The sequence below is a fragment of the Neobacillus jeddahensis genome, from assembly GCF_000612625.1.
Taxonomy (GTDB): domain Bacteria; phylum Bacillota; class Bacilli; order Bacillales; family Cytobacillaceae; genus Neobacillus; species Neobacillus jeddahensis.
The window spans coordinates 1-57,671 of record NZ_CCAS010000019.1 but is presented as its reverse complement, the minus strand read 5'-3'; the positions used below and the strand labels follow the sequence as shown (position 1 = coordinate 57,671).

Genomic DNA, 57,671 nt, shown 5'->3' with positions numbered 1-57,671 from the left:
GATTCATCGTGATCATGGGTGCTATTCACAATATTCCTGCGATCATTGGTGTTGGAGCAGCCTATGTTCTCTACCTCGTCTATAAAAAATGGAATAGGAACAAATATAAAATCGCTAAGGAAGAATCCGATCCGTTTACTAATTTTGAAAAACAATGGAATGAATTAAATAAATAATATGAAGAATGGCGAGGACAAACTTAATTGTGCGTATGAATGCCACGTTTAATGCTGACTCACAGGTGATCCATAATGAAAAGGATAGCCACTATCCACTGGTCGTGAAAGTTAGTTTACACTGCCAAAATTATAAAAAAAGCGATTGGTTAGTTAAAAACCAGTCGCTTTTTTTTGTAGAAAATTTAAATAAAGAATAAGTGAATGTTCCACAAAGTACCGTGTCTAATTTGCCTTTTGATCCCATCATCCTAAAAGCAAAGGTAGAAGGTTTTGTAAATATTTATAAATTGAATCAACAGCTTATCCAACAAGCTAAAAGCGTAACCGAAAAGACAAGTGAATTAGAAAATGCCTATTTAGAGCTTAGCAAAACGACGGCAGATTTGCGTGTCTCAGAGGAGTTAGCCAATGTGATCAGTGAAACATCCATCGATTCAATGATTGTTATGGATGATAAAGGATTTATTTTAAAAGTAAATCCAGCCGTTGAGAAAATGTTTGACTATGATGAAACGTCTATTATCGGGAAAAATATTACCCTATTATTCTCAGGAGAAGAATCTCATGGCTATATCAGGTCTATTTTAGCAAATATACATAATGTGAATAGTGTATTTGGTAATGAAAACTTGAAGGAAGTTATTTACCGGAGACCGATAGAGAAAAAGCATTAGAGATTGCTGAAGGAATCATCCGCGCTTTCAAAGCACCGTTTTTTATTGATAATTACGAATTATTTATCACAACATGTATTGGGATAAGTATTTTTCCGTTTGATGGTGAGGAAGCGCTTGTATTAATGAGAAACGCTGATGCTGCCCTGTATCGAGCAAAGGAACAAGGGAAAAATCAATATAAGGTGTTCCACTCTGGTATGAATATCCAATCCTATCGAACATTTATTATGCAAAATGATCTCCGTAAAGCCATTGAACGGGAAGAGCTAACCCTAGCCTATCAGCCGCGAATTGACGAACCTGCCAATCATTGCCTTAACGGCGAAAGCGATGAAAGAGGATCGCCAGAGGTGTATGGAGGCAGGGGCCTCGGATTATATTGTAAAACCGTTTGACACAGATCAGCTTATTTCGTTGATAAAGGTTTGGTTATATAAGAAATAAACTAAGCCGTCATACAAAAAACTTTAACATCGAGGGAAAGTATGGAAAAGGATCAAAAGAGAACTCCTGAAAACTTAGAGAAGCTCGAAATCGAATTGCTGTTACAAGGACTGTATTCCTGGTGTGGTTATGACTATCGCAACTATGCCTATAATTCAATTAAGCGGAGAATTTGGCATAGAATACATGCCGAAAAGCTAACGAGTATTACAGGGCTCCTCGAAAAGGTGCTGCACGATCAAGATTGTTTACAACGGTTAATAGCCGACTTTTCCATTAATGTCACGGAAATGTTTCGTGATCCATTATTCTTCCTTAGCTTTAGGGAGAAGGTTGTTCCATTATTACGGACCTACCCCTCAATTAGAATATGGCATGCCGGCTGTTCAACAGGAGAAGAAGTCTATTCAATGGCTATGCTGCTGCATGAGGAAGGATTGTATGAGAAAACAAAAATTTATGCTACTGATATCAATTCAGATGTGTTAAAGATTGCAAAAAAATTAGGGATATTTCCATTAGAACATATGCGGAAATATACTAATAATTATATTCAGGCTGGTGGGAAAAAGGCATTTTCGGATTATTATAGTGTGACGACTAACGGAGTTAAATTTGATCCTTATTTAACGAAAAATGTTGTCTTTGCCCAGCATAATTTAGTAATGGATCGTTCGTTTAATGAATTCCATGTGATCTTATGCCGGAACGTATTGATCTATTTTAATAAGTCTTTACAAGAGCAGGTACACAATCTCTTTTATGAAAGTTTGGGGATGTTTGGGATATTGGGATATTGGGACTCGGAGATAAGGAAACGATCATGTATACAGGACTGGCAGACTGTTACGATGCCATTAGTAAGAGTCAGAAATTATATAAAAAGGTTAAATAAAAAAAGTAGTATCGAATGTGGATATATAGAATAGGAAAAAGTTCCTGGTTTTTATTATTTCGAAAAGATGGGAATAGTAGGGGATATTCTATTCTGTCCTCCTAAATGATAATGAACATATGAAAACGAAACGGAACTAGGTGAATATGGGAGGAAATCACTAGACTATTGTATACCGGGAAAATTAATAAATAGAAATTATTGCATGATCGAAGGGTTAATGATGAATATAGATCTGTATAATCTTGAGGTACTAAATAAAATTGCGCTTTTTTTTCAACTATTTAACAATATGTCCGACTTGGTATACCTAACAAAGGTAGATGAAGACCGGCAGTTTAGCTATATTCTTGCAAATGAGCCGGCAACAAAATTTTCAGGGCTTACGACACAATCCTTTGGGAAGCCATTAAGTAAAGTTCTTCCTTTGGGGGTTTATAAAAAAATTGAAGCAAAGTATTTATTGGCATTAACAACAAAAGAACCAATTACCTACGAAGATAAATTTATCGTGCCGCCGACACTCAGTAATTTAGCCGAAATGAAATACGCTGCAAATCAGGTAGTATACTGGGAATCTACGATTACCCCTGTTATAAATCAAGATGGAAAATGTACGCATTTATTAGTGGTCGTTCGAAATATTACCGATCGAAAAGAAAAAGAATAATGGAACAATAGGTGTTGACATTGACGCAGCGTTAAGGTGTATCGTTGATTTATGGGGAGGTGATCGAATGGAGTATACAGTGCAAAAGCTAGCGAATCTCGCAGGTGTAAGTACCAGAACGCTTCGGTATTATGATGAAATAGGTATTCTTAAGCCGGCAAGAATCAATTCGTCAGGATATAGAATCTATGGTCAGGAAGAGGTGGACCGCCTGCAACAAATTCTATTTTACCGAGAATTAGGTGTAGATCTACACAGAATAAAACTTATCGTAACTGCCCCATCCTTTGATGGTGCAGCGGCACTGAAAGAACATCGTGAAAAACTCCTTGAAAAAAAGGAGCAATTAGAACTACTGATTTCTAATGTGGAAAAAACAATAGCATTAACGGAAGGGAGAATGAAAATGTCAAATAAAGAGAAGTTTGAAGGATTTAAGAAAAAAATGATTGAAGATAATGAGAAAAAGTATGGCAAGGAAATTCGGGAAAAGTATGGGAAGGACACGGTTGAGAAGTCCAATGCCAAACTGCAAAACATGACCGAGGCACAATACAAAGAGGTTACAAAACTAGCGGAACAAGTGACTGAAACGTTAGCTGAAGCCTTTAAAACAGGTGACCCTGCAGGTGAACTTGCTCAAAAGGCAGCAGACCTACACAAGCAATGGTTATGTTATTATTGGCATGAATACAGCAAAGAGTCCCATGCTGGCCTAGGTCAAATGTATGTTGATGACGAACGATTTACAGCCTACTATGATAAAGAACAACCAGGAACAGCAGCATTTTTGCGAGATGCCATTTACATCTATACCGGGATGAAACAATAGTATTTTAGGAAGACCTATTCTCAGAGAAGAATAGGTCTTCTTCAGTTTTTTTTGCAGAAATGAATAGGGTATTAGATATTTTAATGTAGCTATGATTGTAAAAACTGAAACTAGAAGGTCGATTAATGCTAGAGATGTTGGAATACGGTAATACGTTAAAGTGTTATGGAACACTGTGGTTTTTTAAATTTTTTTTATTTTTCGACAAATTTACATAGCCACAACGGACTATTTTGTGTCATAATAGTCTTAATATTTATTATATTATAATATTTTTAGTGTTAGTCAATTTAATAAAAACGAATGAGCAGGTAGGTGTAAATGTGAGCAGTGAACCTATTCTTCGCATAAACGATTTAAAGGTATCGTTTCAGTCTGGGAAAAAGTTTTTACCCGCAGTTGATGGGATCAGTTTTGAATTAAAAGAAGGAGAAATACTTGGTATTGTTGGTGAATCAGGAAGTGGGAAAAGTGTCACCTCGTTGGCAACGATGGGTCTGATCCCTTCACCGCCAGGGAAAATTGAGAAGGGCGAAATTGTTTTTGAAGGAAATGACTTAACGAACATCTCTGAAAAAGAGTGGCGAAAAATTCGTGGGAATCAAATATCAATGATTTTTCAGGAACCAATGACATCACTGAACCCGCTGTTTTCGATCGGTAATCAGTTGATGGAAGCCATTCGCTTACATACGAGTTTAACCAAAAAGCAAGCGCAAATGCGCTGTATTGAATTATTAAAGTTAGTCGGAATTCCGAGAGCGGAAGGAATCCTTAAAGATCATCCTCATCAGTTATCTGGTGGAATGAGACAAAGGGTTATGATTGCGATGGCAATGGCCTGCAATCCAAAAGTCCTCATCGCAGATGAGCCAACCACAGCCCTTGACGTAACGATCCAAGCACAAATACTTGCTCTAATGAAGGACTTGAACAAAAAAACGAACACGTCCATTATCCTGATTACTCATGATCTAGGAGTAGTAGCCGAAATATGTGAACGTGTCATTGTCATGTACGCGGGCCAAATTGTTGAGCAAGGCGATGTCAGAAAAATTTTAAAGGATCCGCAGCATCCCTATACGAAAGGCCTCTTAAAATCCGTACCAGATTTACGAGGAAAAAAAGAACGACTCTATAGTATTCCAGGTGCAGTCCCAACTCCAGGTACGATTGATAAAGGCTGCAGGTTCGCGGCAAGATGCGCAGAAGCCTTTGGTCAGTGCAAGGTGGAGACACCAACATTAATTAGTCAGGAAAAAGATGGACATGAGGTGCGCTGTTTCCTACATACATTGAAGGAGGGGAGTGATCAGCATGTCAGAGTTACTTCTTGAGGTAAATGGGCTGAAAAAATACTTTCCCATTACAGGTGGACTTCTTGGAAAGAAGCAAGGCGAGGTCAAAGCGGTCGATGATGTGTCATTTTATGTGAAAAAGGGAGAAACATTAGGGATCGTTGGGGAAAGTGGTTGTGGAAAATCGACAACCGGCAGATTGCTGATGCGTTTGATTGAGGCAAGTGACGGAAGAATCATCTTTGAAGATAAAGAGATTACTAGTATGTCAAAAACGGATTTGCGAAAAACGCGCCGCGACATTCAGATGGTATTCCAGGACCCATATGCATCATTAAACCCAAGACATTCTATTGAACAGATTTTAGAAGAACCTTTGGTTGTCCATGGAATTGGAACGAAGGAAGAACGCCGTAAGCAGGTAAGAGAGATGCTTGAGGTAGTGGGCTTAAGTAGTTATCATGCAAAACGCTATCCACACCAGTTCAGCGGTGGTCAGCGCCAAAGAATTGGCATTGCCAAAGCTTTAATGACGAAGCCAAAGTTAATTATCGCCGACGAGCCTGTTTCCGCCCTAGACGTTTCCATCCAAGCACAGGTACTGAACCTAATGAAGGATATCCAAAGGGAATTCCAACTGACGTACATATTTATTGCGCATGATTTAGGAGTAGTCCGTCATATTAGTGATCGTGTTGGCGTTATGTATTTAGGCAGATTAATAGAGTTATCCGAAAGTGAAGAGCTGTACGAGAATCCGAAACATCCTTATACAAAAGCTCTACTTTCAGCTGTACCAATACCAGATCCAGATATTAAGAGAGAAACGATTTTAATTGAAGGGGAGCTTCCAAGTCCTGCTAATCCTCCTTCAGGTTGTGCCTTCCATACTAGATGTACACAAGTAATGGATATTTGTAAAACGGCAAGACCAGCAGAACACAATCTAAACGATCATTTTGTGTCATGTCACCTGTATAATAAGTGATTTTGCCGCATTGATGATAAAACAAAAAAGAAAATAGGGGGAAAAAGGTATATGAAGAAAAGCTCATTTAAACTGCTGTTGATTTCGCTATTAGCCATGAGTATGCTCCTTGTTGGCTGCAACAGTAAAACAAATAATGATGCGGGAGACAAGAAAGACAGTGGTGGATCGAAGAAAGATACGCTTGTATATGGTCGTGGCGGTGATTCCACTTCATTAGATCCGATCACCACAACTGAAGGGGAAACGTTTAAAGTAACGGAAAACATTTTTGAAACTCTTTTACAATATGGCGACCAAGATACAACCGTAAATCCTGGACTTGCAGAAAAGTGGGAAGTGACTGATGACGGTTTAACTTACACCTTCCACCTCCGTCAAGGTGTAAAATTCCACGATGGTACAGACTTTAATGCAGATGCGGTTGTCTTTAACTTTAATCGCTGGATGAATGGTAATGCCGATAGCTTCCCATATTATTCGATGTTCGGTGGCTATAAAGGCGATGAGGGACACGTTATTAAAGAAGTGAAAGCTGTTGACGCGAACACTGTGCAATTTGTCTTAAATAGACCACAAGCACCATTCCTAAAGAACTTAGCCATGTCTCCATTCGGAATTGCCAGTCCAACTGCTGTTGAAAAATATGGTGATGATTTTAGAAGTCATCCAGTAGGAACAGGTCCATTCAAATTTGTAGAGTGGAAACAGAATGATACGATTACACTTGAAAAAAATCCTGATTACTGGCAAAAAGGCTTCCCTAAATTAAATAAAGTAATTTTCCGTGTGATTCCTGAGAACACAGCCCGTCTAAATGCCCTTTCAAATGGTGAGATTGACGTGATGGATGGATTGAATAACTCAGATGAAGCAACTGTGAAAGCAAATGACAAGTTACAAGTAATTGAACGTCCTTCCATGAACGTTGGCTACATTGGGATGACAACGACTCGTAAACCATTTGATAACAAGCTTGTTCGTCAAGCGATTAACTATGCAGTAGATAAGAAAGCTATCATTGATGCGTTTTATGGAGGAAAAGCAGATCCTGCTGTTAACCCAATGCCGCCATCAATCGAAGGTTATAATGATGCCATTCAAGATTATCCATATGACTTAGAAAAAGCTAAAGCATTATTAAAAGAAGCTGGCTATGAAAAAGGATTTGAAATGGACCTTTGGGCAATGCCAGTAGCACGTCCATATATGCCTGAAGCACAAAAGGTGGCAGAGGTTATTCAAGAAAGCTTAAACAAAATTGGCGTTAAAGCAAAAATTCAAACGGTTGAATGGGCTACTTATCTAGATAAAGCGGCTAAAGGCGAGTTTGATATGTTCATGCTTGGCTGGACAGGAGACAATGGTGACCCTGATAACTTCCTATATACTCTTTTAGATAAAGACAGCATTGGAAGCAACAACTACTCTTACTATAGTAATGACGAGCTTCATGATATCTTGATTCAAGCTCAAACTGAACCAGATCAAGCCAAGCGTAATGAGCTTTACAAGAAAGCCCAAGAAATCATCCATGATGATGCTCCATGGGTTCCACTTGTTCACTCAGTACCACTATTAGCGGCTTCGAAGGATGTTGTAAATTATTTACCACACCCAACAGGTTCAGAGCCTTTAACAAAAGTAGAATTTAAATAATCATTATTGAAAGGGGAGGAACCGTTTCCTCCCCTTTTGTTAGAAGTTTTCCTTTAAGGGGTGAGTGATTTGTTTACTTATACAGTTCGCCGTTTAGGTTCCTTAATACCGGTCTTATTTGGAATGACATTAGTTGTTTTTGGAATTATACATGCCATCCCAGGGAATCCAGCGCAGGTCATTTTAGGTCAAAGGGCAACAAAAGAAGCTATTGCTGTATTAACCAAACAGTTGGGATTGGACAGGCCATGGTACATACAATACGTTGACTATCTTAATAAGCTTTTACACGGTGATTTAGGGACTTCATTAAGAACAAGGGGTCCCATTAATGAAGAAGTTTGGCCATTTTTAGCAGCTACGATCGAACTGACAGTGATTGCGATGTTGATCGCGATTATCATCGGTGTGAATGCTGGAATTATTAGTGCCTGGTTTTCGAAGTCTTGGTTCGATTATACGGCAATGGTTTTGGCGCTAGTTGGGGTGTCATTGCCAATTTTTTGGCTGGGCTTAATGATGCAATGGGGCTTCGCCAATGAATTAGGCTGGCTGCCAACAACCGGTAGAGAGGATGTCCGAGATCCGGTTGCCTCCATCACCAATCTCTATTTAGTGGATACGCTCCTACAGGGGAGATTTGATCAATTTGGCACGGTTATAAAACATTTGATTTTGCCGAGCTTTGCCCTTGCGACCATTCCAATGGCGATTATTGCGAGAATGACCCGAGCAACTATGTTGGAGGTTATGCAATCCGACTATATTCGTACGGCAAGAGCCAAGGGGTTAAAAATGTTCTGGGTTGTGTATAAGCATTCATTAAAAAATGCCATCATTCCAGTACTTACTGTTATCGGGTTACAAACGGGGCTGCTGTTGGGAGGAGCCATTTTAACTGAAACCATTTTTGGCTGGCCGGGGATTGGTCGATACCTTTACGATGCGATCGGATATCGTGACTATCCCGTTATCCAGTCGGGAATTTTAATTATTGCAGCAATCTTCGTTCTGATAAATTTAATTGTCGATTTATTATATGTCTTTGTTGATCCAAGAATAAAGTATACAAAATAGGGGGGATCACTAGTGGCTGAACTTGCAAAAAATACAGCAAATATGACGTCGGTACCCGCAGAAGAAAAGCTAAATCCTCCTTGGAAGGAAGCATGGCTGTCGTTTTGCAAAAACCGCTTAGCGTTAGTGGGATTAGGAATTGTTATCTTCTTTATCATTTTAGCGATACTCGCACCGTGGATTGCGCCATACAGCTATAAAGACCAAGTGCTGGCCGACAGGTTCATGTCCCCATCCAGTAAACATTGGTTTGGTACGGACGACTTTGGTCGAGATATTTTTTCACGTATTATCTATGGGGCGAGAATATCCTTGTGGGTAGGATTTTTCTCGGTGCTAGGATCGGTTGTCGCTGGAACATTTTTGGGGATTGTTGCCGGATATTATGGTCGTTGGATCGATGGGATTATCTCGCGTATCTTTGATATTATGCTGGCGTTTCCTAGTATTTTATTAGCGATTGCGGTTGTGGCCATCCTTGGACCATCACTGCAAAACGCCTTAATCGCAATTGCAGTTATTAATATTCCAAACTTCGGTCGACTGGTTCGTTCGAAAGTATTGAGTGTGAAACAAGAGGAATATATAATGTCAGCACGTGCGGTTGGTATGAAGGACAGACGAATCCTTTTTCGTCATATTCTGCCAAATAGTATCTCGCCAGTGATTGTCCAAGCCACATTGGCTATTGCTACAGCAATTATTGAGGCGGCAGCCCTTGGATTCCTTGGGATGGGTGCACAAGCACCAACACCAGAATGGGGAAAAATGCTCGCTGATTCCAAAAACTATATCACTCAAGCACCATGGACACTTTTCTTTCCAGGGATCGCAATTATGCTCACAGTCCTCGGATTTAACTTAATGGGGGATGGGTTGAGAGATGTACTCGATCCAAAAATGAAGCAATAAAAATGGAGGCTCCCGCGCGAGTCTCTTTCTTTTGGTGTCAGGCACCACTGTGAATATGATTGTTTAAATAGCTAGATTAGACTTATAATGACATAAAGATTGCAGAGCATGTCTACTATTTTAAAAGGGGAGGGGTCTGTTTGGTAATTCACGACGAAAAAAGTATTGCGTTTATCGGATTCATGGGAGTGGGCAAAACGACGATTGGCAATCTGGTAGCCCAAAAATTAAATTGGGAATTTATCGACATAGATGAATACATAGAAAAAGAATTTAATCTGCCGGTCTCACAAATTTTTGCTAAGTTTGGTGAACAGGTATTCCGTGATAAAGAAAAAGAGGTTATTAAGCGGTTATCAGAGCAACCGCAAAAGATTCTCTCGCTTGGCGGCGGAGCTTTTTTACAAGAAGAAATTAGGCAAGAGTGTCTTAAAAATTGTATCGTCATCTATCTCGACTTGTCGTTGGAGGCATGGAAAGAAAGATTAGCCCTGATTATTGAGAGTCGCCCGGTATTAAAGGGAAAGTCTATCAATGAAATGGAAGAACTTTTTTATCAAAGACAAGCGGTCTATTCTGATCATCATTTGAAAATTGCTACAGATCATAAAAGTGTTGAGGGAATTTCTGCCGAAATATTAGATGCATTGGGAACAGTTTTAAAATAACTGTAAGCAATTGGTATAGTTAGAACAGAAAGTGGGTTGAGAAGATGAAAAGGAAGATAAATGTTAAGGGGATCACGATTGGAGAGGGGGCACCAAAGATCTGTGTTCCGATGGTGGGAGAAACCGAGGAGCAATTAATGGAAGAAGCGGCCCACCTCAAAACACTCGACATCGATGTTGTGGAGTGGCGCGTTGACTTCTTTAAAGATGTGGAGGATCATCGTAAAGTTAAAGCGATATTAGCAGACATTCGTTCCATCCTTGTCAATATTCCGCTGATTTTCACCTTCAGAAGTGCCCGTGAAGGCGGACAAAAGGAATTGGGGAAGGATCATTACTTTGAAGTAAATAAAGCAATGATAGAAACAGGTATGGTTGATATGATCGATGTTGAGTTATGTAATGATGAAAAGGCTGTAACCTCCTTAATTGAAAAAGCACATCACCATGGTGTATACGTCATTGTCTCCAATCATGATTTTGCCAAGACTCCTGATAAGGAGGAAATCATTGCCCGACTGCGTAAAGCACAGGAATTAGGGGCTGATCTACCTAAGATCGCCGTCATGCCTAATAGTGCAGCTGATGTGATTACCTTATTGGATGCAACTAACACGATGTATGAACGATATGCGGATAGACCGATCATTACCATGTCGATGAGCGGCAAGGGAGTCGTAAGTCGTCTGGCGGGTGAAATATTTGGTTCAGCGCTAACATTCGGGGCTGCAAAGAATGTATCTGCACCAGGACAGATTGCTGTTAAGGAACTACGATGTGTACTCAACCTGTTCCATTCAAGCTTATAAAAAAGCAAAGACAAAATCACAGGGTGGTTTTGTCTTTGCTTTTGTAATTCCATATGAATAAAGTGTTATTAACAGCATCATGCCTATTAACTAAATACTCGTTGGAAAAGCCAGATGGCTCCAAGAAGGAAAATAGCGGATGAGCCAATATTTACATAAGTTCTATATTTTGTGAATTTTAGTAATCTGAATAATACAGGAACAAGTAGTAATACAATGATAAGTTGAATAAGTTCAATTCCGATATTAAAGTTGAAAAGAGCAAGCGCTAAGTCGGATTTTGGTAAATTCATTTCTTTTAAAATGCTTGCAAATCCTAAACCGTGAATTAGTCCGAATAAGAACGTAATTAACCATCTAAATTTAATTTCTTTTCTAAAGATATTTTCGATTGCCACATAACAAATACTCAAAGCGATAATAGATTCTACCAATTTTGATGGAAGCTCGACTATTCCAAGAACCGAAAGAGTTAATGTTATGCTATGGGCAATTGTAAAAGCTGTAATTGTAAATAGATATTGTTTCATAGTCTGTTTTCGTATTAATAAAGCAAATAGAAATAATAGATGATCATATCCAGTTAAAATATGTTCCATTCCTAGGCTTAAAAAAGATGTCCAGGAAGAATTACTTTTATTTTCTTCTTGTGCATCTTGAGATATTTGACCATCCTGTTGCTGCTGTTGAGTTTCAGTCAATAACATTGCCCATTCACGATTTTTTCCGTTTAGAACAGCCTCACTGACTTGTCCTTCATAGCTTACTGCTAAGAAATTATTATAGCTACTACTATTCTGTCCTTCATAGAAGATCCCATCGAGCAATTTCACTGTTTTTCCGACGTTATAAGCAGGATAAATAAGATGGAAAGTAACCATTTGTTTGTCAGCTTTTTGTTCTAACTCTAAGCTATCCAGTTCACCCGTCTGCTCTTGATCGTCTACCTCTAATACAAGACTGTCCTCCACCCATTCTTCCAATCTATGGTTTATCCCCTCTAATTCCATTTCACTTAAAATACCATCCTCATTTTTATCTCCACCAACTCCTTCAATAACAGATAAGGAATCGATCGAATAGACTAACTCTGTTTGATTGCTGGAAAGATTAATGTTCGTGAAAGCTGCACTAAGTGCGTGAGCATAAGTTGTTTTGGGAATAAGGATTAATAGAATAAAAATAGACAGAATAAATTTTCGATCTAATAATTTTTCCAAGCATGTGTCCTCCTAGGTAGGTATGAAATCCATTTCCTATTATATAGTTTTTTTCATTCTTGAAAATCATTTTCTTAAATAAATAAAGTATTCCGATACTAATTTACAGGAAATTTACGAAAATTAAGAGAAAACTTTATATTAAATCTATTAAACTTATGATAGATTAAAAATGTTCGACATAATTCTACAGAACTAAGGGGGAGAAAGATGAGGAAGACCCGAATTAAAAAAATTAGTAGTTTAGGCCTATCAGCGTTGTTGCTCGGTGGAACGTTCCTACCCAATTTAGCCGTCCCGGCGAAGGCTGCTTCAATTGGAAACGTTGTCATCAGCGAGGTTTACGGCGGAGGAGGCAATTCAGGAGCCACTTACAAAAATGACTTTATTGAATTGTATAACCCGACTGACGCAGATATCAGCCTGGATGGATGGTCTGTACAATATGCTTCTAAATCGGGAAACTTTAGTGCCAATCCTAGTGCGAGCAACTCTACGCCTATTACAGGGGTTATAAAGGCTCATGGTTATTATTTGATACAGGAAAAAGTTGGTAATAACGGTACCGTAGATCTCCCTAACCCAGATATTGCAACAGGTGGAATCGCAATGGCCGCAGGGGATGGTAAGGTTGCTCTTGTGAAAACAGTGGGTCCTATAACAGGCAAAGAAGATCCAAATGTAGTAGATTTTGTTGGTTTTGGAGCCGCAAATGAGGCAGAAACGGCACCAACACCTGCACCCTCTGCTACAAAAAGTGTTGAAAGGTTAGCCAATGATGGTTCAGACCCAACAGGGGCAGGAGCAGGCAAAGGAAATGGCTGGGATACGAATGATAACTCAGTGGATTTTGTTCTCGCCGATCCTAATCCTCAAAATGCAACGGCTGCAATTGAACCAGAACTAGAGACGCCTCCGGCACCACCAGAAGAAGGAGTAACGCTACTAAAAGATGTGCGGACGAATGATTCGGATGGTAAGGCAAAAAATATTGGTGATGAAGTTACAGTTATAGGTGTTGTAACTATCAATAATAATGTTGTAGGTTCTAATAGTTTTTATATTCAAGATGCTACAGGTGGAATTAATATCTATTCGAGTAATGCTAATGTTTCAGTAGGTGATAAGGTTAAAGTGACAGGAAAGTTGGACTTTTTTAACGGATTAACAGAGATTAAGCCTACTTCTGTGGAAATTATTAGCAATGGAGAGTCCGTCAATCCGGTGGACATTACTACTGCTGAATTAAATAACTATACTACTGCTGATCAAAAAGAAGGTATGTTAGTTAAAGTTCAAGGAAAAGTAACCAGCATTCCTACATCAGCATCTGGTGGTGGATATAACATTACGCTTGAGGATGCAGGAAAATCCACAACAATAAGAATAATGACGAGTACTGGCATCGATGTTGCAAATGCAATTCAAGTTGGACACTCGTATATCATGACAGGAATTGCTAGCCAATATGATTCGTCTAGCCCTTATACTAGTGGTTATCAAATTTTTCCACGTAGTAGTACGGATGTTACAGAATATTTTGCGCTTGCATTAGAACACGAACCAATTACTACAGCTTACACAAATAATGACGTGAAATTTATTGCTAATGCTGAAGGTGCTGATAATGTTACTCTGTACTATCGCTCCAATACCGAAACAACCTATCACACACTTGCCTTGACAAAGGGTGATGAAAATCAATTTACAGCGATTTTACCTGCTTCATCTGTTCCTTCCAGTAGTTTTGTATACTACATAGAAGCGGTAAATCAATCAGAAACGAAAACAGTGGGAACATCTGATCAGCCGAATTCAGTATCAGTAGTTGATGATACGTTCGCCCCTGAATTAACAGGTTTCCAACCAGCAGATAAATCGATCATTGAAACGACACTCCCTGTTATCAGCTTCCTTGTGAATGAGCCGAGCGGACTTGATCTAGGCAAGCTTTCAATTAAATTAGATAATAATGAAATTGGCGATAGTGCTGTAGTAACAGATGAGCAAGTAACGATAGCCTTAACCAAGGCATTATCAATCGGTGCACATTCAGTAGCGGTTGAAGCTTTGGATACAAAGGGTAACCACAGTTCAGCAACATGGTCTTTTCAAGTAGCAGAACCGTTTACAGGCGGTAACCATTATCGTGGAACTACTCATAATCATACTAATATTTCCCATGATGCTGCCGGCACACCTGAAGATGCACTTAAAGCAGGTAAGGCTCATGGTTATGACTGGTTTGCATTTTCTGATCACTCACATGATATTGATGCCGAATTATCAAATCAAGATACAGTTACCCCTAACGGGATGCCTGAGCGTACAGGTGGAAGTGATTGGGAGCTAACTAAGCAACTTGCAGAAGAGTATACAAACAATGACTATGTAGTATTCCCAGCCTTTGAAATGACATCTACAACTTGGGGACACTCAAATGTTTTTGGTACTGATAATTTTATTGAACGTAAAATGAATAATGGTAAGTACCAAGATTTGAATCAATATTACGCTTGGGTTTTAACAAATGACAATATTGCAGCGCAATTTAATCATCCTGACATGTCTGCAAATGCATTTAATAATTTCATGCCATATGACTCAAAAGTGGACAAATTGTTTACCATGCTAGAGGTAGGAAACGGTTCAGGGCATTATGGCTATGCAAATGCAGAAAAGAAATTCTATAGTGCATTGGACCTTGGCTGGCATGTTGCTCCAACATATGGAGAAGATAACCACGATGGTACATGGGGGCAAACCCTAAATAGAACAGTTATTGTTTCCGATGATTTAAAGCAAGAATCGTTATTGCATTCAATGCAAAACATGCGTGTTTATATGGAAGAAGATCCTAATTTTGAGTTAGATGTACTGGCAAATGGCCAATATATGGGCTCAGTTGTCGATAGCAATTCACTGACATTCGACATTAAAGGATCCGATTCGGTAGCTGAAACAAAATCAATTGCCGAATATAATTTCCTTCCAGCAGATTATAAATCAGATGACCGTGTTAAAAAGGTTGAATTAATTACGAATGGGTCAAAGGTTGTAGCTTCTACGGAACCAATGACCACTGATTTTACTTGGAATCCCTCTGTTGATGTAACAGGTGGCCAGCAATGGTTTGTAGTTAAGATTACCCAAATGGATGGAGAACAAATTTACTCTGCACCAATTTGGACAAAAGAACAAGATGTGGATGTTCGTGTTAGCGGCCTAGATATTGCGGGTGATGCCATTGTTTCTGGGAATCCAGCAACATTAGAAGCAGGAATTAGCAATTTAGGTAAAGCAGAATTATCAAATCTTAATGTTAAATTCTATTATGATGAAGTAAATGAAAATTATTTAATAGGAACTGGAAAGATTGATAAAATTTCTCCAAAAAGTGTTGGGAAAGTAACGACTACTTGGAATAGCCCGATTGCTGGCAGCCACAAGCTAATTGCTGTAGTGGATACTCCTGTGGGAGACAGTCCAGAGGATAATAAGTTTGAAAAGTTAGTAACCATTAAACAGGCATTAGGCTTAACAGTTATGATTGATGCTGCTCATAAAAATGAGAATACATCGACTGACACTGGAACCTACAAAAATAATTTCACAGCCTTTACTTCGCTTGTTCAACGTGAAGGTTACACAGTTGTAGAAAATAAGCAGCCTCTTACAGCTGAGTTATTAAAGGATGTAAAGGTTTTAGTACTTACGCATCCTAAAGACAATTTATCCTCTGATGAGAATAAAGCAGTTTCTGATTTTGTAAAAATGGGTGGTTCTCTACTTTTAACGGACAAGAGTAATTATAGCAATGACCCAACGGTTAATAATGATTTACTACAGGAAATGGGGTCAACAATTCAATTTAATAATGATGGTATATTTGATGATACCAAGGAAGGGAACTTCTGGAGCGATCCACTTAAATCAAAATTTGCGGTGAGACTTCATTTGCTTCCGGTTTCTAACTATATCACCGATAAAGCGGATACTCTTGAATATTACAGTGGTTCAAGTTTAGAAAAGATTGGACATCAGCCATTAACAAATAGTGATACAGTAACTATTTTAGCTAGTGGTAATGAAACAACCTATCAAAATAGTATAGCATCAGGTAATCATATATATGATGATGTTTCAGATGAACATGGTGGATCTGTCATCCCAGCCGTTGCTTCTGAAACTATCGGTTTGGGTCGAATTGTTGTTTCTGGTATGAACTTTATGAACGATGAACAATTAGATGAATCGTTCTCACCAAAAGGAAATGATGAGGTAGCATTAAATGCAGTAAATTGGCTTGCAAATCGTGGTACGGTAATTAAGAGCATTGCGGATGCTCGCACCCTTGGCGATGATACTGATGTTGTTGTGGAAGGAACAGTTACAACTGGAGCAGGAGTTTTCTTTGATGCATTCTATCTACAAGATGATACAGGCGGTATAATGGCATTCCAAGAGGTTCCAGAAGGTACTTTACAAGCAGGAGATAAGGTTCGTGTATATGGACACATTAAAACGTTTGAGAATAATAAAGAATTAGAATTTACGACATTCACGAAAGATGTTATTAAACTGGGATCCGGAGATCCGGTTCAACCAAAACAAGTTTCAACAGGGGAAGCAACTTCTACTGCTAACCAAGGATCACTTGTTAAGGTAAAAGGAACTGTGGTTTCTAAGTTCGATGACAATTCTTATGTTATTAATGACGGTTCGGGTGAAGTATTAGTATTTACGGATGGTTATATTGTGAACCAAAGCGGTCCGGTAACAGTGCTTGAACCTGGGGATACATTAGAAGCAGTTGGGCTATCTGGTGCTTTTGCACAGGGTGAAAGGATCCGTGTCCGTGATACCAAAGAATTAATTGGTACTGAGAACACAGACACTGGAGGAGACAACGGTGGTAGCACTGGAGGAGACAACGGAGGCAGCACTGGAGGAGACAACGGAGGCAGCACTGGAGGAGACAACGGAGGCAGCACTGGAGGAGACAACGGAGGCAGCACTGGAGGAGACAACGGAGGCAGCACTGGAGGAGACAACGGAGGCAGCACTGGAGGAGACAACGGAGGCAGCACTGGAGGAGACAACGGAGGCAGCACTGGAGGAAATAACGGAGGCAACACTGGAGGAAATAACAGTGGCAGCACTGTGGGAGATAATACTCCTACAGCTCAAACTGGGGATGAGTTACCTACTACCGCAACAAATACCTTTAATCTATTAGTTGCAGGATCAGTAGCGCTAATCATTGGTTTAGTAGTATTTGTTATTAGACGAAGAAGACTCGAAGAGAGAATTTAATAGTTTTACAATCAGAGCTAAGTTAAAAATCAAACCCTTGATTTTTTAACTTAGCTCCTTTTTTGCTGAAAAGCTTAGAGGAATGTCATTAAAAGCTCAATATCGATAATCACTCCTATTTTCTTACGCTGAATTATAAATCGTAAGATGCATAGTAAATGAATAATACTATTAGAATAATTGTTAACGCTTACAATTTGAATTGTGATAATTTTTCACTTTAACGGAAAATTAAGCGTTTTTAGTATTGAATAATTATATATCTGTATGTATAATAATTCATTATGTAAGCAATATGGGAGATGAAGAAATGAAAGCTGCTATCATTGGTGGAACAGGTTATGGATCTATTGAGTTAGTCAGGTTAATCAATAAGCACCCGTATTTGGAGATTGGATCCATTGTTTCTAACTCACAAGCAGGGTTTAGCTTTAGTGATGTATACCCACATCTTTCCAATACGATCGATCAACCACTTGAAACCTTCAATGCAGATAGATTAAGTGAACACAATGATATTGTTTTTTTTGCGACTCCATCAGGTGTCAGCAGCAAACTTGTCCCGCAGCTCGTTGAAAAGGGAATAAAATGTATCGACTTATCGGGAGATTTTCGATTGAGGTCTGCAGCAGACTATGAATCTTGGTATAGGCACACACCACCAGAAGAGAAATATCTAAGCCAGGCAGTATACGGATTAAGTGAAATTTATTCAGAGAATATCAAAGAGGCGTCCCTCATTGCCAATCCAGGGTGCTACCCGACAGCGACAGCACTGGGGCTTATACCGATTCTGAAAGCGAACCTGACCAATAAAGATTCAATCATTATTGATGCAAAATCAGGAGTATCCGGGGCAGGGAGGGGACTTTCATTAACTTCACACTATGCAGAAATTAATGAAAATCTTAAAGCCTATAAGCTAGGAAAACATCAGCATATTCCTGAAATAGAACAAATTCTTTCGGATGAGAATGCGAGTCCACTTACGGTCACTTTTACAACCCATCTGGTCCCGATGACAAGAGGTATCATGTGTACGATTTATGTGAATCTTAACGAGAAAATTTCTTCGAAAAAAATGATCGATTTATATAAACAATTTTATCAAGACAGTCATTTTATAAGAGTGCGGCCTGAAGGGAGCTACCCTGCTACGAAAGAAGTGCTGGGCTCGAATTATTGTGATATCGGCTTACATGTTGATGAACGAACAAATCGCGTAACCATCATATCGGTTATTGATAACCTTGTTAAAGGGGCGGCAGGTCAGGCCATCCAAAATGTCAATTTGATGAATGGCTGGGATGAGTGCACAGGACTCAGCGATATACCAATCTATCCATAAAAACAATCATGGAAAATGATAGATACCTAGTTTACGAACGATGGGTATTACTAAGGGGGAAGTAAGTTGATACAGGCCACTTCAAACAATGAAATTGTTGTTCTCGATGATAAAAGCATTACCTTGCCAAAAGGCTATAAGGCTGGAGGCATGCACTGTGGGATTAAGAGAAAAAAGCTTGATCTCGGTTATATTGTTTCCGAGGTTCCAGCAACAGTAGCTGGAGTATATACAACGAATATTTTTCAAGCAGCACCACTGATCGTAACACAAGAAAGTATCGCAAAGGAAAATAAGATTCAAGCCATTCTTGTCAATTCCGGTAATGCTAATGCCTGTACAGGGGAGCAGGGGCTAAAGGATGCAGCTAGCATGCAGCAAGACTTCGCTGATCAATTAATGATTCCAGAACATCTCGTCGCAGTTACTTCAACCGGAGTGATTGGGGAACTGCTGCCAATGGATAAAATCAAGACTGGAATTCAAGACATACTGCAACCTATCCATCAAGACGAAGTGAAGTTTATGCAATCGATCTTAACGACAGATACATCCGTAAAGCATGTGGGGGTCCAAGTGAAAATTGAGGGGAAAACCATTTCGATTGGTGGAACCTCAAAGGGCTCAGGGATGATTCATCCTAATATGGCGACAATGCTGGGCTTTGTGACAACAGATGCAAATATTGCCCATGCTGATTTACTGTCTGCCCTTCGCGAGGTAACCAACCAAACCTTTAATATGATTACTGTGGATGGTGACACTAGCACAAACGACATGGTATTAGTCATGGCCAATGGCTTAGCGGGCAATAGTCAATTGACGAAGGAACATCCGGATTGGCCTGTGTTTAAACAAGGCTTGACAATCGTTTGTGAGTCACTGGCAAAAAAAATAGCGCGTGATGGTGAGGGGGCTACCAAACTAGTAGAAGTTCAAGTCAATGGAGCCTACAGCCAAAATGCTGCAAGAGCAGTCGGGAAAGCAATTATTTCTTCTAATCTCGTCAAAACCGCTATCTATGGCACAGATCCAAACTGGGGCAGAATTGTTACGGCAATAGGCTATAGTGGTGTATCAGTTGAGCCAAATAGCATGAAGGTTGCAATCGGGCCTTTTACCGTTTTTGAGAATGGACTACCAAGTTCATTTGTGGAGGAAGAGGTAAAGGCATACTTAGAAGCAGAGCAAGTCAAACTGATTGTTGAATTGAATCAAGGGGATGACAGTGCAACAGCCTGGGGATGCGATCTTACTTACGACTACGTCAAAATTAATGCATCGTACCGTACGTAAGGGGGCCAACCATGAAATATTTAGTCATTAAGTGTGGCGGAAGTGTGTTAGATAATTTGCCAAGATCCTTTTATGAGGACGTCGTTCAGATGCATGAATGTGGAGAATGGACGCCTATTATTGTGCACGGCGGCGGACCGTTAATAAATTCTTTATTGAAAAACTTACAGGTGGAAACCACATTTATAAACGGACTGCGCGTTACCAATCATGAAATATTAGATATCGTTGAAATGGTCTTAAGCGGTTCTGTGAACAAACAGGTGGTTCGAAATATTGTCGAAGTTGGCGGAAATGCCTTTGGAGTTAGTGGAGTAGATGGTGGGTTATTAAAAGCAGAGCCAATATCAGATGCGAAGACACTAGGCTTTGTCGGAGAAGTGGTCGAGGTCAATCAAAGCTTAATTGAAGGAATTATTAAGCAAGGTTGCATCCCCGTCATTTCACCCGTTGGAATCGATGATGGCGGGCAGCGCTACAATATTAATGGGGATATTGCAGCAAGTGCGATTGCTAAGGCGCTTAGCGCGAACCTTTGCTTCATCAGTGACATCCCAGGAATTCTAATCGAAAAAGACGGCAAAAAGACGAAGCTGGCCAAAGCAACCAAGGCCATAATCGAAGAATTGCTTGAAAACAAGACAATCTACGGTGGAATGATTCCGAAGGTTAAAGCGGCGATTGATGGCTTGGTTCATCAAATTCCTGAAGTAGGCATCATCAACGGTTTTGAGAAAAATAGCTTGATAGATTATACAAATGGCAAGGAAATTGGAACAAAAATTGTTTTAGAAGAGGAGATTGCATAATGGTAAACGATACTTCGGTTTCCCTCACCACACCAGTCATGGCCACCTACAGTCGCTTCCCGGTCACATTAGTAAAGGGAAAAGGGAGTTATGTATGGGATGAACAAGGGAAGCAATTCTTAGATTTTACATCAGGAATCGCCACATGTAACCTTGGTCATGTCCCAGATGTCGTCAAGGAAAAAGTCGAGGAACAATTACAAAATTTATGGCATTGCTCCAACCTCTATCACATTCCAAACCAGCAAGAGCTGGCAGCGCTTTTAACAGCGAATAGCTGTGGGGATCAAGTATTCTTTTGTAATAGTGGAGCCGAGGCGAACGAAGCAGCCATTAAAATAGCGCGGAGATATGCAAACAAAGTGAAGGGGAATCGTTCAACGGAGGTCGTTACCTTTCAGCAATCCTTCCATGGCAGGACCTTAGCGACATTGAGTGCAACAGGACAGGAAAAAATCCAACAAGGTTTTTCGCCACTCATGCCTGGTTTTAGTTACTTACCTTTTAATGATGAGGAAGCACTTGAGCAGCTTATACCACTTAAACCAGCAGCCGTTTTACTGGAACTTGTCCAAGGTGAAGGTGGCGTCATTCCTGCCAATCCAAGCTGGGTGAAAAAGCTGGACCAAATTTGTAAAGATAACAATATACTGCTGATGGTTGATGAAATTCAGACGGGAATAGGCAGAACCGGTACACTGTTTGCCTATGAACAATATTCAATCGAGCCAGATGTCATTAGTATTGCGAAAGGGCTTGGATCAGGTTTTCCAATCGGAGCGATCATTGCGAAAGAAGAAGTTGCAAAGGGATTTGAACCTGGCAGTCATGGTAGCACCTTTGGCGGAAATCCATTAGCAACTGCAGCGGGAGTAGCGACTGTAACACATATTATTAATACTCAGCTATTAGATCATGTAAATGAAGTTTCAACCTATCTCGATAGTAAGCTTCAAGTGTTGAAGGGAAAATATCCAGTCATTAAGGATATTCGTGGGAAGGGACTTTTAAAAGGAATAGTGGTAGAAACCAATGCTTTAGAAATTGTCCAAACAGCACTGGCTCATCAGTTGCTTATCTTAACAGCGGGTCCAAATGTTGTACGGATTTTACCACCATTAATTGTTACAAAAACGGAAATAAATGAATGTATAGACGTGTTGGAAAGAACTTTCCAAAGTATGGAGAAAGGAGCGTGAGTATGTTGGAGAATGGATATCTTACTTTGGAAACGGGAGAGGTATTTGAGGGCGTACTGATTGGCGCTGAAAAGGATTCTCTCGGTGAAGTTGTTTTTAACACTAGTATGACGGGCTATCAGGAGATCATCACAGATCCTTCTTATGCCGGACAAATCATTACCTTTTGCTATCCGATTATCGGCAACTATGGAATTAATGCGGTCGACAATGAAAGTATCTCTCCAGCATTAGCAGGCGTTGTCATTGGCGATCTATGTGAAACACCAAGCCATTATCAATCGATCAATAAATTTTCCGAAAAGCTGAAACAAGCAGGCGTACCAGGAATAGCGGGAGTAGATACAAGATTGCTCGTGAAGACTATTCGCAGTCGTGGAACCGTGAAGGGGGTCATTAGTAAAAGCAATGAAGCGTATGTACCATCCACAACTAAAACGCCACACTGGGTGGAGAAAGTATCAACTAAGAAGATGCAATATTTCAAAAATAGTGGTCCGCACGTAGTATTAATGGATTATGGCTGTAAAAAGTCAATCCTCAATGCCCTTTTAGAAGAAAATTGTGCCGTCACGATTGTTCCTTATCAAACCTCTTATGAAAAGATAAAAAGCTTGAATCCAGATGGGATTTTGTTAAGCAATGGGCCGGGGGATCCAATGGAATTAAAAAAATGGTTTCCAGAAATCAAAAAAATTACGCAAAGCTACCCTTCACTCGGTATTTGCCTAGGCCATCAGTTAATTGCCTTAGCCTATGGGGCCAAAACAACAAAACTAGCCTATGGACATCGCGGCGGGAATCATCCAGTGAAGGAGCTCAACACTGGAAAGGTGAAAATCACCGCTCAAAATCATGGTTATGTCGTCGTTGATGAAAGCATCAACGAGAAGGAATTTGCCGTTACCTATCGTAATGTCAATGATCAATCGATCGAAGGGCTTCACCATAAGACGTATCCGATTCAAACCGTCCAATTTCATCCGGAGGCCCATCCAGGACCAAGTGATACCGAATATATTCTAAAGGATTTTGTCAGTCAGATTGCATCATTGGGAGAGAACGTCTATGCCGTTAAATAAACAGTTAAAAAAAGTACTGGTCATTGGCTCAGGTCCGATTGTGATCGGCCAGGCAGCAGAATTTGACTATGCTGGTACACAGGCATGTATCGCCTTAAAAGAAGAAGGAATGGAAGTTATTTTAATCAACAACAACCCGGCAACGATTATGACCGATGAGGCCGTTGCTGATAAGGTATATATTGAACCACTAAACGTAGCCACGATTGAAAAGATAATCGAGAAAGAAATGCCGGATGGTGTGATTGGCACACTCGGCGGCCAAACTGGTCTGAATTTAACGGTAGAGCTTTATGAACAAGGTATTTTAGCGAAATACAATGTCGCTTTATTAGGCACCTCCGTAGAATCGATTAAAAATGGTGAGGATCGCGAGAAGTTCCGTAATTTGATGCTAAAGATTGGGGAGCCGATACCGGAGTCCGCTATCATTCACAGCATCGATGAAGGGATTCAATTTGTGAAAATGATTGGATTTCCAGTTATCATTCGCCCAGCCTATACACTTGGTGGAGATGGCGGCGGCTTTGCTTATCATGAAGAAGAGCTGGAAACAGTCCTTAAGAAAGGCTTAGCAGCAAGTCCTATTCAGCAAGTTTTAGTTGAAAAAAGTATTAAGGGCTGGAAAGAGATTGAATATGAGGTCATGAGAGACGAGAATGATACGTGCATCATTGTTTGTAATATGGAAAATATGGATCCTGTTGGTGTCCATACAGGTGATTCCATTGTTGTAGCCCCATCACAAACATTAACAGATGTTCAATATCAAATGCTCCGTGACGTTTCGATAAAAGTGATTAGAGAGTTAGAAATTATTGGTGGCTGTAATATCCAGTTTGCCCTTCACCCAGAATCCAATCAATATTACATTATTGAGGTCAATCCAAGGGTGAGCCGTTCGTCAGCGCTAGCCTCAAAAGCAACCGGCTATCCGATCGCGAGAATGGCGGCAAAATGTGCGATTGGATACCATTTGGATGAGATTGTGAACCCGATAACAGGGAATACATTTGCTTCATTTGAGCCAGCGATTGATTATATTGTGGTAAAACTACCCCGGTTTCCATTTGATAAGTTCCCAGAGGCCGATCGCACGCTTGGAACACAAATGAAAGCAACAGGAGAGGTTATGGCGATTGACCGAACCTTCGAAGGGGCCTTAAATAAAGCCATCCGGTCAATGGAAATGAATGTTTTTTCCCTATGTCTTGATAGCGATCGGTCCTTACCGGAGGAGAACCTCCATAGTCTGCTAGAAACGGCTAACGACCGTAGACTTTTTGTTCTGGCTGAGGCATTTAGGAGAGGGCATTCTCTGGTAGAGATTCAAAGGCTGACCGAGATTGATCCTTGGTTTTTGCACAAAATTAGCTCAATCGTTGCATTAGAACAAGAGCTAGCTTCTCATTCTTGGAGTTCAGTTCCAGTTCAACTGCTAAAAGAAGCAAAGCGAAACAATATCGCTGATAAATTACTTGCCCACTTGTACGATATCCCAGAAAAGCAAGTGAGAAGGAAATGGAAGGAATGGAATTGGAAACCTGGCTATAAGATGGTCGATACCTGTTCCGCCGAGTTCGACGCAGTTACTCCTTATTATTACTCGACATGGCATGGCTCTGACGAAGTAGAAATAACGGATAAGAAAAAAATCCTTGTGATTGGCTCCGGTCCGATCCGAATCGGCCAAGGGATCGAGTTTGATTATTGCTCAGTCCACGCGGCCAAGGCCATTAAGAAAAAGGGTTTTGAAGCAGTTGTCATTAATAATAACCCAGAGACAGTGAGTACCGATTATTCCATTGCGGATCGTCTTTATTTTGAACCGCTTGCGGCAGAGGACGTTCTTCATGTCATCGAAAAAGAAAAGGTGGATGGTGTTCTCATCCAATTCGGTGGTCAAACCGCGATTAATCTTGCCCATGATTTACAGGAGGAAGGCGTGACAATTTTAGGGACGACAGTGGATAATGTTGATCGCCTTGAGGATCGGAAGGAATTTTATCAACTGCTGGAGGCTTTAAAGATTCCCCATATTGAAGGGAAGACAGTATCGCATCCAGATGAACTGATCGCAGCGGCAGCGACGCTCGGATATCCCGTGCTCGTACGTCCTTCCTATGTCATTGGCGGACAATCGATGTTTACCATATTTTCAGAAGAGGAACTGTATCAGTACGTTATACAGTTGGAGAAAAATGCACAAGCCACGATGTGGCCGTTATTAGTTGATAGGTTTTTACCTGGATTAGAGTGTGAAATTGATGTCATTTCAGATGGAGAGACCATTGTTGTCCCAGGGATATTTGAACATATAGAAAAAGCTGGAGTTCACTCCGGGGACAGTATCTCAGTATTTCCACCAATCTCGCTTACCGCTAAAACGAAAGAAACGTTAATTGACTATGCCAAGAAGATTTCCTTATCAGCCCCTGTCATTGGCATGATGAATATACAATTTGTTGTACATGAAGACACGGTTTACGTATTAGAGGTCAACCCTCGTTCTTCACGAACAGTACCAATCATTAGCAAAGTAACAGGCATACCAATGATTGAGTGGGCAACAAGTGTTCAATTAGGAAATAAATTAACGGATTTATCCCCTGAGCAAGGATTAGTAGAAGAGCCTCAGTATTTTGCTGTAAAGGCGCCTGTATTTTCTTCTAGTAAATTAAAGGGAGTCGATCATGTGCTTGGACCTGAAATGAAATCAACAGGAGAGGCACTTGGGATGGGAGCTACCTATCAAGAAGCATTGGAAAAATCGTTGTCCTTCGTTCAAGGTGATGCTGACAAGAACCATATATTCTGTTCGATTGCTGATCGTGAGAAACCTGAAAGTCTCCCGATTATTAAAACCTTCATTGAAAAGGGGTATAAGCTAACAGCAACAGAAGGAACAGCGGTCTATTTTCAAGCGAATGGCATTCCAGTTGAACAAGTTGTCAAGGACGATAAAGAGGTAAATGACCTTTTCCGAAACAAGCCGATAAAGGCTGTCATCAATATACCGAATCAGGGTCGAAATAAAATGAAATTTGGCTTCCAAATACGCGAACAGGCAATCCGTTATAAAATTCCAGTGTTTACCCATTTAGATACGATCGAAGCGACAATGGGCTTGCAAAAGCAGCCTCAGACGGAGGCGGAAGTACGGACAGTTAGTGAGTATTACAATTTTGAGAAGAGAGGTGCCGTTTATGTTAGAGGCAATTAATGCAGAAGAAAAGAATGTGGCGACGGAGAAACAACTACTCGTCAATGATTTTATCCAGCTTTCAGATCTTAGTTCAGCTGAGATCCATACTTTGTTAAATGAAGCCCTAGAGTTAAAGAAGCTGCAAAAAGAAGGAAAATCTCATCCATTTCTCAGTGGAAAAGTGCTAGGAATGATTTTTGAAAAATCCTCCACTCGTACTAGGGTTTCCTTTGAGGTAGGGATGCTCCAGCTTGGAGGCCACGCGATATTCCTCAGTTCAAAGGATATTCAGCTTGGGCGTGGAGAAAGCATCTCTGATACAGCAAAGGTGTTATCCCGCTATGTTGATGGCATTATGATTCGTACCTTCTCCCATGAATCGGTGGAAGAATTAGCTGAGCATGCAACAGTCCCAGTTATTAATGGGTTAACAGATTTGCATCATCCTACACAGGTTTTAGCTGACCTCCTGACTATTCTTGAACATAAAGGGAAATTGGCGGGGTTAAAGCTGTGCTATATCGGTGATGGAAATAATAATATGGCCCATTCCTTAATGGAAGGGGCAGTCAAAGTGGGGATGGATATTAGCATCGCCAGTCCACCTGGTTTTTTACCGAATGGAAAAATCACAGAAAGAGCGATCCAGATGGGGGCAGAAACCAATAGTTCGGTGATGATTACCCATGATCCACTTCAGGCCATTAAAGATGCGGATGTCATTGTGACAGATGTCTGGACCAGTATGGGCCAGGAAGACGAAACCGCCCTTCGTTTGAAGGCATTTGAAGGATTTCAGGTTAATCAAGAATTATGCAAGCACGCAAAAGCTGATTTCCTATTCTTGCATTGTCTGCCTGCCCATCGTGGCGAGGAAGTGACCGCGGAAATTATCGACGGTTCCCATTCTGTTGTGTTTGATGAAGCGGAAAATCGACTCCATGCTCAAAAAGCAATTTTAAAATTTTTATTATCATAATAGTTTCATTTTTTACGAGTTAGATGTATAATAATTCTATTAGTTGAATAAAAATTCATAAAAGGCACGAGGGAGAAAACAGATGACAAAGGAAAAAATTATCTTAGCATACTCTGGTGGGTTAGATACTTCGGTATCTGTAAAATGGATTCAAGAAAAATATGGTTATGACGTCATTGCTCTAGGTCTAGATGTTGGGGAAGGAAAGGATCTTGAGGCAATCAAAACAAAGGCGCTCAATGTAGGAGCTATTAAAGCTTATATTGTCGATGCCAAGGAATTACTAGCGCAGGAATATATTATACCAGCCTTAAAGGCTAATTGCTTATATGAAGGAAAATATCCGTTGTCCTCTGCCCTGTCTCGACCGTTAATTTCAAAACTATTGGTAGAGGTAGCCGAAAAAGAAGGAGCAACCGCTGTTGCCCATGGATGTACGGGTAAAGGGAATGACCAAGTTCGTTTCGAAGTATCAATTCAAGCACTAAACCCAAGCTTAAAGGTGGTCGCTCCGGTTCGTGAATGGGGCATGACCCGTGATGAAGAGATTGCTTATGCGGAGGAAAATGGTATCCCCATTCCTGTTGATTTAGATAATCCTTTCTCGATTGATGCTAATATTTGGGGCCGTGCCTGTGAAGCAGGTGTGCTTGAGAATCCATGGGCAGAGGCACCGGAAGCTGCCTTTGATTGGACCAATCCGATTGAATTAACACCAGATGTTGCAGAATATGTGGAAATAGACTTTGAGCAAGGGGTTCCGGTTGCTCTGAATGGTGAGAAACTCCCACTTGTTCAATTAATTGAGACGCTAAATGAGCTCGGCGGCAAACATGGCGTTGGCCGTATTGATCATATCGAAAATAGATTAGTAGGTATAAAATCTCGTGAAGTCTATGAGAATCCAGCAGCGTTAATTCTTATTAACGCTCATAAAGAATTAGAATTTTTAACGTTGCCGCGTGAGGTTACGCAATTTAAGACCCAGGTTGAACAACAGATGGCAAAGATCATCTATGAGGGCCTTTGGTACTCACCATTAAAAGCCGCCCTAGATGCCTTTATTGACGAGACACAAAAGGTGGTTTCCGGGACCCTTCGCGTGAAGCTCCATAAAGGAAATCATATGGTTGTCGGCAGAAAATCTCCACACAGCCTTTACAATGAGGAGCTAGCCACATATGCAAAAGGTGATGCCTTTGATCATAATGCTGCGGTTGGTTTTATCAAGCTGTGGGGCTTACCGACAAAGGTTTATTCTGAAGTAAATAACAAAGAAACGATTTTAAAATAATTCGGATTGCCCTCGAATCCTTTTTCGAGGGCTGTCTTCTTTATCTTTAAAGGAGGAGCAGGATATGGCTAAGTTATGGGGCGGGCGATTCACTAAGGAAACAAACAAATTGGTGGAGGAATTTACTGCATCGATTTCCTTTGATCAAAAGCTAGCAAAAGAAGATATTGCCGGGAGTATGGCACATGTACAAATGCTGGGGGAATGCGGGATCATTCCGATGGATGATGCTAATAAGATAAAGGATGGTCTCCTCGCCATTAAAAAAATGGTCGACAAGGCTGAGGTTGATTTTTTGATTGAAGATGAAGATATTCATATGAATATTGAAAAGCTATTAATTGAAAAAATCGGACCAGTCGGTGGAAAGCTTCATACGGGACGAAGCCGTAATGACCAGGTCGCGACCGACATGCATCTCTATTTAAGAACGAAAACAACCGAACTCATTACGTTAGTTGAGGAAGTCCAGCAGTCCATATTGGTACAGGCAAAAGAAAACGTGCAAACATTGATTCCTGGTTATACCCATTTGCAACGTGCCCAGCCCGTATCCTTTGCGCATCATCTGATGGCCTACTTTTGGATGTTTGAACGGGATAAAGAAAGATTAATCGATTCCCTTAAACGGGTAAATTGGCTGCCACTTGGTTCAGGGGCATTGGCAGGAACGACTTTCCCAATTAATCGTGAACGGGTTGCGGAGCTATTAGGATTTGAAACGATTTATCCGAACAGTATGGATGCAGTTAGTGACCGTGATTTTATCCTCGAATTCTTGTCAATTGGATCGATCATTATGACGCATATTTCCAGACTTTCTGAAGAACTGGTGATTTGGTCGAGCCAGGAATTTCAGTTTGTCGAGCTTGATGATTCGTTTTGTACGGGTTCCAGTATTATGCCGCAGAAGAAAAACCCAGATGTACCCGAGCTGCTAAGAGGAAAAACGGGTCGTACGTACGGGAATTTGCTTGGGCTATTGACCGTCATGAAGGGCTTGCCGCTTGCTTATAACAAGGATCTGCAAGAAGATAAAGAAGGCATGTTTGATACCGTTGAAACCCTGGAGGGCTCATTAAAGCTGTTAGCCCCTATGATTGAGACAATGACTGTTAACAAGGATGTCATGCGCAAGGCGATTAACAATGACTTTTCGAATGCGACTGATATCGCTGATTATTTGGTTCGAAAGGGCTTGCCGTTCCGTGAGGCCCATGAGGTGATTGGAAAAATTGTCTTGTATGCCATTCAAGCAAATAAATTTTTGCTAGATTTAAGCTTTGCAGAGTACCAAGATTTCAGTCCTTTATTTGAAGAAGACATTTATCAAGTATTGGCACCAGAGCAGGTTGTGGCAGTACGTAATAGCTTTGGAGGTACCGCACCGGAGCAGGTTGAGGCACAGATTAAGCTTGCAGAAGGAAAGCTGCATGTTTAAAAGAATTGTTTAATAATATTGACATTTTCAAATAATTCAACTAGAATCTTTTTTATAACTTGGAAATTTAATGAAAAAATTATAGAACTCTTATCCAGAGCGGCGGAGGGACTAGGCCCGATGAAGCCCGGCAACCATCAAGGTATTTCTTGAAAAGGTGCTAATTCCTGCAGGTTTTTAACCTGAAAGATAAGAGGAGGAAATCTGCCCTCTTCTTATGAAGAGGGCTTTTTTCTATTCAAATTGCGATTATTATGGGTTTAAATCAAATTTTACTTGAAGGGGTGGAGCAACTCATGACTGTCAAAGTGGCAATCCTAGGGTTTGGTACGGTAGGTGAAGGGGTTTATCAGACGATACAATCGCATGCAGAAGAGCTAACAGCAGTTTTGGGAAAAAAAGTGGAGGTAGCTGCGGTTCTGATTAAAAATGACCAGAAGAAGAGGAACATCGATCCTGATGTACTAATCACAACCGATTTTGCTGATATTCTCCGTCTGCCACAGCTTGATATTGTCGTAGAAGCGATCGTTGATAAGGAGCCGCCCTTTTTATTTTTGAAGCAAGCGATTCAACGTGGTTGTCACATTATTACGGCAAATAAAGAGATGTTTGCCCATTACGGGAAAGAACTACTAACATTAGCGGATGAACATCATGTATCCGTTGGTTTTGAAGCGACGGTAGCTGGGGGAATTCCGGTCATTCAAACGCTAAGACAATTATTAAATATTAATAATGTCCAACAGGTCCAAGGAATATTAAATGGTACCTCCAATTTCATCCTCACTGAAATGCGCGAGAAACAGCAGTCCTTTGAACAAGCATTAAAATTAGCTCAAGAAAACGGCTTTGCAGAAGCTGATCCTACCAATGACATTGAGGGCTTTGATGCCTTTTACAAAACGATGATTTTAAGTAGAATTGCCTTTGGGAAAGAACCGCATTGGCACGAGGTCGAGCGGGAAGGCATCACCGCTATCACAAGTGAATTGATTGAAGCTGCTGTAAAACTGGGATTAAGATTTAAGCATATTGCGAGTATAGGCCTGGTTGGAAATCAAATAGAGGCATCTGTTAAACCTATTTTAGTAGGGAAGGAGGATCCTTTTTATCATGTGGAAGGGGTGCAAAACGCAGTCAATGTTTATTCCGATATTGTCGGGAGAATAACTCTTCAAGGACCAGGGGCCGGTATGTATCCGACGGCCAGTGCAGTCATTGAGGATTTAGTCTACGTGTGTCAAAACGCTCCATCGAAGAGAAGGATCACTTCCCCTTCCCAAGAGGAGAGCGAACATAAATCTGGAAGGCAATCTAAATGTTGGCTTATCTATGGTCAAAAAGATTTACCGTATCATCCTTTACTGACTAAACTAGCCTATGCAGCCGAAGGAGCCTGGATCATTAGGACCCACAAGGATGTGATCGAGGAATTGGCAGAAGCAAATAAGTCATTAATCTATTTTCCGGTGCTTGGTGATTACACAGCAGATTTAGCGGACAAAGCATTAATTCCCTTAGGATTTTAGAATTTTCGAAAGAAGCAGGGCTACCCTGCCTCTTTCTTTTGAGTTGCGCTTTCTAAATGAAAAGTATAAATTTTGATTTTGAGAATGGTCCAGCTCAAGAAGCCATCGGCTCGAGGTCACAAGCCAATCCGTCGAGAAGGTTAAAGAACAACCTTCCCGACGCTCGTCTTGTGCTGGTCGACGATTCCAGGCGCCTTGCGCTCTTCTTATTTGCTTACGTATTCTTTCGGTTTTTTACACGTTGGTTTGCGGCATTAGCACGTGCTTGTGCCTCAAGATCTGCATGGTCCGCAAACTCTGCTGAATACTCCACATCTTGTCCGTCTGTTTTCATATTTTTTGGAACTTGTGGAAGAGATCCTTTATTTTTATCACGAGTTTTATGTCCATGTGCTCGACCCATTAAAAAAACCCCTTTCGAATTGAACTAGTGAGAGCTGGAATTGCTCCCTTTACTAGCTTTTACAAACTGAAAGGAGTCCATTAATGGAAATATCTTTTAATGATTTTTAGAAAGTAGTTGAATCATGTTCAGAAAATTAAAGTCGAGTCCGTTTGTCAGCATACCCGCCAGCACGGTCTGCCATTTTAAATTCTCTTTGATATTTTACTTCCTGCATACTGGACAATGAATATTTACCGCCGTCTCTACTATCCTTTTTCTTCTTTTCACCCATTCTGCTCATTCCTTTCAACATTTGTTAATTGTCATCAAGCTTTGTCGTACAGGGTAAAGCACCATTATGTACTTATTTCCATTTTTACCTCTTTGGATCGGAAAGATACGGTTTTTAAGAAAATATATTTTAAAAAAAATGCTCGGGAGTGTGATAAAGTAAGAGTGAGGTGAAACAATGTGGCTATTATAACAAAAATCACCACACAGAAGAAAAATCAGGAACGGTTTAATGTGTTTATGGATTATGGTAAGGGTGAGGAATTTGCCTTTAGTGTCGATAGTGAGGTATTAATCAAATTTCAATTAAAAAAGGGAATGGAGCTTGATGAATTTTCTTTTTTAGAGGTTCAATTCCAGGACGATATCCGTAAGGCCTATAACCTAGCAATTAATTATTTAGCAAGGCGAATGAGAGCGACCAAAGAGGTAAAAGATTACCTGCTCAAAAAAGAGATTGATGAAGCTGTTATCGGAGAAGTATTACATAAATTAAGTGGGCAGAAATATCTCAATGATCAAGAATTTGCCAACGCTTATGTTAGGACACAAGCCAACACGACTGATAAAGGTGCAGATATCGTGAAAATGGAATTAAAGGAAAAAGGGATTGAACAGAGTATTCTTACCCAGGCGCTTGAGGAGTTCCCGTTAGAGCAGCAAATCGAGAAGGCTATGAAGATAAGTGAAAAGTTCTTTCAAAAAAATACAAAAGAATCCTTGAAAATCCAGAAACAAAAGCTGGAAACGCTTTTGCATCGAAAAGGGTATTCGTTTGAAGTCATTGCAATTGCGATGAATGAAACGGAAATTCCTGAGGAAGCCGATGAGGAGCTAGACGCGATTCGCTTTCAGGGTGAAAAGGCACATCGAAAATTCGCTCAATACACGGGATATGAATATAAGCAAAAAATGAAACAAACTTTGTACCGAAAAGGCTTTTCAATCGATTTGATTGAGCGATATCTTGCCGAAAATGAAAACTCATGACGAATTCTGTCATGAGTTTTTACTTTCAATAATAATTTCGGATTGATCAAGTTGATGGATGATGATTTCAGCAACTTCATTTGGTGTTCTAAAGCGGCTCTTATCCGAAACATGCGTACTTTCATCCCAAAATGGGGTATCCATGCCCCCCATATAAACAGCTTTAAATTGAATGCCGCTGCCCTCATATTCTTTTTGCAAGCTTTCTGTGAAGCCTCGCACTGCAAACTTACTCGCAACATAAACAGCCTCATTTACCTTACCCCGTAATCCGGCAGTCGAGATTATATTGATAATTTGTCCGTTCCCCTTCTTTTGTAGCACTGGCAGGATGGCTTGGGTCATACGAATGGTTCCCAACACATTGGTCTCAACCATATCAGAAATTTGCCGCTCGGTCATTTTTTCAAATGGTCCAAAATGACCAATACCGGCATTATTGACTAGTCCGAACAGGTCGTATCTTTGCCTAATCTCCTGCAGCTTATTGGAGATATCTTGATTGTTTCTTATGTCTAAAGAAAGGATGTCTGCCTTACCACTAGAATCTTCGATAGCTTGTTTTACTTCTGTTAATTTTTCAACAGTCCTACCTGCTAACAAAAGGTGAAAGCCCTGTTTAGAAAAGAGCAGAGCTAATTCCTTCCCTAAGCCGGAGCCAGCACCGGTAATTAAGATTGTTTTCATGATGGTGTTCCTCCATATTAGTTCTACCTTTATTAATTGTACAAATATTACTATACTAAAATTAAGAGAAAAAGGGGAGTGAAGGATATGCAACAGGAGAAACGGTATAGTGGAATGTCGGAACATGATTTAAGACAGGAAATTGCTGCACTGCAAGAAAAGGCGAGGAAAGCTGAGCAGATGGGAATGGTGAATGAATTTGCCGTCCTTGAAAGAAAAGTTCAAATGGCTCGAGCTTATATGATCAATCCTGATGCATTTAAACCAGGAGAAATATATGAAATCGAAGGAGATCCTGGTCAATATTTCAAAATTGATTACATGAATGGGGTATTTGCTTGGGGCTATCGTCTAAAGGGTGATGGACAAGAAGAAGCCTTACCCATCTCACTGTTAAAAAAGCTGAAATAGGAAATGACAAACCAGAGAACACGGTCTCTGGTTTGTCTGTTTCAAAAGCTACTTCCAAACTTGTGGTGATTCATCATCACGTTCTCCAGAGGCACGCATTCGTTCTTGTGGATGGGTATTGATGGTACCATCCGCTCGTTTAGATGCATATTCTGCTTTTGCTCGCGGCTCACCCTCAAGTTTGTTATTATTTTGATTTGGAAAACCTGTTTCTTTATTTCTCATGGTGTACCTCCAATTAGGGAATGAGAAAAACGTGAAAAGCATAGCATTCTCGATGCTGGCCACGTACAGATAGTATTAGCGCTTTTCATGAAGGATATGTTAAAAGAAAATGGTAATGAGGTGTGTGTATGAACGATCATCAGAAAAGATTAACGGAGATGTTATTAGCTAAAAATAATGAGCTTTCATATGAACAGGCTCGAACATGGGTTGAATTGCTATGGGATGATTTTGAAACAACCTATGCAAAAGCAGGCTGGGAATATAAAGGCAGCGAGATGGCAGAGAGAATCGTCGAACAGTGGATCATTAATTATGGCGATAAGCTCCATGAATTTGTCGCGTCCAACCCAAAATATAAAAAGTACCTAATTCAGTAAGAGCACCATTAAAAAAGCCTGAGGGTTATTCCTCAAGCTTTTTCTTTATCTATTAACTGGGTATGATACTTAATTTTTTCCGTAACTTCTGCTCACTAAATACCCAGCCTGTATAAGAACTAATTGGCTGTAAATTGCAATCTAATTGAACCACTGCGACAAAGGGATAATGACCATTACTTCGGTAACGTAAATCAATAAAACGAACTTCATAATAATCCGTATACTCATCGACTTCCCAGCGATAAACGGGTGAGAACGATAAAAAGGCCGATAAATTTTTATCTTTTTTGGCAGCTTCGATTACGGGCGTATTGGGAACGGGTACTCTGTTAAACCGATCGAGAATTTCCACGTGATCCTTAGCAGCCTTCCCCACAAAGAATTGCGTTGTATTCATCGCTGCAATTCGCCATTGATGAAACTTCATGGTCGGTGCAATAATGATTTCTGTGGCATCAGGAATGATGGCTCTAACCGCTACTAATACTCGCTTCTTTACTTGATAACGCTTGAGGTAGTAAGCGATTATAACAGCGTACATCACTAAAAAGGTTGGACCAGGATCAGCACCAGCAATCCAAATAATAATTCCGAGAATGTGAATCCCAAAAATATATGGATCGAATGTATTGATGACACCAAGGGCTACCCATTTAGATGATAATGGCCTTAGTGCTTGAGTTCCGTAGGCATTAAATATGTCGACAAATACATGAATGAACACGGCGGCAAAGGTCCAAGCCCATAAGTGCAATAAATTAGCGGTCGGAAAAAATGGATAAACCACGGCTGTAATGAGCAGCGGCCACAATAACACTGCTGGGATTGAATGCGTAACTCCTCGATGATTTCGAATATAAATAGCGTTATTCCTGAGCTTTAATATCGTGTCAATATCTGGTATTTGTGAGCCGACAATCGTAGCAATTAATACACTAGTTGACATGGCATGACTACTGGCGACAACTGGATCTAATGTCGCTAGACCGCCTAAAGCAATACCCATAACAACATGCGTTCCAGTATCCAAAGGGATATTCCTCCTTTAATAAAATCTTGTCAAAAATGTCAAATTAGCTTATCGTAAATGAACATGGTTTTTATTGTTTTCCCTTTTTTTCGTAGTGTTTAACATGGTGGAGGAATAAATGTTATGACAATTGAACATGAAAAATCTGAAAAAATCAACATAAATGCTTTTCAAAATGATTTAATTTCCTGGTTTAAGAATGAACAACGAGATCTGCCATGGCGTAAGGACCAAGATCCCTATAAGGTGTGGGTTTCCGAAATTATGCTGCAGCAAACAAGAGTAGATACTGTTATTCCTTATTTCAATCGGTTTGTAGATTGGTTTCCAACCATTAATGACCTGGCAGACGCCGATGAAGATAAAGTGCTGAAAGCATGGGAAGGACTGGGCTACTATTCAAGGGTTCGTAATCTCCAAACCGCTGTAAAGGAAGTAAAAGAGAAATACAACGGAGAAGTTCCGAGTACACCAAAGGAAATTTCCCAACTGAAAGGGGTTGGTCCCTATACGGCTGGTGCAATCTTAAGTATTGCCTACGGAATTCCAGAGCCTGCCGTTGATGGAAATGTGATGAGGGTTCTCTCACGTGTTCTTTCGATTTGGGAAGATATTGCGAAACCCTCTTCTCGGAAAATTTTTGAAAAGGCAGTTCGAGAATTAATCTCCCATGAAGATCCGTCCTCATTCAATCAGGCCTTAATGGAATTAGGGGCATTGATATGCACCCCAACGTCTCCATCATGCTTATTATGTCCAGTCCGCGAGCATTGTCAGGCATTTTTTGAAGGCGTCCAAAATGAGCTGCCAGTCAAGACAAAAAAAACGAAGACTCGTGATGTTCAGCTTATCGCAGCTATCATTACAGACCCAACAGGTAAAGTTCTCATTCATAAACGTCCTGCGAATGGACTGCTAGCAAATTTATGGGAGTTTCCTACTGTAGAAATTCACCACCCCTTGCAGAATGATCGGGAGCAGGTCATCTCTTTATTTAAAGAATCCATGGATTTAGAGATTTCTCTTAATCCAATTATTGGCCAAATAGACCATGTGTTTTCCCATTTGGTTTGGAATATGAAGGTTTATACGGGTACAAGTAATATTCCATTGAAGGAAGATGCAGTGTGGAAACTCGTTTCCTTTGACGAAATGAATGAGTACGCGTTCCCCGTACCGTACCAAAAAATGTTTAACCTATATCAAAAGTCTTTAGAGGAATAATCGCGAACTCTTCGCGTTTACTTCCTCTTTGTTCTTTTACAAGCTGAAGTCTTGAATTCAGTCATAAACAGTTTTTGTCCCATGGGTATAATCTGCTTCTTGCCGTTGGATGCCGCCGCGATTTTCAATTTCTTTAATAATTTCTCTATGAATAGTCTGGCCTTCACTATTTAAATAAGGAGCAATTTGTTGTAAGGAGTGGTGAAAAAAGGCTAGTTCACTATCGTTCCAATCCATTTTCGACATCATCGAAAGTTCCGTCATATCTCGTCCTACATACATTGTCTTACATCTTCCTCTCCATATTATTTGCCCTTAGTGTTTAATATTAATTGTGTTCTATTCATGGAAAAGCTAAAATGATAAGAAAAGTGGAAGAGACTCAAGCCCTTGTGCTTGAGCTAGACCTTAATCAAAGTGTAAAACTTTTTAATATTTAACTATGAAGGGAATAGGAAAATGACACAAAAGGTAGCATTAATTACGGGTAGCAGCAGAGGAATAGGCAAGGCAACAGCCCTTCGTCTTGCTGAAGCAGGGTATGATATCGTTATAAATTATGCAAGAAGTAAAAAAGGTGCACTCGAAACGGCAGAACAAGTAGAAGCATTAGGGCGAAAGGCATTTATTATTAAAGCCAATGTTGGTGATGTTGCGAAAATTAAAGATATGTTTGCCCAAATTGAGCAAGAATTTGGTCGTCTAGATATTTTTGTGAATAATGCAGCTTCTGGGGTGCAGCGACCTGTGATGGAACTAGAAGAATCGCATTGGGATTGGACCTTAAACATAAATAGTAAGGCCCTCTTATTTTGTGCCCAGGAAGCAGCCAAATTGATGGAAATAAATGGTGGTGGGAAGATTGTCAGTATCAGTTCTCTTGGCTCCATACGTTATTTAGAAAATTACACGGTAGTGGGCGTTTCTAAGGCAGCTCTTGAAGCGCTAACTAGATATTTGGCCGTAGAATTAGCACCTAAAAATATCATTGTCAATGCTGTTTCCGGTGGTGCAGTTGATACGGAGGCATTGAAGCATTTTCCTAATAGAGAGGAACTGCTTCAAGAGGCGAAGGATAAAACCCCGGCTGGAAGAATGGTAGAAATTGACGATATGGTTAACACTGTCATGTTCCTTTTATCGGATGACTCTAGCATGATTAGAGGGCAAACGATTATTGTTGATGGGGGAATTTCTTTACTCGTTTAATTATTTTCAGGGATAAAACTTTTTTGGATAATCTCCACTGAGCATGGATACATTAATCTCGTGGAGGTGATTACAATGGCAAAATTCAATCAACAGCCAAACAAAACTTCAGCTGGAACTAACATCCAGGAAGTAAAACAACAAAACGCTGGTGCAGGTTCTGCCGGCCAATTTGGAACTGAATTTGCTAGCGAAACCAATGCTGCTGAGGTAAGAAAGCAAAATGCAAAATCAGCACAAGGTAGTTCCCAAGGTTCATTTGGAACTGAATTTGCAAGTGAAACGAATGCACAAGAAGTAAGACAACAAAACCAACAATCTCAAGCTAAAAAGAACCAAGGTAGTGGCCAATTTGGCCAAAGCTAATTATAGCTAAAAAGAAGGCGCTCTTATTTTACATAAGAGTGCCTTCTTTAATGTTTTCACTTGTTCGACAAAACTTCCCTTTTGTCTACAGAAGTAGTCAAAGGAGTAAATCAGTTGTTCGAGAATACATATAATAGCTTAAAATAAGGCGGTGAGGGAAATGGATCATTTTAACCGATTAGTTTCCGAACAAATGGCGACGATGGAAAAATTGTTGTTCCTGCAAACAGAGCTTGAGCGGTGTCAACAAATTGAAGAAGAACTCCAAACATTGCAAAAGGCAACGGATCTTGAGAGTATTCAAAACGATATTCAATTGATGAAAAAAGAGCTAAAAGAGATCCAATTAATTTTTGAAAAGCAAACGGAAGAAGTTATAAATTCCTATCGAGAACAGAATTTAACCACTTCAATCTAGTTTATCGAATAATATTCGTGAAAAAAACGCAAATTTTTACAAAGAGCCATTGAATTACGGCTCTTTTGTTTTAAATTCTGTTCTTAACCGTTATAATAATAAAAAATGGATTTTTACTTTGTTGCCTCTTGTCGATATTTATGAATAGGTTACAAAGCGTTCAGGAATGAAGGTAGGGGAGAACATGGGCGTACCCATCGAAGGTGAACCAATGCAAATACATAGCTATAAGCACAATGGGCACATCCATCGCGTCTGGGAAGAAACAACCGTTTTAAAAGGATCGCAGCATTTGGTGATTGGTGGAAATGATCGGACACTTGTAACAGAATCAGATGGGAGAACATGGATTACAAGAGAACCTGCCATCTGTTATTTCCACTCTCAATACTGGTTTAATGTTATCGGGATGATCCGTGAAGACGGTATATATTATTACTGTAATATCAGTTCACCGTTTATTTTTGATGGTGAAGCACTGAAGTATATTGATTATGACCTAGATATTAAGGTGTACCCTGATATGACCTTTAATTTACTAGACGAAGATGAATATGAACGCCATCGCCGAGAAATGAATTATCCCGATGTCATCGATCAAATTCTTAAACGAAATGTTGAGAAATTGATTCAATGGATTCGGCAGCGAAAAGGCCCATTTGCGCCTGACTTTATTGATATTTGGTATGAACGGTATTTAACTTACAGACGTTAATCGTATCGTGTGGATGTTTTGAACCTGTTGTTGCTAGCAACAGGTTCTTGTCTGTCTTGCTATGAAAAGGGAAAGGAGGGTGAATTTGAGCAGTATTCGTAGATATCTTCAATTTGTAAAACCATATCGAATGCAAATTTTTATAACGATCATTATTGGGATTATTAAATTTTCCATTCCACTTCTCATCCCCATGCTGATAAAGTATGTGATAGACGATATTATCGGAAATAAAGGATTATCACATGACGATAAACTGAATAAATTAATACTTATAATGGGAGTAATGCTTGCCGTTTTTGTTATTCTTAGGCCGCCCATCGAATATTATCGCCAATATTTTGCCCAGTGGACCTCAAGTAAAATCCTATATGATATCCGTGATCAAATGTACCAACATGTACAGAAGTTAAGTTTTCGGTATTTTTCAAATACCCGTGCTGGGGAAATAATATCACGGATAATAAACGATGTGGAACAGACTAAAACATTTGTGGTATCAGGATTAATGAACCTTTGGCTTGATATTGCGACTATTCTAATTGCAATTATTCTCATGTTTTATATGAATGTTAAACTCACTGTTGTATCGATTTTGCTGTTTCCACTATATGCTTTTTCTATCAAGTACTTTTTTGGGAATTTGCGTAAGTTGACGAAGAGTCGTTCACAAGCACTTGCACAGGTGCAGAGCTATTTGCATGAAAGAGTTCAAGGGATGTCAGTGATTAAGAGCTTTGCCATTGAAAAATATGAGCAAAAACAGTTTGATAAACAGAATAAAAACTTTTTAGAAAAAGCCATTCAGCACACAAGCTGGAACGCCAAGTCCTTTGCTGCAGTCAATACGATAACAGATATTGCCCCATTAATTGTCATTGGCTATTCAGCATACTTGGTCATTCAGCATCAATTATCACTTGGAACGATGATTGCCTTTTTTGCTTATATTGATAAGTTGTATAATCCCTTAAGACGGCTTGTTAATTCATCGACCACGATTACGCAATCATTTGCTTCTATGGATCGTGTCTTTGAATTTTTAGATGAGAAATATGACATTATTGACGAACCGAATGCGCATGAATGCAAGGCCATTAAGGGTGATATATGCTTTGATAATGTTTCTTTTTCATACGAACAAGAAGGTCAAATGATTTTAAAGGACATTAATTTAGATGTAAAAAAGGGAGAAACGATAGCACTGGTGGGTATGAGTGGCGGCGGAAAGTCTACGCTAGTCAGCCTCATTCCTCGTTTTTATGATGTGACAAAAGGAAAAATCACCTTAGATGGAGTGGATATCCGCCAATTCAAGGTTCAATCTTTAAGGGACAAAATTGGGGTCGTTTTTCAAGATAATATTTTATTTAGCGAGTCCGTTATGGACAATATTTTATTAGGGAAGCCTGATGCGACTGAAGAAGATGTATTTGCTGCAGCAAAAGCGGCAAATGCCCATGAGTTTATATTAAAGCTGGAAGAGGGTTACAACACGAAGGTTGGAGAACGTGGGGTTAAGCTATCGGGAGGCCAGAAACAACGTGTCGCGATCGCAAGGGTTTTTTTGAAAAATCCTCCGATATTAATTCTTGACGAGGCGACATCAGCACTAGATTTAGAAAGTGAGCATTCTATTCAAGAATCATTAGAGGTGTTGGCAAAAGACAGAACCACCTTTATTGTCGCTCACCGCTTGTCGACTATCACACATGCTAACCGGATTGTCTTAATTGAGCACGGTCAGATAAAAGAAATTGGGACCCATGAAGAGCTAATGGCTAGGCGCGGGAATTATTATAAATTATTTCAAGTTCAGCAGCTTAACAATAGTGAACCTGAAGAAAATTAGATATTAATCAAGGCTTATAACGACAAAGGACCCGAAGAAGAGCCATCTCCTTCGGGTTGTTTAGTTAGGTTATCATCATGTACATGGTTTAGGCTGCTCTCTATTCATGGCTTTTTTCTTCAACCGATATTTCGTTATGATGATAGGAATGGAAACTGGTGATTAACGTATCTAAATGTTCCACTTGTTCACCGTAATCTATAATTGAGGCGATAATTTGCATGGAATGATAGAGATGTGAATTATGATGATCGCCGTAATCCTGCTGATGTTCTAAAAAATAGTCAAATAGTTCTTTTTTATTGAAGTAAACTTGCTCCACCATACAGGGAGAGGGGGTTGGAATTTTTCCAATGAACCTCAATAATACCTGTTCATGATGATAAATAAGGCTATCTAGCTGCTCTTGAATAGATTCCATGAAATTTCCTGGAAGCTGCAAGAGTTCGTTTTCAAATCGATGCAGTCTTTTTAATGTGTCGAGCGATTTTTTTGCTGTTACATTCAATTGTCTGTAAATCACGAGTTTTCGAGCCTTTTCAGGGTTATTCTTTTTAAAATAACTTCGTTCTTCTTTGAACATCGTATATAACTGCTCCATTGTATGGATGCTATCTTTAAATTTCCTTATATCTGTTTTGAGGAGCTGGTGATCATAGTCGTGTCGCGTACTCAAGCGGATCCATTTAATAATGTCCTCAGTTGTATTGACGATTTTAAAATAAAGCTTATTTTCATATTTGGGGGGCATGAACACGAGATTGACTAAGAAGGCTGAAAATACCCCGATCATAATCGTCGTGAAACGGATTCCCGCAAACTGAATAAAGCTTCCACTCTGTGTTTCCATAATTGAAATCAGAGTGACGAGGGAAAGTCCAATTGTGTTTTCAAGCTTGAGCTTAAGATTGATAATAATCACAATAATAGCGGCCAAACCGATCACAATGATGTGATTTCCCAAGATAAGGACAAATATTACAGCCAGTAATGCACCGATGAGATTTCCTTGAACTTGTTCAATGATGGTTAAATAGGAGCGATAAATGGTCGGTTGAATTGCAAAGATAGCAGCAATTCCAGCGAATACCGGAGATGGTGAATTCAGCAAGAGACCTAAGTAAAGCGATAATACAATGGCAATTCCCGTTTTTAAGATGCGGGCACCTAGCTTCATTTCGAATGGTTTCCTTTCAAAAATAAATAATGTTTCATCATATTTTACACAATGAATAACAAATATGTACTATACATGGATTACATTATATTATCAAGATAATTTTATATTCGAGTTGTGACAAAAAAGGATATAAAAAGCGCCTGCTAAAAAATAGCAGGCGTTTTATGCTACATAATATAAAATCACTCAGTAGAAACGGACGGATCAGCCTGTTCTTTGACAGGCAGGATTTGAACAAAATGTTGTTCAGGGTTACGTAAAAGAGTACGAAGCTGGTCGGCTTCTTCTTGTTGACCATTTTGCGCAAGGAGATCAGTATATTGACCTAAAAGCTCTTGAATATCCTGTTGACCCTTTTCGGTAATATCCTCAACAGATACTTTCGCCCCTTTGGCCACCCGTCTCTTGATTGCGTCTTTGGTCAGCCCCATTTCTGGTTGATGGCGGACATAAATGACGCCACCCGTCATACCTGCGCAAATCCATGGACCAGGGTCACCTAACACTAACCCGCGGCCGTTTGTCATATATTCAAACGCAAAGCCTTTAATATTAGCGTTTGCTCCAATATTGCCTGTTTCCTCTACAGGAAGAGGTTGTTTCAGCGCTCCACCAATAATTAAATCAGCTCCAGAAAGACGAATTCCGGCACGGGCATCGGCATTCCCTTGTGCAACAAGAAGACCTTTTTGTGCCCCATACCCAAATCCTTTTCCAACGGATCCATTTAAATATTGCCCATTCTTTCCTTTAGACTTTAAGACATGAATATTACCGCCAAATGAAGTCTTACCGACTCCGTCTTGACCGCCGCCGTTAACGGTAATTTCAATTCCCTCGCTATTGTAGGCGCCTAAGCCATTTCCAGGAATAGAACCTTCTTTATACTTTAACTGAACAGGTGCCAGCTGTTTGTATGAACCATCCAGTCTGCCACGGACACGGTGACAAGAAACACGGCTTCCAAGAACTCGCTGGTCTGAAGTTACACTCTCGAATTCGCGAGAGGAATGGAGCTGTTCTACACTTGCATCAAGATATTCAGCGCCCGCTGCTACCTGCATTTGGACTTCTTCAATCGATTTGGAAGCTTCGACTTTTGCAAATTGGCTGATTTCTAATGGTTTTAACAAGTAGGAAAGACTAAGCTGATCCTCGCCCTTAACCTGTTCTAATAATTCAGAATGGCCAACAGCTTCTTGTAAATTTTTGATTCCTAATGAAGCAGCTAGTTCCTTCAATTCGGTTCCAAATGCGGTAAATAAATTCATAATCCCCTGGACAGCTAAATCTAATTGTCTTGGAACAAATCGTCTTAGTCCATGTTCTTTCGCTTGAGCTTCTGATTCTATTTGGGTTGCAATTCCCACATGGCAAGTATCCAAATGGCAGCCTCGGCAAGTCGTACAGCCAATCGCTAGCATCGACAAAGTTCCAAAGCCAACTCGGTTTGCGCCAAGAAGCATAATTTTGATAACGTCCATGGCGCTCTTCATACCGCCATCGGCCCATATTTCAACTTTGTGACGTAGCCCACTCTCTAAGAGGGCATTGTGAGCGGCTTTTACGCCGATTTCCACAGGCAGACCAACGTATTGCAAGGCATGAATTCTTGCTGCACCTGTGCCGCCATCAAAGCCACTTAAGGTGATAATATCCGCACCCGCTTTGGCAATCCCAACAGCGATCGTACCGATATTCGGAACAACAGGGACCTTAACAGCAATTTTTGCTTGGTCGTTGGCTGTTTTTAATTCCAAAATCATTTGAGCTAAATCCTCAATCGAATAGATATCATGGTTGTTTGATGGTGAAATCAAATCAGAACCGAGCGTCGCATTCCGCGCTTCAGCAACCTTTGCGGTAACCTTGGAACCAGGTAGGTGTCCACCCTCACCAGGCTTTGCACCTTGGCCAATTTTAATTTCTAACAAATTAGACGAGTTTAATAGTTCTGCATTGACCCCGAACCGACCAGAGGCGATTTGCTGACCTCTTGTTTTTGGATATTTGCCAAGCATATCCTTAATTTCGCCGCCTTCGCCATTTAAGCTGACCATGTTTAACCGATCTGCACCTTCAGCATAGGCTCTGAAGGCTGTTTCATTTTGCGAACCAAAGGACATCGAAGAAATAATAAACGGTAAATCATGGTCACCGACACGGATATCCACTTCATGCGGAGTAAGTTGTTTAGTACTCTTTTTCAAGTGTACTAAGTGGCGAATCGTGGTCGGATTCTCTCTTTCTTGTTCTGAGATTTTATCACGATAAGCACTGTAGTCACCAGTTGCTGCGACTTCACCAATTGCCTTCCAAATTCGTGGGAAGAGGTGAAAGGTCTTACCGACTCGTTGCTTATCATTTTGATAATCTTCAGCTCTTGTTATGGCATCAAGCTTCATTTTTTCAAAATTAGTTTCGATTTCCTTTGAACCGAAAAAGTTAACGATATTTAACACATTTGCAATTTCTTCATTTAACCCAATACTTGAGAATAATCGTCCGTAACCACGAAGTTCATGGATTCCAATAGTAGAAATGACTTTCTCTAACCCTTTAGTAAGGGCATTGTATAGGTTTGTTAAAGGTTTTGTTGTTTCATCAAGAACAGTTAGGAACATGTAGTATGGGCTAATTAAATCTGCACCTAAACCAAACACAGTGATGACGTCATGGAGCGAACGAATCGCTGCAGACCTTAGAACTAATGAACAGTTTCTGCGCAAATCTGCTTTTACTAAAGCTTGATCAATGGCAGCAGTTACGAGATGCGGGTCAATCCAATAGGAATCTTCTTGATGTGCTTTCGCATCATCAAGGACAAGTAAGGTTTTGCCTGTTTGAACAGCCTGAACTGCTTCACTTGCCAACCGCTCCAATGCTTCATCAAGTTTTTCATTGTTTGCAGAAGTAGTAGAAATAAAAGCTGCTAACCTTTGCTCTTGGAAATGCTGCACGATTTGATCGAAGCTAGGCTGACCTAAGCTCTCTGAACAGGCAAAACCAGCTTTCCCTTCCAAGAGGAGAGGGGTGGTAAGTTCGATTACAGCAGCTGTGCTTTTATTAGAAAATAAACTTGGCCGTTTGCCGATGATGACACGGGTAGAGAAATGCTCTGTTTCTCGGTCACGGTCGATCGCTGGATTCGTAACGACGGCAACACTTTCTTTAATATAATCTGCTATATTCACGCGTTCTGGATTAAGAGCGGCTAGTGGAGCATCATGCCCAAGTGAGCGAATCGGTTCTACACCTTTTTCAGCCATCTGTTCGATTAGTTGGATATGATCACGTTCCCAGCCAAAAGCTTTATACTGTCCGTTATGGATTTTGTCAGGATAACTCATCGTAACTGTTTTAGATAATGTAGGTGCCTGTAAACGAAATCTAGAGTCCTTAATAGCTACTCGTTTCGTAAATCGATCATACACTTCATTTTGATAACGATTTTGTTCATAAACAGCTAACTTTTCACCATTCCACTTGAAACCAACTTTTTCACCAGGTGCCAATGGCTTCGGATCATTCACATATTCACTTGAAGGAATAATTCCTGGCTCAGAAGAAAATAGAAAAGAGCTTTCAGTTTCAAGCATCCAAAGTGGACGTAAGCCGAGTGCATCTACGCTAAATACGGCTTCATCACCATAGCGTGAGATGATTCCAGCTGGTCCTTGGGCAAAATGTCCCCACGCCTCACGAAGATACGTATACAAGTCTTGCAAGTGGGTTGGGTACGCCTTGATTTCATTAATAATAGGCGGGAATAAGAGGTCCATTGCCTCAAATAAGGAATATCCATCACGACAGATTAATGTTTCCATCGTGCGGCTTAAGTCCTGGGAGTCACTGCCATCTTTAACAAGCGGTACACTAATCATTCTTGCTTCATCACGTAGCTTCGAGATCGTATTAATTTCACCGTTATGCCCAAGGACACTAAAAGGCTGTACTCGGAAAAAGCTAGACAGAGTATTTGTTGAATAGCGGTTATGACCTAATGTCATCGTTGAGGCAACGAGTGAACTTGCTAGATCATCGTAATAACGCGGCAGTATATCACCTGCACCCATTACTTTATAGACAACATGGTTTTGGCTAAGTGAGGCAACATGTACATGTTCATTGCTCTCAAAATCTATTAACACATCGAAAAGAGCCTTTGTTAATTCCTGGCCTTTCTTTTCGGAAACACTAGCAAATTGCCAAAAAACAGGGTTTTCCTGAATGGCGATTGGGCCAAGTGCAGAGGAGTCTGTTACTTTATCTGTCTCAAAAACTAACTCTATATCATATTTTTCTAGTTTGTTTACTAATTCTTGTTTGGTAGAATTCCAATCAACTTTTTGACTAATAAATACATGACCTACTGAAAATGATTCATTTTCGACAAGAAGCGGGTCAAGACCTGCCTGACTCAACTTTTGTTTCCAAAGCTCAGTTGGAATATCCATATGAATTCCCACACCATCACCTTCGCCATTAATAAAGCCAGCGCGATGATTCATCGTTACAAGGGCATCTATACAGTCAAAAATATTTTTTCTTGTCGGGATTTTGCTTTTTTCAAGGCAAGCGACAATTCCACAAGCATCGTGTTCTTGTTTATGGAAATCCTTAAATAGGGATGGGGACCATTTTTGTGACATTTTGTTCCGGCTTCATCGGTTCACCGTTAAAGCCGCTTCACCTCCTATGAAACTTTTAGATTAGGAAATTCTCTGTGCAGGGTCATAATACTGTGATACTTAATTGAGGTAATAAATTAAAAAGTCGAAAAACAATAATAATCTTATATTATCATAAGAATTTTCAGAAATCAAATAAATATGCATTGTTTTGGATGCGGAAATGAGTGAAAAAAACAATGGATTAATGCGGAAAGTTATTATTGTAACCGTTTTCAAATAAAAAGAAAAAACAAAAGGGAGTGATTTCCAATCCCTTTTGTGAATAAAATATGCATAATTATTCGGATTTAAGTGAAGAAAATGCATTCCTTACCGCATGTAATGTGGCTTCTACATCTTCCTCCGTATGAGCAATCGTTAGAAACCATGCTTCATATTTAGATGGTGCAAGGTTAATTCCTTGATGGAGCATTAGTTTGAAAAACTTAGCAAACATTTCACCATCGGTATTTTCTGCTTGCTCATAGTTTACGATTTTTTCATTGGTAAAATAAACGGTAAAGGCACCTTTTAATCGGTTGATGGTAATCTGAATATCATATTCTCTGGCAGCTGCTAAGATCCCTTCTTCGAGCATCGCACCTAATCGATCTAAATAATCATAAACTCCTTCTTGCTTTAACACTTCAAGACAGGCAATCCCTGAGAGCATGGAGGCTGGATTTCCGGCCATTGTTCCAGCTTGATAAGCAGGTCCAAGTGGTGCCACGGTTTCCATAATTTCTTTACGTCCACCGTAAGCACCGATAGGCAAGCCACCGCCAATGATTTTTCCAAGGGCTGTTAAATCAGGTTCGATTCCTAATAAGTTCTGAGCTCCACCATACATAAAACGGAATGCGGTAATGACTTCATCATAGATAACTAGTGCTCCTGCCGCATGGGTAAGATCATTGACTTCCTGTAAAAATCCCGGTTTTGGTTCAACGATTCCAAAATTTCCTACGATTGGCTCGACTAATACGGCAGCGATTTGGTCGCCCCATTTTTCCAATGCCGCTTTATAAGGTTCGATATCATTAAATGGCACAGTAATTACTTCATTGGCAATGCTCTTTGGAACTCCCGCGGAATCTGGTGTACCCAGAGTAGAAGGACCAGAACCTGCCGCAACAAGGACAAGATCAGAATGGCCATGATAACAACCTGCAAATTTAATGATTTTATCTCGTCCAGTATAGGCACGCGCCACGCGGATGGTGGTCATGACGGCTTCGGTTCCAGAGTTAACAAAACGGACCTTATCTAATGACGGTATGGCTTCTTTAATCATTTTTGCGAATTTTACCTCGTGAGGAGTGGGCGTTCCATAAAGAACGCCGCTTTCCGCTGCACGTTTAATCGCTTCTGTAATATGTGGATGGGCATGCCCCGTAATGATTGGTCCATATGCTGCGAGATAATCGATGTATTGGTTACCATCCACGTCCCAAAAATAAGCTCCTTGGCCGCGTTCCATTACTACTGGTGACCCGCCACCCACAGCTTTAAAGGATCTTGATGGGCTGTTTACCCCACCAACAATGTGTTGTAATGCCTCATTATGTATTGTTTCGGAATTAGTAAACTTCATTATTTTTCCTCCTTAGATGCATTACTTCTATTTTAGCACTTTTTTCATGGACTGATATCTGTTTTAAATTTTAGAAAATTTGTTGAAGTTCGTGACAGTTGTTTTATCAGGACTATTTGGCTAAACTATTCCTTTAGTGATGCCAGGAGGAATTAGGAATGGAAAATGTCATTGAAGTGAAGAAGTTACGAAAAGAGTTTAAGGCATACTCAAGCCGTGCGGGCTTAAAAGGTGCGTTTAGGGATTTGTTTACGAGAAACTATAAAATTGTCCCTGCCGTTAATGATATAAACATAACCGTAAAAAAGGGTGAAATGGTGGGCTATATTGGGGAAAATGGTGCTGGAAAATCGACAACCATAAAAATGTTGACGGGAATCTTAACCCCAACCTCTGGTGAAATTATCGTAAATGGGATGAACCCCCATAAAGAACGAGAAAAATTTGTGCAAACGATTGGTGTCGTTTTTGGCCAGCGTTCACAGTTATGGTGGGATATTGCCGTTCAAGAGTCATTTCGGTTATTAAAAAAAGTGTATAAGGTATCTGATGAAGATTATGAACAGCATATGCAGCACGTGATCAGAACCCTGGATATTGAACCGCTGTTAGATAAACCCGTTCGTAAATTGTCCCTTGGTCAAAGAATGCGCTGCGAGCTTGCAGCAGCTTTAATCCATAACCCGCCCTTGTTGTTTTTAGACGAACCAACGATTGGATTAGATGTATTAGTGAAACTGAAAATCCGGGAATTCTTGAAGGAAATTAATGAGAAATACAATACGACAATTCTATTAACCACCCATGATTTATCTGACATTGAGGCATTGTGTGAACGGGTTGTTATGCTTGATGAGGGAAAGGTCATTTACGATGGGGCCTTACGGGAGCTTAAGGAAAAATGGGGCGATCAAAAGGAACTTCATTTTCAATTTCTAAAGAAGGTCAATATCAAAACTGTTCAGAATGTAACCAGCGGATTGCCGGTTGAATGGGAAGTTGATGAAAAGGACCAGACCTTTATAGCGATTTTAGAAGATCGTGATGAATTGATTTCGCAGGTTATTGCTAAAGTTGTCGCTGCCTTCAAAATTAAAGATGTAAAAATAAATGAAACGTCAACAGAAGAAATCATTCGCAAAATTTATGAAAAGGGTGCTGTAGAAGTTGGATAAATATATAGAAATGATTAGAATCCGCTTCTTAATGATGCTTGCTTATCGAACAGATTATTATACAGGGATTCTTATTTATAGCATAAATATTGGCGCCTATTATTTTTTATGGAATGCTATTTATGGGGGAAAAGAACAAATCGAAGGTCTGTCGGTTGTGCAAATGACGACCTATGTGGCGGTTTCATGGATGGCTCGAGCCTTTTACTTCAACAATCTTGATCGTGAAATGGCACAGGAGATTATGGAGGGGAAGGTGGCAATTGAGTTAATCCGACCATATAACTACCTTGGTATGAAAACAATGCAAGGTTTGGGAGAAGGGATCTTTCGGCTTTTCTTTTTTTCGACTCCTGGATTAATTATCGTTTATTTCGTTTTCCCAATCCAATTTTCATGGGAACCAAGGGTGTGGGGGTTTTTTGCCATTTCTATCGTATTGAGTTTTCTCATTAACACGCAGCTCAATTTATTGACGGGGATTACCACTTTCTTTCTATATAATAATGCGGGACTGATTCGGGCAAAACGTGTTGTGATTGATTTATTTTCGGGATTGCTTCTACCGATCAGTTTCTTCCCAGGCTGGGCGCAATCAATTATGAAATTCCTTCCCTTTCAAGGAATCAGCTATACTCCTAGTATGATTTTCACCAAAGGGTTTTCACATCAGCAGGCAATTGCAGCGATTGGACAGCAATTGATTTGGGTAATCATCTTAATTTTGCCGATTTATGTGCTTTGGCGTGTGGCGAAGAAACAGCTGATTATTCAAGGAGGCTAAGAGCGATGTTTTATTTATCGATGTTTTTTCAATACCTTTCACAATATTTAAAAACACGACTACAATATCGGGCGGATGTGTTCGTTGAATTTTTATCTGATTTGCTATCACAGGCAATTAACCTTGTCTTTATTTTAGTCGTTTTTGGTCACACCGATTTATTGAATGGGTGGAATCGTGATGAAATTATTTTCATCTATGGCTTTTTTCTTGTTCCGTTTGCGGTGTTTTCGGCATTTTTTAATATTTGGGATTTTAATGAACGATATATCGTCAAGGGAGAATTAGACCGGATCCTAACAAGGCCAATCCATAGTCTTTTTCAAATTATCCTTGAGCGACTTGAGTTAGAATCGTTATTAGGAGCAATTACAGGTCTTGCCGTCATGTTTTATGCAGGAAGTCGGCTTGGAATAAGGATTGATTGGTATGACCCAATCCTGTTTATCATTTTTGTAATCGGTGGGGCTCTTGTGTACGGTGGGGTTTTTATCATGCTGGCCTGCATTAGTTTCTGGGCAGATGCACGCACATCGCTCATGCCGATGATGTACAATATCAGTAATTATGGACGATATCCTGTGAATATCTACAATAAACTCATTCGCTTTGTACTGACCTGGATATTACCGTTTGCCTTTGTAGGAGTATATCCAGCCGCATTTTTTCTTGATAAGGAAGACTGGTATTGGTATTCCTTTTTAACGCCGTTTATCGGAGTATTATTCTTTATTCTGTCGATATGGCTTTGGAATCAAGGGGTTAAAAAATATCGGGGTGCAGGAAATTAAAAATTGACTGTATATTATGTAATGGAAACCGGGCATATGCCCGGTTTTTGATATTTTCTGGTCCAAGCATGCATAGGAATAGAATAACTCGTATTTTAATTAGGAGTGGTCCCGTGTTCTATTTCTTGCTTCCAATCGTTATATTCTGCATCTTTATGAGTTTACGGACGTTATTCATTCCGAACACTATTAGGGGCAAAATTGTCTCAGTAGAAAACTTTCTCTATCTAGGGACGGTTTATTTAACGATCATACTTGGGTTTGGCTTGATCTATCTCCTTTTTAATTTAATTGGGGAGCCGTTACTAAAAGAAATTAATCATCACCCAAAAAGCAATATCTTTGAAACGAGTTTTTATTTCAGTGCGATGACCCTTTTCTCGGTTGGCAATGGTGATGTTCTGCCACAAGGAATGGGACGAATTATTGCTGTTATTGAGGCTTTAATTGGTTATACGCTACCGGCAGCTTTTGTGGCAAGAGTGATGTTAAACCGTGAAAATTAAGCGTTGATTACGAGAAAGTTGTGTTATCTGGAAAGATTCGATACGCTATGTGATAAGTGGTTGTGAACTTATTACAAACATTAGCAAAGGGGAATGAAAATGACTATAGAGATTGGACAACAGGCTCCAAATTTTGAATTAATGAATAGTAATGGGGATAATGTTTCATTATCTGACTTTAGAGGTAAAAATGTCGTTTTATACTTTTATCCAAAGGATATGACCCCGGGTTGTACGACTCAGGCCTGTGATTTTCGTGATTTTCATGAAAGTTTTACAGCTTTAAATTGTGTTATTATGGGCATCAGTCCAGACCCGAAAGAAAAACATGAAAAGTTCATAAATAAGTATGACTTACCATTCTTGCTATTAGTGGATGAAGACCACCATGTGGCAGAGCAATATGAGGTTTGGAAGTTAAAGAATAATTTTGGAAAAGAATATATGGGAATTGAGAGATCTACGTTTGTGATTGATCAAGAAGGTAAATTAGTGAAAGAGTTTCGGAAGGTAAAAGTAAAAGGACACGTCGAAGAAGCGTTACATTTTGTAAAAGAAAAATTAGTTTAATCTGAAATTTAGTAATAGCAACCAAAAAGGATGAGTCTTATTCAGGCCCATCCTTTTATCAGCAGCTGATAGGAAAGTGCTTGTCACCTTGCACATTTTAAATCTCGATAATAATGGGAAGAATCATCGGTTTTCGCTTTGTTTGTTTGAATAGATATTGACTAACCACTTTTTTGATATTCTGTTTAATAACGTTCCATTGACGAATATTTTCGGATTGTAAGTCATTAACTGTCTTTTTGACAAGTCGATTTACTTCTTTTAGCAACACATCTGAGTCTCTTGCATATACAAAACCCCGGGTAATGGTGTCTGGACCGGAAATAATCTTTCTGTCCCCCTTACTAATCGTAATGACAATCACGAGCATGCCATCCTCTGAAAGCTGTTTTCTGTCGCGTAAGACAATTTCTCCAATATCGCCAACCCCCATCCCATCGACATATGTATCCCCGGCTGGAATCGATCGAGTCTGACGGGCAACAGAATGTTCAATATCGACAACATCACCATTTTTTATAATAAATGTATGACCTTTCTCAACCCCAACTGACTCGGCTAACAAACGGTGATGGTGCAGCATTCGATATTCACCGTGAATTGGAATAAAGTAGGTCGGTTTCATTAAAGTAAGCATAAGCTTTAAATCTTCCTGATAACCATGTCCGGAAACGTGCATTCCTGTTGAACTACCAGAGCCATAAATCACCTTTGCGCCTTGTCGAAATAAGTTATCGATGATGCGAGAAACATCCTTCTCATTCCCTGGTATAGGTGATGCGGCTAAAATGACGGTGTCGCCCGGATATATTGCGACATCCCGATAATTACCGCTGGCAAGACGTGAAAGGGCGGCCATTGGCTCTCCTTGACTCCCCGTACATAGGATAACAACTTTTTCAGGAGCGAGTTTATCCACTTCATTTGCTTCAATCAACATTCCTTCGGGAACCTGTAAATACCCGCGCTCAATCGCCACGGAAACCACATTCACCATACTTCGGCCAAGTAATGCTAGCTTTCGGTTCGTTTTTATGGAAGCCTCAACTACTTGTTGGATGCGATTTACATTTGAGGCAAAGGTGGAAATGAAAATTTTCCCTTGAGCCTTTGTGAACGCCTCATACATGTGGTCTCCAACCATCTGTTCGGAAGGGGTTAGTCCTTTTCGTTCAGCATTCGTGCTTTCTGATATTAAGGCTAAAACTCCCTGTTGCCCAATTGAAGCCATTTTATGAATATCGGCAAATTGATTATTTGCTGGTGTTAAATCAAATTTGAAATCGCCTGTATGAACAACATTTCCATCTGGGGTATGGAAAACGATGCCAAGGCAATCAGGGATGCTATGACTTACTCTGAAAAAAGATATTTGAACTTGTCCAAACTCCAAAATCGATTCTGAATCAATCGGGATAAGATTGGTATCTCTCCCCAGGCGATGCTCAACAATTTTTAACTCAATTAAACCAAGGGTAAAACGTGTGGCATAGATGGGGACATTTAGCTTTCTCAAGAAGTATGGAATCCCGCCGATATGATCTTCATGTCCATGTGTAATAAGTAAAGCCCGAATTTTATCTTTATTTTCTTCTAAATAAGAAATATCAGGAATTATTAGATCGATACCTAATAAACTTTCATCAGGAAACTTTCCACCACAATCAATAATAAAGATATCCTCTTCGTATTGAACCACATACATGTTTTTACCAATTTCATTAATGCCGCCAAGGGCGAATATAGATATGTTTTTTTCGGAAGCTAACAACATAACTCCTCCAATCCTAAATAAACATTAGTATTCCCGTATGGTTTTGATTGATGCTCTCGTAAGAAACACTTTGGATTGGCGCATTGAGTAAGTCCGGTTGAAGCCTATTTTCTTTAGAAAAGGCATTTGTCCAATGCAAGTAAGAGGAATTTGAATATCATCTTATTAGGGCATACCTCCTCAGATAAATTTATTGGGTCCATAAGGGCCCCTTTTTTTATTTAGTCAATTTAAAGCATGTGTTAAGTCAATTAAATAAGAAAATTTTCATAGAAATGAAATAATTGACAATGTATATCATAAAATACATACAAACCTTTTTTCATATGGAGGCGGAATTTTGTTGAAGACTAATCTCAATGGGAATGATAAGTTAGAGGCAAACGAGCAAACATTGTATGGAGAAAAAATTAACATTTTGTATTAATGAGATTACAATATTGACAAAAGTATAAATAAGTTAGTAAAATTAATTATAACAATTATAATGTAAGAATATCTTTTAGAAAGAAGGTGCATGGCGATGAAACAATTAAAAGAGGCGTTGGATACCTTGAAGGATACAGGTGTGCGTATTACTCCGCAACGTCATGCGGTACTTGAATATTTAATAAACTCGATGTCACATCCTACAGCAGATGAAATTTATAAGGCGCTTGAAGGGAAATTCCCTAATATGAGTGTGGCAACAGTTTACAATAATTTACGAGTATTTCGTGAAGTAGGACTTGTCAAAGAATTAACATATGGGGACGCATCAGCTCGGTTTGATTTTGTTACTACCCATCATTACCATGTCATTTGTGAAAATTGCGGTAAAATTGTTGATTTTCATTATCCAGGTTTAGATGAAGTAGAGCATCTTGCTTCTCATGTAACAGGATTTAAAGTTGAGAATCATCGTATGGAAATTTACGGTTCATGTCCCGAATGTGCAAGCAAAGAAGTTCATTGAAAAAAGTGCTTGTTAATCAAAAAAGAGGGTGAACTAAACCTTTGGCAAAAGCCACTGGGTTTAGGTCAACCTCATTTTTATTTTCTTGCTTTTTTAGTATTATAGGATTCATCGAATTGTTTTCCATCCAGACTAGGATCAAGGGTTAATGGTTCCCGGCAATACATGCACATATCTACTCTACCAAGCATCTTAGTCATTTTTCCACAGCCTGGGCACTTTACTTGGATGGTCTTTGTTGATAACATACCAATCCAAAAATAGACGACGGTACTAGCAATAATAGAAATAAGACCCAAAAGCATAAAGATGGTCATAATAATCGGTGAAGTCCGAAAAAAGATGCCAATATACATAATGACAAACCCAATAAAAATTAATGATAAGGCAAAGGTACGTATTTTATTTATTTTACTTGAATGTTTAGCCATATTACTCCCTCCTAGTGAAACTATACCATATTTAGATTCTAAATAAAAAATACTATACAAAAAACAATCGTGTGCTTCACTTGTGAAAAAAATGTCGAAATTTGTCCGAAGTGAAAGAAGGAAATTAACCGTCACTGTCGAACATATAATGCTACCAGAAAAAAATGGAGGAATGATGAATGGAAGACATCCTTCGGCCTATTTACCAAGAAAGGGCGAGTCAATCAAATACACTTGGAGTCTTGTTGATTGAAAAGAAACAAAAATCAAGCCATATTACTGATTCATTTGACGTCATATTATTAATTGTTGTGAAAGAGGCAGAACAGCCTTTATTTATAAAACATTATACGTATGATAACAAAAAGGCAGCCATGCATGTCGTTGCTGAATCCTTAATGCAGGAATGGCTTTTGCTTGGTACAAATCGGAGAATATTTGAATGGGTTCATGAAGCAAAAATTCTTTTTGATCGTAATGAATATGTTGCGGATTTAAAAACAGAATTGAGAGAATTTCCGTTTAACGGACGTAAGATTAAAATGGGTTTAGAGTTTGCCAAATTAATTCGTCGCTATGTAGATGGGAAAGCCCTATTCGAAAGTAAACAGTTTTTAGATGCGTATAACCATGTTGTGCATTCATTACATCATCTTGCCAGATTGGCAGTAATAGAAAATGGACTTCATCCAGAGCTTACTGTTTGGCATCAAGTAAAACAAATTGAACCAGAAATCTTTAAATTGTATGAAGAACTCGTTAATAGTGAAGAAACGCTTGAGAAAAGACTTGAGCTACTGTTCCTTGCCAGTGAATTTATGATTCACTCAAGAACAACTATCGGTTCTTCCCACTTATTAGAAGTATTAAGTGGGAAGGAGCATTGGTTGTTTAATGAGATCATGAATGAAGAAGAATTAATACCTTACTCAGTTGATTTAGCCGTATTGCTTGAGTATTTGATTGAAAAACGTTTAATCGAAGTGGTCAATATTGAAACAAAAGGTCATGGTGTTTTTCATAGATGTTATCGAGCCATATAAAATTATCGTAAAAAAGTAAAAAATCTATTGACCATTTATAAATTACTTGGTATATTAATAACCGTCGCTGCGAAGCAATGAAATAAAACTTTCGCAAGTGACGGTTAAAAAGTTATTGACATCATAAAGGTTTTTATGTTAAATTAATAAAGTCGCTTGTGAGTGACTGAAACTTTTGTT

At 39.7% G+C, this 57,671-nt stretch carries 50 protein-coding genes, 3 pseudogenes and 1 riboswitch (1 of these 54 running past the window's edge); of the genes and pseudogenes, 41 read left to right on the top strand and 12 right to left on the bottom strand.

What is annotated here, in order from left to right:
• The 14 genes and pseudogenes from TY15_RS10950 to aroD form a co-directional block, all read left to right on the top strand.
• A protein-coding gene (locus tag TY15_RS10950; RefSeq protein WP_040206420.1) for a lmo0954 family membrane protein crosses the window boundary here: on the top strand, window positions 1-176 show its 3' portion. 169 nt of this gene lie to the left of the window's left edge; 176 of the gene's 345 nt are visible here — the last part of the coding sequence; its start codon lies beyond the left edge, outside the window; it ends in the stop codon at window positions 174-176.
• Between the two features lie 200 nt (window positions 177-376).
• The gene (locus TY15_RS10945) at window positions 377-853 is read left to right on the top strand and encodes a PAS domain S-box protein (protein ID WP_142305376.1); all 477 of its coding nucleotides are present in this window, start codon (window positions 377-379) and stop codon (window positions 851-853) included.
• Between the two features lie 2 nt (window positions 854-855).
• Window positions 856-972, top strand: a pseudogene (locus TY15_RS25310) (hypothetical protein); the annotation flags it as partial.
• Between the two features lie 172 nt (window positions 973-1,144).
• A pseudogene (locus tag TY15_RS23615) lies at window positions 1,145-1,300 on the top strand (response regulator); the annotation flags it as partial.
• Between the two features lie 41 nt (window positions 1,301-1,341).
• Window positions 1,342-2,195, top strand: a pseudogene (locus tag TY15_RS10935) (CheR family methyltransferase).
• A gap of 223 nt (window positions 2,196-2,418) precedes the next feature.
• A complete protein-coding gene (locus tag TY15_RS10930; protein WP_179301774.1) occupies window positions 2,419-2,865 on the top strand; it encodes a PAS domain-containing protein in 447 nt (148 codons plus the stop codon).
• A gap of 67 nt (window positions 2,866-2,932) precedes the next feature.
• Window positions 2,933-3,697, top strand: coding sequence for a MerR family transcriptional regulator (locus TY15_RS10925; protein WP_040206425.1), 765 nt, complete (start codon window positions 2,933-2,935; stop codon window positions 3,695-3,697).
• Between the two features lie 323 nt (window positions 3,698-4,020).
• Window positions 4,021-5,034 (top strand): ABC transporter ATP-binding protein, encoded by a 1,014-nt coding sequence (locus tag TY15_RS10920; protein WP_040206427.1) that lies wholly within the window; start codon window positions 4,021-4,023, stop codon window positions 5,032-5,034.
• A complete protein-coding gene (locus TY15_RS10915) occupies window positions 5,015-5,983 on the top strand; it encodes an ABC transporter ATP-binding protein (protein WP_040206428.1) in 969 nt (322 codons plus the stop codon). Before TY15_RS10920 ends, TY15_RS10915 begins: the two co-directional genes overlap by 20 nt.
• A 51-nt stretch (window positions 5,984-6,034) precedes the next feature.
• Window positions 6,035-7,642, top strand: a complete 1,608-nt coding sequence (locus TY15_RS10910) for an ABC transporter substrate-binding protein (protein WP_040206429.1) — start codon at window positions 6,035-6,037, stop codon at window positions 7,640-7,642.
• 69 nt (window positions 7,643-7,711) lie between these two features.
• The gene (locus TY15_RS10905; RefSeq protein ID WP_040206430.1) at window positions 7,712-8,719 is read left to right on the top strand and encodes an ABC transporter permease; all 1,008 of its coding nucleotides are present in this window, start codon (window positions 7,712-7,714) and stop codon (window positions 8,717-8,719) included.
• 12 nt (window positions 8,720-8,731) lie between these two features.
• Window positions 8,732-9,631, top strand: coding sequence for an ABC transporter permease (locus tag TY15_RS10900; protein ID WP_040206432.1), 900 nt, complete (start codon window positions 8,732-8,734; stop codon window positions 9,629-9,631).
• Between the two features lie 182 nt (window positions 9,632-9,813).
• On the top strand, window positions 9,814-10,299 hold the full coding sequence (locus TY15_RS10895; RefSeq protein WP_042374428.1) for a shikimate kinase: 486 nt from the start codon (window positions 9,814-9,816) through the stop codon (window positions 10,297-10,299).
• Between the two features lie 44 nt (window positions 10,300-10,343).
• A complete protein-coding gene (gene aroD, locus TY15_RS10890; RefSeq protein ID WP_040206434.1) occupies window positions 10,344-11,108 on the top strand; it encodes a type I 3-dehydroquinate dehydratase in 765 nt (254 codons plus the stop codon).
• Between the two features lie 86 nt (window positions 11,109-11,194).
• Here the strand turns inward: aroD and TY15_RS10885 are convergent, their stop codons facing one another.
• Window positions 11,195-12,328, bottom strand: a complete 1,134-nt coding sequence (locus tag TY15_RS10885) for a HupE/UreJ family protein (RefSeq protein ID WP_040206435.1) — start codon at window positions 12,326-12,328, stop codon at window positions 11,195-11,197.
• A 210-nt stretch (window positions 12,329-12,538) separates the two neighbouring features.
• Here TY15_RS10885 and TY15_RS23960 point away from each other — a divergent pair, with 210 nt between their 5' ends.
• The 11 genes from TY15_RS23960 to TY15_RS10825 all read left to right on the top strand — a co-directional run bounded on the left by TY15_RS23960 (window position 12,539) and on the right by TY15_RS10825 (window position 31,829).
• Window positions 12,539-17,644: a DUF4350 domain-containing protein gene (locus TY15_RS23960; protein ID WP_052353748.1), complete on the top strand. Its 5,106-nt coding sequence runs from the start codon at window positions 12,539-12,541 to the stop codon at window positions 17,642-17,644.
• Window positions 17,645-17,954: 310 nt separating this feature from the next.
• Window positions 17,955-18,992, top strand: a complete 1,038-nt coding sequence (gene argC, locus TY15_RS10870; RefSeq protein ID WP_096911867.1) for an N-acetyl-gamma-glutamyl-phosphate reductase — start codon at window positions 17,955-17,957, stop codon at window positions 18,990-18,992.
• A 69-nt stretch (window positions 18,993-19,061) separates the two neighbouring features.
• Window positions 19,062-20,288, top strand: a complete 1,227-nt coding sequence (gene argJ / locus TY15_RS10865; RefSeq protein WP_040206514.1) for a bifunctional ornithine acetyltransferase/N-acetylglutamate synthase — start codon at window positions 19,062-19,064, stop codon at window positions 20,286-20,288.
• An 11-nt stretch (window positions 20,289-20,299) separates the two neighbouring features.
• Window positions 20,300-21,097 carry an acetylglutamate kinase gene (argB, locus tag TY15_RS10860; RefSeq protein ID WP_040206437.1) on the top strand — a complete coding sequence of 266 codons (798 nt, stop codon included), beginning with the start codon at window positions 20,300-20,302 and terminating at the stop codon, window positions 21,095-21,097.
• A complete protein-coding gene (locus TY15_RS10855; RefSeq protein ID WP_040206438.1) occupies window positions 21,097-22,296 on the top strand; it encodes an acetylornithine transaminase in 1,200 nt (399 codons plus the stop codon). Before argB ends, TY15_RS10855 begins: the two co-directional genes overlap by 1 nt.
• 5 nt (window positions 22,297-22,301) lie before the next feature.
• Window positions 22,302-23,378, top strand: coding sequence for a carbamoyl phosphate synthase small subunit (locus tag TY15_RS10850; protein ID WP_040206515.1), 1,077 nt, complete (start codon window positions 22,302-22,304; stop codon window positions 23,376-23,378).
• Window positions 23,365-26,601 (top strand): carbamoyl-phosphate synthase (glutamine-hydrolyzing) large subunit, encoded by a 3,237-nt coding sequence (gene carB, locus TY15_RS10845; RefSeq protein ID WP_040206439.1) that lies wholly within the window; start codon window positions 23,365-23,367, stop codon window positions 26,599-26,601. The genes TY15_RS10850 and carB overlap by 14 nt, the downstream gene beginning before the upstream one ends.
• A complete protein-coding gene (gene argF / locus TY15_RS10840) occupies window positions 26,585-27,562 on the top strand; it encodes an ornithine carbamoyltransferase (RefSeq protein ID WP_081799385.1) in 978 nt (325 codons plus the stop codon). Before carB ends, argF begins: the two co-directional genes overlap by 17 nt.
• A gap of 82 nt (window positions 27,563-27,644) precedes the next feature.
• Window positions 27,645-28,856, top strand: coding sequence for an argininosuccinate synthase (locus tag TY15_RS10835; RefSeq protein WP_040206440.1), 1,212 nt, complete (start codon window positions 27,645-27,647; stop codon window positions 28,854-28,856).
• A 64-nt stretch (window positions 28,857-28,920) separates the two neighbouring features.
• The gene (gene argH, locus TY15_RS10830; RefSeq protein ID WP_040206442.1) at window positions 28,921-30,297 is read left to right on the top strand and encodes an argininosuccinate lyase; all 1,377 of its coding nucleotides are present in this window, start codon (window positions 28,921-28,923) and stop codon (window positions 30,295-30,297) included.
• Window positions 30,298-30,384: 87 nt separating this feature from the next.
• A riboswitch (SAM riboswitch) is annotated at window positions 30,385-30,493 on the top strand.
• Between the two features lie 100 nt (window positions 30,494-30,593).
• The gene (locus TY15_RS10825; protein WP_040206517.1) at window positions 30,594-31,829 is read left to right on the top strand and encodes a homoserine dehydrogenase; all 1,236 of its coding nucleotides are present in this window, start codon (window positions 30,594-30,596) and stop codon (window positions 31,827-31,829) included.
• Between the two features lie 214 nt (window positions 31,830-32,043).
• Here TY15_RS10825 and TY15_RS10820 read toward each other — a convergent pair whose 3' ends face one another.
• Window positions 32,044-32,232 carry a YfhD family protein gene (locus tag TY15_RS10820; protein WP_040206444.1) on the bottom strand — a complete coding sequence of 63 codons (189 nt, stop codon included), beginning with the start codon at window positions 32,230-32,232 and terminating at the stop codon, window positions 32,044-32,046.
• A gap of 136 nt (window positions 32,233-32,368) precedes the next feature.
• Window positions 32,369-32,506 carry a YfhE family protein gene (locus tag TY15_RS23595; RefSeq protein ID WP_074432803.1) on the bottom strand — a complete coding sequence of 46 codons (138 nt, stop codon included), beginning with the start codon at window positions 32,504-32,506 and terminating at the stop codon, window positions 32,369-32,371.
• Between the two features lie 179 nt (window positions 32,507-32,685).
• On the opposite strand from TY15_RS23595, the gene recX reads away from it, so the two are divergent.
• Window positions 32,686-33,495, top strand: coding sequence for a recombination regulator RecX (gene recX / locus TY15_RS10815; RefSeq protein WP_040206449.1), 810 nt, complete (start codon window positions 32,686-32,688; stop codon window positions 33,493-33,495).
• Between the two features lie 9 nt (window positions 33,496-33,504).
• On the opposite strand, the gene TY15_RS10810 is transcribed toward recX, so the two are convergent.
• Complete coding sequence (locus TY15_RS10810) at window positions 33,505-34,182, bottom strand: SDR family NAD(P)-dependent oxidoreductase (protein WP_040206451.1); 678 nt, start codon at window positions 34,180-34,182, stop codon at window positions 33,505-33,507.
• An 87-nt stretch (window positions 34,183-34,269) separates the two neighbouring features.
• Here TY15_RS10810 and TY15_RS10805 point away from each other — a divergent pair, with 87 nt between their 5' ends.
• Complete coding sequence (locus tag TY15_RS10805; protein WP_040206452.1) at window positions 34,270-34,593, top strand: YfhH family protein; 324 nt, start codon at window positions 34,270-34,272, stop codon at window positions 34,591-34,593.
• Between the two features lie 48 nt (window positions 34,594-34,641).
• Here the strand turns inward: TY15_RS10805 and TY15_RS10800 are convergent, their stop codons facing one another.
• Entirely contained in the window at window positions 34,642-34,818 is a 177-nt protein-coding gene (locus TY15_RS10800; protein WP_040206454.1) for a small, acid-soluble spore protein K, read from the bottom strand.
• 128 nt (window positions 34,819-34,946) lie between these two features.
• Here TY15_RS10800 and TY15_RS10795 point away from each other — a divergent pair, with 128 nt between their 5' ends.
• Window positions 34,947-35,198: a YfhJ family protein gene (locus tag TY15_RS10795; RefSeq protein WP_040206455.1), complete on the top strand. Its 252-nt coding sequence runs from the start codon at window positions 34,947-34,949 to the stop codon at window positions 35,196-35,198.
• A 52-nt stretch (window positions 35,199-35,250) separates the two neighbouring features.
• Here the strand turns inward: TY15_RS10795 and TY15_RS10790 are convergent, their stop codons facing one another.
• The gene (locus tag TY15_RS10790) at window positions 35,251-36,231 is read right to left on the bottom strand and encodes a metal-dependent hydrolase (RefSeq protein WP_040206457.1); all 981 of its coding nucleotides are present in this window, start codon (window positions 36,229-36,231) and stop codon (window positions 35,251-35,253) included.
• Between the two features lie 123 nt (window positions 36,232-36,354).
• Between TY15_RS10790 and mutY the strand changes: the two genes are divergently transcribed.
• Window positions 36,355-37,455, top strand: a complete 1,101-nt coding sequence (gene mutY, locus TY15_RS10785) for an A/G-specific adenine glycosylase (RefSeq protein ID WP_040206458.1) — start codon at window positions 36,355-36,357, stop codon at window positions 37,453-37,455.
• Between the two features lie 57 nt (window positions 37,456-37,512).
• On the opposite strand, the gene TY15_RS10780 is transcribed toward mutY, so the two are convergent.
• Window positions 37,513-37,737, bottom strand: a complete 225-nt coding sequence (locus TY15_RS10780) for a hypothetical protein (protein WP_040206459.1) — start codon at window positions 37,735-37,737, stop codon at window positions 37,513-37,515.
• Window positions 37,738-37,914: 177 nt separating this feature from the next.
• Between TY15_RS10780 and fabL the strand changes: the two genes are divergently transcribed.
• From fabL to TY15_RS10755, 5 genes are all read left to right on the top strand, one after another.
• Window positions 37,915-38,664, top strand: a complete 750-nt coding sequence (gene fabL, locus TY15_RS10775; protein WP_040206460.1) for an enoyl-[acyl-carrier-protein] reductase FabL — start codon at window positions 37,915-37,917, stop codon at window positions 38,662-38,664.
• 75 nt (window positions 38,665-38,739) lie between these two features.
• Window positions 38,740-39,030 carry a gamma-type small acid-soluble spore protein gene (locus TY15_RS10770; protein WP_040206462.1) on the top strand — a complete coding sequence of 97 codons (291 nt, stop codon included), beginning with the start codon at window positions 38,740-38,742 and terminating at the stop codon, window positions 39,028-39,030.
• A 160-nt stretch (window positions 39,031-39,190) separates the two neighbouring features.
• Window positions 39,191-39,448 carry a YgaB family protein gene (locus tag TY15_RS10765; protein ID WP_040206464.1) on the top strand — a complete coding sequence of 86 codons (258 nt, stop codon included), beginning with the start codon at window positions 39,191-39,193 and terminating at the stop codon, window positions 39,446-39,448.
• A gap of 184 nt (window positions 39,449-39,632) precedes the next feature.
• Window positions 39,633-40,163, top strand: coding sequence for a nucleoside tri-diphosphate phosphatase (ntdP, locus tag TY15_RS10760; RefSeq protein ID WP_040206465.1), 531 nt, complete (start codon window positions 39,633-39,635; stop codon window positions 40,161-40,163).
• An 85-nt stretch (window positions 40,164-40,248) separates the two neighbouring features.
• On the top strand, window positions 40,249-42,015 hold the full coding sequence (locus TY15_RS10755; protein WP_040206467.1) for an ABC transporter ATP-binding protein: 1,767 nt from the start codon (window positions 40,249-40,251) through the stop codon (window positions 42,013-42,015).
• Window positions 42,016-42,115: 100 nt separating this feature from the next.
• Here the strand turns inward: TY15_RS10755 and TY15_RS10750 are convergent, their stop codons facing one another.
• The 3 genes from TY15_RS10750 to TY15_RS10740 form a co-directional block, all read right to left on the bottom strand.
• A complete protein-coding gene (locus TY15_RS10750; RefSeq protein ID WP_040206468.1) occupies window positions 42,116-43,192 on the bottom strand; it encodes an FUSC family protein in 1,077 nt (358 codons plus the stop codon).
• Window positions 43,193-43,377: 185 nt separating this feature from the next.
• Window positions 43,378-47,847, bottom strand: a complete 4,470-nt coding sequence (locus TY15_RS10745) for a glutamate synthase-related protein (RefSeq protein WP_040206470.1) — start codon at window positions 47,845-47,847, stop codon at window positions 43,378-43,380.
• Between the two features lie 319 nt (window positions 47,848-48,166).
• Window positions 48,167-49,462 (bottom strand): glutamate-1-semialdehyde 2,1-aminomutase, encoded by a 1,296-nt coding sequence (locus TY15_RS10740; RefSeq protein ID WP_040206471.1) that lies wholly within the window; start codon window positions 49,460-49,462, stop codon window positions 48,167-48,169.
• 158 nt (window positions 49,463-49,620) lie between these two features.
• Here TY15_RS10740 and TY15_RS10735 point away from each other — a divergent pair, with 158 nt between their 5' ends.
• The 5 genes from TY15_RS10735 (at window position 49,621) to bcp (ending at window position 53,288) form a co-directional block, all read left to right on the top strand.
• Window positions 49,621-50,637 (top strand): ABC transporter ATP-binding protein, encoded by a 1,017-nt coding sequence (locus TY15_RS10735; RefSeq protein WP_040206473.1) that lies wholly within the window; start codon window positions 49,621-49,623, stop codon window positions 50,635-50,637.
• A complete protein-coding gene (locus TY15_RS10730) occupies window positions 50,630-51,421 on the top strand; it encodes an ABC transporter permease (RefSeq protein ID WP_040206474.1) in 792 nt (263 codons plus the stop codon). The genes TY15_RS10735 and TY15_RS10730 overlap by 8 nt, the downstream gene beginning before the upstream one ends.
• A gap of 5 nt (window positions 51,422-51,426) precedes the next feature.
• Complete coding sequence (locus TY15_RS10725) at window positions 51,427-52,212, top strand: ABC transporter permease (RefSeq protein ID WP_040206475.1); 786 nt, start codon at window positions 51,427-51,429, stop codon at window positions 52,210-52,212.
• Window positions 52,213-52,325: 113 nt separating this feature from the next.
• A complete protein-coding gene (locus TY15_RS10720; protein WP_040206477.1) occupies window positions 52,326-52,718 on the top strand; it encodes a potassium channel family protein in 393 nt (130 codons plus the stop codon).
• Between the two features lie 99 nt (window positions 52,719-52,817).
• The gene (gene bcp / locus TY15_RS10715) at window positions 52,818-53,288 is read left to right on the top strand and encodes a thioredoxin-dependent thiol peroxidase (protein WP_040206479.1); all 471 of its coding nucleotides are present in this window, start codon (window positions 52,818-52,820) and stop codon (window positions 53,286-53,288) included.
• A gap of 97 nt (window positions 53,289-53,385) precedes the next feature.
• On the opposite strand, the gene TY15_RS10710 is transcribed toward bcp, so the two are convergent.
• Complete coding sequence (locus tag TY15_RS10710) at window positions 53,386-55,062, bottom strand: ribonuclease J (RefSeq protein WP_179301778.1); 1,677 nt, start codon at window positions 55,060-55,062, stop codon at window positions 53,386-53,388.
• Between the two features lie 517 nt (window positions 55,063-55,579).
• On the opposite strand from TY15_RS10710, the gene perR reads away from it, so the two are divergent.
• Window positions 55,580-56,017 (top strand): peroxide-responsive transcriptional repressor PerR, encoded by a 438-nt coding sequence (gene perR / locus TY15_RS10705; RefSeq protein ID WP_040206484.1) that lies wholly within the window; start codon window positions 55,580-55,582, stop codon window positions 56,015-56,017.
• 77 nt (window positions 56,018-56,094) lie between these two features.
• Here perR and TY15_RS10700 read toward each other — a convergent pair whose 3' ends face one another.
• Complete coding sequence (locus TY15_RS10700; protein WP_040206485.1) at window positions 56,095-56,448, bottom strand: YgzB family protein; 354 nt, start codon at window positions 56,446-56,448, stop codon at window positions 56,095-56,097.
• 179 nt (window positions 56,449-56,627) lie between these two features.
• Between TY15_RS10700 and TY15_RS10695 the strand changes: the two genes are divergently transcribed.
• The gene (locus TY15_RS10695; RefSeq protein ID WP_040206486.1) at window positions 56,628-57,491 is read left to right on the top strand and encodes a nucleotidyltransferase-like protein; all 864 of its coding nucleotides are present in this window, start codon (window positions 56,628-56,630) and stop codon (window positions 57,489-57,491) included.
• Window positions 57,492-57,671: the final 180 nt, after the last annotated feature.

Coding starts and splice junctions, on each gene's coding strand:
- TY15_RS10735 (WP_040206473.1), top strand. CDS start 49,621: ATGGAAAATGTCATTGAAGTGAAGAAGTTACGAAAAGAGTTTAAGGCA.
- TY15_RS10805 (WP_040206452.1), top strand. CDS start 34,270: ATGCAACAGGAGAAACGGTATAGTGGAATGTCGGAACATGATTTAAGA.
- carB (WP_040206439.1), top strand. CDS start 23,365: ATGCCGTTAAATAAACAGTTAAAAAAAGTACTGGTCATTGGCTCAGGT.
- mutY (WP_040206458.1), top strand. CDS start 36,355: ATGACAATTGAACATGAAAAATCTGAAAAAATCAACATAAATGCTTTT.
- TY15_RS10725 (WP_040206475.1), top strand. CDS start 51,427: ATGTTTTATTTATCGATGTTTTTTCAATACCTTTCACAATATTTAAAA.
- TY15_RS10855 (WP_040206438.1), top strand. CDS start 21,097: ATGGTAAACGATACTTCGGTTTCCCTCACCACACCAGTCATGGCCACC.
- TY15_RS10765 (WP_040206464.1), top strand. CDS start 39,191: ATGGATCATTTTAACCGATTAGTTTCCGAACAAATGGCGACGATGGAA.
- TY15_RS10770 (WP_040206462.1), top strand. CDS start 38,740: ATGGCAAAATTCAATCAACAGCCAAACAAAACTTCAGCTGGAACTAAC.
- TY15_RS10835 (WP_040206440.1), top strand. CDS start 27,645: ATGACAAAGGAAAAAATTATCTTAGCATACTCTGGTGGGTTAGATACT.
- argB (WP_040206437.1), top strand. CDS start 20,300: ATGAAATATTTAGTCATTAAGTGTGGCGGAAGTGTGTTAGATAATTTG.
- bcp (WP_040206479.1), top strand. CDS start 52,818: ATGACTATAGAGATTGGACAACAGGCTCCAAATTTTGAATTAATGAAT.
- TY15_RS10780 (WP_040206459.1), bottom strand. CDS start 37,737: ATGTATGTAGGACGAGATATGACGGAACTTTCGATGATGTCGAAAATG.
- TY15_RS10700 (WP_040206485.1), bottom strand. CDS start 56,448: ATGGCTAAACATTCAAGTAAAATAAATAAAATACGTACCTTTGCCTTA.
- TY15_RS23595 (WP_074432803.1), bottom strand. CDS start 32,506: ATGGGTGAAAAGAAGAAAAAGGATAGTAGAGACGGCGGTAAATATTCA.
- argC (WP_096911867.1), top strand. CDS start 17,955: ATGAAAGCTGCTATCATTGGTGGAACAGGTTATGGATCTATTGAGTTA.
- perR (WP_040206484.1), top strand. CDS start 55,580: ATGGCGATGAAACAATTAAAAGAGGCGTTGGATACCTTGAAGGATACA.
- ntdP (WP_040206465.1), top strand. CDS start 39,633: ATGGGCGTACCCATCGAAGGTGAACCAATGCAAATACATAGCTATAAG.
- fabL (WP_040206460.1), top strand. CDS start 37,915: ATGACACAAAAGGTAGCATTAATTACGGGTAGCAGCAGAGGAATAGGC.
- TY15_RS10710 (WP_179301778.1), bottom strand. CDS start 55,062: ATGTTGTTAGCTTCCGAAAAAAACATATCTATATTCGCCCTTGGCGGC.
- TY15_RS10925 (WP_040206425.1), top strand. CDS start 2,933: ATGGAGTATACAGTGCAAAAGCTAGCGAATCTCGCAGGTGTAAGTACC.
- TY15_RS10740 (WP_040206471.1), bottom strand. CDS start 49,462: ATGAAGTTTACTAATTCCGAAACAATACATAATGAGGCATTACAACAC.
- TY15_RS10930 (WP_179301774.1), top strand. CDS start 2,419: ATGAATATAGATCTGTATAATCTTGAGGTACTAAATAAAATTGCGCTT.
- TY15_RS10745 (WP_040206470.1), bottom strand. CDS start 47,847: ATGTCACAAAAATGGTCCCCATCCCTATTTAAGGATTTCCATAAACAA.
- TY15_RS10695 (WP_040206486.1), top strand. CDS start 56,628: ATGGAAGACATCCTTCGGCCTATTTACCAAGAAAGGGCGAGTCAATCA.
- TY15_RS23960 (WP_052353748.1), top strand. CDS start 12,539: ATGAGGAAGACCCGAATTAAAAAAATTAGTAGTTTAGGCCTATCAGCG.
- TY15_RS10810 (WP_040206451.1), bottom strand. CDS start 34,182: ATGAAAACAATCTTAATTACCGGTGCTGGCTCCGGCTTAGGGAAGGAA.
- argF (WP_081799385.1), top strand. CDS start 26,585: ATGTTAGAGGCAATTAATGCAGAAGAAAAGAATGTGGCGACGGAGAAA.
- aroD (WP_040206434.1), top strand. CDS start 10,344: ATGAAAAGGAAGATAAATGTTAAGGGGATCACGATTGGAGAGGGGGCA.
- TY15_RS10895 (WP_042374428.1), top strand. CDS start 9,814: ATGGGAGTGGGCAAAACGACGATTGGCAATCTGGTAGCCCAAAAATTA.
- TY15_RS10915 (WP_040206428.1), top strand. CDS start 5,015: ATGTCAGAGTTACTTCTTGAGGTAAATGGGCTGAAAAAATACTTTCCC.
- TY15_RS10910 (WP_040206429.1), top strand. CDS start 6,035: ATGAAGAAAAGCTCATTTAAACTGCTGTTGATTTCGCTATTAGCCATG.
- TY15_RS10825 (WP_040206517.1), top strand. CDS start 30,594: ATGACTGTCAAAGTGGCAATCCTAGGGTTTGGTACGGTAGGTGAAGGG.
- TY15_RS10795 (WP_040206455.1), top strand. CDS start 34,947: ATGAACGATCATCAGAAAAGATTAACGGAGATGTTATTAGCTAAAAAT.
- TY15_RS10800 (WP_040206454.1), bottom strand. CDS start 34,818: ATGAGAAATAAAGAAACAGGTTTTCCAAATCAAAATAATAACAAACTT.
- argH (WP_040206442.1), top strand. CDS start 28,921: ATGGCTAAGTTATGGGGCGGGCGATTCACTAAGGAAACAAACAAATTG.
- TY15_RS10820 (WP_040206444.1), bottom strand. CDS start 32,232: ATGGGTCGAGCACATGGACATAAAACTCGTGATAAAAATAAAGGATCT.
- TY15_RS10750 (WP_040206468.1), bottom strand. CDS start 43,192: ATGAAGCTAGGTGCCCGCATCTTAAAAACGGGAATTGCCATTGTATTA.